At 44.7% G+C, this 56946-nt stretch carries 54 protein-coding genes, 1 tRNA gene, 1 other RNA gene and 1 pseudogene (1 of these 57 running past the window's edge); 47 read left to right on the top strand and 10 right to left on the bottom strand.

Features of this window, described 5'->3' with window-relative positions:
• Window positions 1-115: 115 nt before the first annotated feature.
• Window positions 116-1804: an arginine--tRNA ligase gene (argS, locus tag P7J49_RS03430; protein WP_408569393.1), complete on the bottom strand. Its 1689-nt coding sequence runs from the start codon at window positions 1802-1804 to the stop codon at window positions 116-118.
• 106 nt (window positions 1805-1910) lie between these two features.
• Here argS and argR point away from each other — a divergent pair, with 106 nt between their 5' ends.
• Both argR and mutS read left to right on the top strand, forming a co-directional pair.
• On the top strand, window positions 1911-2351 hold the full coding sequence (gene argR / locus P7J49_RS03425; RefSeq protein ID WP_408569395.1) for an arginine repressor: 441 nt from the start codon (window positions 1911-1913) through the stop codon (window positions 2349-2351).
• 14 nt (window positions 2352-2365) lie between these two features.
• Window positions 2366-4906, top strand: coding sequence for a DNA mismatch repair protein MutS (gene mutS, locus P7J49_RS03420; RefSeq protein WP_408569391.1), 2541 nt, complete (start codon window positions 2366-2368; stop codon window positions 4904-4906).
• Window positions 4907-4985: 79 nt separating this feature from the next.
• On the opposite strand, the gene P7J49_RS03415 is transcribed toward mutS, so the two are convergent.
• A complete protein-coding gene (locus P7J49_RS03415) occupies window positions 4986-5423 on the bottom strand; it encodes a MarR family transcriptional regulator (protein WP_172043225.1) in 438 nt (145 codons plus the stop codon).
• A gap of 132 nt (window positions 5424-5555) precedes the next feature.
• On the opposite strand from P7J49_RS03415, the gene P7J49_RS03410 reads away from it, so the two are divergent.
• The 12 genes and pseudogenes from P7J49_RS03410 to nrdG all read left to right on the top strand — a co-directional run bounded on the left by P7J49_RS03410 (window position 5556) and on the right by nrdG (window position 14130).
• The gene (locus P7J49_RS03410; protein WP_408569389.1) at window positions 5556-6236 is read left to right on the top strand and encodes a type 1 glutamine amidotransferase domain-containing protein; all 681 of its coding nucleotides are present in this window, start codon (window positions 5556-5558) and stop codon (window positions 6234-6236) included.
• Window positions 6237-6248: 12 nt separating this feature from the next.
• On the top strand, window positions 6249-7592 hold the full coding sequence (locus tag P7J49_RS03405) for a dihydrolipoyl dehydrogenase family protein (RefSeq protein WP_408569388.1): 1344 nt from the start codon (window positions 6249-6251) through the stop codon (window positions 7590-7592).
• Window positions 7593-7607: 15 nt separating this feature from the next.
• On the top strand, window positions 7608-8234 hold the full coding sequence (locus P7J49_RS03400) for a nitroreductase family protein (RefSeq protein ID WP_024418367.1): 627 nt from the start codon (window positions 7608-7610) through the stop codon (window positions 8232-8234).
• A gap of 45 nt (window positions 8235-8279) precedes the next feature.
• Window positions 8280-8933 (top strand): DUF998 domain-containing protein, encoded by a 654-nt coding sequence (locus P7J49_RS03395; RefSeq protein WP_408569387.1) that lies wholly within the window; start codon window positions 8280-8282, stop codon window positions 8931-8933.
• A gap of 122 nt (window positions 8934-9055) precedes the next feature.
• On the top strand, window positions 9056-9499 hold the full coding sequence (locus P7J49_RS03390) for a LytTR family DNA-binding domain-containing protein (protein WP_408569385.1): 444 nt from the start codon (window positions 9056-9058) through the stop codon (window positions 9497-9499).
• A complete protein-coding gene (locus tag P7J49_RS03385; protein ID WP_408569383.1) occupies window positions 9496-9936 on the top strand; it encodes a DUF3021 domain-containing protein in 441 nt (146 codons plus the stop codon). Before P7J49_RS03390 ends, P7J49_RS03385 begins: the two co-directional genes overlap by 4 nt.
• A 33-nt stretch (window positions 9937-9969) precedes the next feature.
• On the top strand, window positions 9970-10143 hold the full coding sequence (locus tag P7J49_RS03380; protein WP_009910995.1) for a hypothetical protein: 174 nt from the start codon (window positions 9970-9972) through the stop codon (window positions 10141-10143).
• 140 nt (window positions 10144-10283) lie between these two features.
• Window positions 10284-12455 carry an anaerobic ribonucleoside-triphosphate reductase gene (gene nrdD / locus P7J49_RS03375; RefSeq protein ID WP_408569382.1) on the top strand — a complete coding sequence of 724 codons (2172 nt, stop codon included), beginning with the start codon at window positions 10284-10286 and terminating at the stop codon, window positions 12453-12455.
• 102 nt (window positions 12456-12557) lie between these two features.
• On the top strand, window positions 12558-12692 hold the full coding sequence (locus tag P7J49_RS03370; RefSeq protein WP_002939130.1) for a hypothetical protein: 135 nt from the start codon (window positions 12558-12560) through the stop codon (window positions 12690-12692).
• 120 nt (window positions 12693-12812) lie between these two features.
• A pseudogene (locus P7J49_RS03365) lies at window positions 12813-13049 on the top strand (metallophosphatase); the annotation flags it as partial.
• Window position 13050: 1 nt separating this feature from the next.
• A complete protein-coding gene (locus P7J49_RS03360) occupies window positions 13051-13542 on the top strand; it encodes a GNAT family N-acetyltransferase (protein WP_408569381.1) in 492 nt (163 codons plus the stop codon).
• 15 nt (window positions 13543-13557) lie between these two features.
• The gene (nrdG, locus tag P7J49_RS03355) at window positions 13558-14130 is read left to right on the top strand and encodes an anaerobic ribonucleoside-triphosphate reductase activating protein (RefSeq protein ID WP_408569380.1); all 573 of its coding nucleotides are present in this window, start codon (window positions 13558-13560) and stop codon (window positions 14128-14130) included.
• A gap of 92 nt (window positions 14131-14222) precedes the next feature.
• Here the strand turns inward: nrdG and P7J49_RS03350 are convergent.
• From P7J49_RS03350 to P7J49_RS03340, 3 genes are all read right to left on the bottom strand, one after another.
• Window positions 14223-14295 (bottom strand) — tRNA-Lys (locus P7J49_RS03350).
• Between the two features lie 10 nt (window positions 14296-14305).
• Window positions 14306-14499, bottom strand: a non-coding RNA gene (ssrS, locus tag P7J49_RS03345) — 6S RNA.
• A 71-nt stretch (window positions 14500-14570) separates the two neighbouring features.
• Window positions 14571-15854, bottom strand: a complete 1284-nt coding sequence (locus P7J49_RS03340; RefSeq protein WP_408569378.1) for a replication-associated recombination protein A — start codon at window positions 15852-15854, stop codon at window positions 14571-14573.
• A gap of 69 nt (window positions 15855-15923) precedes the next feature.
• Between P7J49_RS03340 and P7J49_RS03335 the strand changes: the two genes are divergently transcribed.
• Genes P7J49_RS03335 through P7J49_RS03325 form a run of 3 tightly spaced genes read left to right on the top strand, consistent with a single transcriptional unit; the run spans window position 15924 to window position 17086 of the window.
• Window positions 15924-16259 carry a MazG nucleotide pyrophosphohydrolase domain-containing protein gene (locus P7J49_RS03335; RefSeq protein ID WP_408569376.1) on the top strand — a complete coding sequence of 112 codons (336 nt, stop codon included), beginning with the start codon at window positions 15924-15926 and terminating at the stop codon, window positions 16257-16259.
• 1 nt (window position 16260) lies between these two features.
• Entirely contained in the window at window positions 16261-16731 is a 471-nt protein-coding gene (locus tag P7J49_RS03330; protein ID WP_408569374.1) for a DUF3013 family protein, read from the top strand.
• A gap of 1 nt (window position 16732) precedes the next feature.
• The gene (locus P7J49_RS03325; protein ID WP_408569372.1) at window positions 16733-17086 is read left to right on the top strand and encodes an ASCH domain-containing protein; all 354 of its coding nucleotides are present in this window, start codon (window positions 16733-16735) and stop codon (window positions 17084-17086) included.
• 153 nt (window positions 17087-17239) lie between these two features.
• On the opposite strand, the gene P7J49_RS03320 is transcribed toward P7J49_RS03325, so the two are convergent.
• Complete coding sequence (locus P7J49_RS03320) at window positions 17240-17344, bottom strand: putative holin-like toxin (protein ID WP_221737275.1); 105 nt, start codon at window positions 17342-17344, stop codon at window positions 17240-17242.
• Window positions 17345-17555: 211 nt separating this feature from the next.
• Here P7J49_RS03320 and prmA point away from each other — a divergent pair, with 211 nt between their 5' ends.
• From prmA to P7J49_RS03305, 3 genes are read left to right on the top strand one after another with little or no spacing between them, the layout of a single operon-like run.
• Window positions 17556-18509, top strand: coding sequence for a 50S ribosomal protein L11 methyltransferase (gene prmA / locus P7J49_RS03315; protein ID WP_408569371.1), 954 nt, complete (start codon window positions 17556-17558; stop codon window positions 18507-18509).
• Window position 18510: 1 nt separating this feature from the next.
• The gene (locus P7J49_RS03310; RefSeq protein ID WP_408569369.1) at window positions 18511-19257 is read left to right on the top strand and encodes a 16S rRNA (uracil(1498)-N(3))-methyltransferase; all 747 of its coding nucleotides are present in this window, start codon (window positions 18511-18513) and stop codon (window positions 19255-19257) included.
• A gap of 4 nt (window positions 19258-19261) precedes the next feature.
• Window positions 19262-19975, top strand: coding sequence for a DUF554 domain-containing protein (locus tag P7J49_RS03305; protein ID WP_398588539.1), 714 nt, complete (start codon window positions 19262-19264; stop codon window positions 19973-19975).
• A gap of 48 nt (window positions 19976-20023) precedes the next feature.
• Here P7J49_RS03305 and P7J49_RS03300 read toward each other — a convergent pair whose 3' ends face one another.
• Window positions 20024-22507, bottom strand: coding sequence for a bifunctional 2',3'-cyclic-nucleotide 2'-phosphodiesterase/3'-nucleotidase (locus P7J49_RS03300; protein ID WP_408569367.1), 2484 nt, complete (start codon window positions 22505-22507; stop codon window positions 20024-20026).
• A 256-nt stretch (window positions 22508-22763) separates the two neighbouring features.
• Here P7J49_RS03300 and P7J49_RS03295 point away from each other — a divergent pair, with 256 nt between their 5' ends.
• The 5 genes from P7J49_RS03295 to P7J49_RS03275 all read left to right on the top strand — a co-directional run bounded on the left by P7J49_RS03295 (window position 22764) and on the right by P7J49_RS03275 (window position 27733).
• Complete coding sequence (locus tag P7J49_RS03295) at window positions 22764-24965, top strand: RelA/SpoT family protein (protein WP_408569365.1); 2202 nt, start codon at window positions 22764-22766, stop codon at window positions 24963-24965.
• 1 nt (window position 24966) lies between these two features.
• Window positions 24967-25410: a D-aminoacyl-tRNA deacylase gene (gene dtd / locus P7J49_RS03290; RefSeq protein WP_408569363.1), complete on the top strand. Its 444-nt coding sequence runs from the start codon at window positions 24967-24969 to the stop codon at window positions 25408-25410.
• A gap of 61 nt (window positions 25411-25471) precedes the next feature.
• Window positions 25472-25657, top strand: coding sequence for a hypothetical protein (locus tag P7J49_RS03285; RefSeq protein ID WP_105159389.1), 186 nt, complete (start codon window positions 25472-25474; stop codon window positions 25655-25657).
• A 1028-nt stretch (window positions 25658-26685) separates the two neighbouring features.
• Entirely contained in the window at window positions 26686-27360 is a 675-nt protein-coding gene (locus P7J49_RS03280) for a lysostaphin resistance A-like protein (protein WP_408569361.1), read from the top strand.
• A gap of 97 nt (window positions 27361-27457) precedes the next feature.
• Window positions 27458-27733, top strand: coding sequence for a hypothetical protein (locus P7J49_RS03275; RefSeq protein ID WP_029187108.1), 276 nt, complete (start codon window positions 27458-27460; stop codon window positions 27731-27733).
• 13 nt (window positions 27734-27746) lie between these two features.
• Here the strand turns inward: P7J49_RS03275 and P7J49_RS03270 are convergent, their stop codons facing one another.
• Window positions 27747-28406, bottom strand: a complete 660-nt coding sequence (locus P7J49_RS03270) for a metal-dependent transcriptional regulator (protein ID WP_029187109.1) — start codon at window positions 28404-28406, stop codon at window positions 27747-27749.
• Between the two features lie 125 nt (window positions 28407-28531).
• Between P7J49_RS03270 and P7J49_RS03265 the strand changes: the two genes are divergently transcribed.
• The 6 genes from P7J49_RS03265 to leuS all read left to right on the top strand — a co-directional run bounded on the left by P7J49_RS03265 (window position 28532) and on the right by leuS (window position 36471).
• Window positions 28532-29455, top strand: coding sequence for a metal ABC transporter solute-binding protein, Zn/Mn family (locus tag P7J49_RS03265; RefSeq protein ID WP_408569359.1), 924 nt, complete (start codon window positions 28532-28534; stop codon window positions 29453-29455).
• A 13-nt stretch (window positions 29456-29468) separates the two neighbouring features.
• Window positions 29469-30233: a metal ABC transporter ATP-binding protein gene (locus tag P7J49_RS03260; protein WP_408569357.1), complete on the top strand. Its 765-nt coding sequence runs from the start codon at window positions 29469-29471 to the stop codon at window positions 30231-30233.
• Entirely contained in the window at window positions 30226-31086 is an 861-nt protein-coding gene (locus tag P7J49_RS03255; protein WP_408550846.1) for a metal ABC transporter permease, read from the top strand. Before P7J49_RS03260 ends, P7J49_RS03255 begins: the two co-directional genes overlap by 8 nt.
• Window positions 31079-31906 carry a metal ABC transporter permease gene (locus tag P7J49_RS03250; protein WP_029187113.1) on the top strand — a complete coding sequence of 276 codons (828 nt, stop codon included), beginning with the start codon at window positions 31079-31081 and terminating at the stop codon, window positions 31904-31906. The genes P7J49_RS03255 and P7J49_RS03250 overlap by 8 nt, the downstream gene beginning before the upstream one ends.
• A 69-nt stretch (window positions 31907-31975) precedes the next feature.
• The gene (locus P7J49_RS03245; RefSeq protein ID WP_408569354.1) at window positions 31976-33868 is read left to right on the top strand and encodes a M13 family metallopeptidase; all 1893 of its coding nucleotides are present in this window, start codon (window positions 31976-31978) and stop codon (window positions 33866-33868) included.
• A 101-nt stretch (window positions 33869-33969) separates the two neighbouring features.
• The gene (leuS, locus tag P7J49_RS03240) at window positions 33970-36471 is read left to right on the top strand and encodes a leucine--tRNA ligase (protein WP_408569352.1); all 2502 of its coding nucleotides are present in this window, start codon (window positions 33970-33972) and stop codon (window positions 36469-36471) included.
• 50 nt (window positions 36472-36521) lie between these two features.
• On the opposite strand, the gene P7J49_RS03235 is transcribed toward leuS, so the two are convergent.
• Together P7J49_RS03235 and P7J49_RS03230 are read right to left on the bottom strand one after the other, a co-directional pair.
• The gene (locus tag P7J49_RS03235; RefSeq protein WP_408569350.1) at window positions 36522-36890 is read right to left on the bottom strand and encodes an alpha/beta fold hydrolase; all 369 of its coding nucleotides are present in this window, start codon (window positions 36888-36890) and stop codon (window positions 36522-36524) included.
• Window positions 36877-37287: an alpha/beta hydrolase gene (locus P7J49_RS03230; protein WP_408569348.1), complete on the bottom strand. Its 411-nt coding sequence runs from the start codon at window positions 37285-37287 to the stop codon at window positions 36877-36879. The genes P7J49_RS03235 and P7J49_RS03230 overlap by 14 nt, the downstream gene beginning before the upstream one ends.
• Window positions 37288-37441: 154 nt before the next feature.
• On the opposite strand from P7J49_RS03230, the gene P7J49_RS03225 reads away from it, so the two are divergent.
• From P7J49_RS03225 to tkt, 16 genes are all read left to right on the top strand, one after another.
• On the top strand, window positions 37442-38065 hold the full coding sequence (locus P7J49_RS03225) for a CHAP domain-containing protein (RefSeq protein ID WP_408569346.1): 624 nt from the start codon (window positions 37442-37444) through the stop codon (window positions 38063-38065).
• 145 nt (window positions 38066-38210) lie between these two features.
• Window positions 38211-39020 carry an amino acid ABC transporter substrate-binding protein gene (locus P7J49_RS03220; RefSeq protein WP_408569344.1) on the top strand — a complete coding sequence of 270 codons (810 nt, stop codon included), beginning with the start codon at window positions 38211-38213 and terminating at the stop codon, window positions 39018-39020.
• 19 nt (window positions 39021-39039) lie between these two features.
• Window positions 39040-39699: an amino acid ABC transporter permease gene (locus P7J49_RS03215; RefSeq protein ID WP_024376150.1), complete on the top strand. Its 660-nt coding sequence runs from the start codon at window positions 39040-39042 to the stop codon at window positions 39697-39699.
• A gap of 9 nt (window positions 39700-39708) precedes the next feature.
• Window positions 39709-40452 carry an amino acid ABC transporter ATP-binding protein gene (locus tag P7J49_RS03210; RefSeq protein ID WP_408569342.1) on the top strand — a complete coding sequence of 248 codons (744 nt, stop codon included), beginning with the start codon at window positions 39709-39711 and terminating at the stop codon, window positions 40450-40452.
• Between the two features lie 163 nt (window positions 40453-40615).
• The gene (locus tag P7J49_RS03205) at window positions 40616-41554 is read left to right on the top strand and encodes a LacI family DNA-binding transcriptional regulator (protein ID WP_408554081.1); all 939 of its coding nucleotides are present in this window, start codon (window positions 40616-40618) and stop codon (window positions 41552-41554) included.
• Window positions 41555-41668: 114 nt separating this feature from the next.
• Window positions 41669-48028 (top strand): pullulanase, encoded by a 6360-nt coding sequence (locus P7J49_RS03200; protein ID WP_408569340.1) that lies wholly within the window; start codon window positions 41669-41671, stop codon window positions 48026-48028.
• Between the two features lie 230 nt (window positions 48029-48258).
• A complete protein-coding gene (locus P7J49_RS03195) occupies window positions 48259-49707 on the top strand; it encodes a PTS sugar transporter subunit IIC (protein WP_408555437.1) in 1449 nt (482 codons plus the stop codon).
• Window positions 49708-49792: 85 nt separating this feature from the next.
• On the top strand, window positions 49793-50071 hold the full coding sequence (locus P7J49_RS03190) for a PTS sugar transporter subunit IIB (protein ID WP_009910950.1): 279 nt from the start codon (window positions 49793-49795) through the stop codon (window positions 50069-50071).
• Window positions 50072-50133: 62 nt separating this feature from the next.
• Window positions 50134-50619: a PTS sugar transporter subunit IIA gene (locus P7J49_RS03185; protein ID WP_024377629.1), complete on the top strand. Its 486-nt coding sequence runs from the start codon at window positions 50134-50136 to the stop codon at window positions 50617-50619.
• A 12-nt stretch (window positions 50620-50631) separates the two neighbouring features.
• A complete protein-coding gene (locus tag P7J49_RS03180) occupies window positions 50632-51297 on the top strand; it encodes a 3-keto-L-gulonate-6-phosphate decarboxylase UlaD (protein WP_099832255.1) in 666 nt (221 codons plus the stop codon).
• A 5-nt stretch (window positions 51298-51302) separates the two neighbouring features.
• Entirely contained in the window at window positions 51303-52166 is an 864-nt protein-coding gene (locus tag P7J49_RS03175; protein ID WP_099832254.1) for an L-ribulose-5-phosphate 3-epimerase, read from the top strand.
• Window positions 52166-52882, top strand: a complete 717-nt coding sequence (locus tag P7J49_RS03170) for an L-ribulose-5-phosphate 4-epimerase (RefSeq protein ID WP_002939883.1) — start codon at window positions 52166-52168, stop codon at window positions 52880-52882. The genes P7J49_RS03175 and P7J49_RS03170 overlap by 1 nt, the downstream gene beginning before the upstream one ends.
• A gap of 83 nt (window positions 52883-52965) precedes the next feature.
• Entirely contained in the window at window positions 52966-53583 is a 618-nt protein-coding gene (locus P7J49_RS03165; RefSeq protein ID WP_105147024.1) for a hypothetical protein, read from the top strand.
• A gap of 82 nt (window positions 53584-53665) precedes the next feature.
• Window positions 53666-55354, top strand: a complete 1689-nt coding sequence (locus P7J49_RS03160; protein WP_408569337.1) for a BglG family transcription antiterminator — start codon at window positions 53666-53668, stop codon at window positions 55352-55354.
• Between the two features lie 124 nt (window positions 55355-55478).
• Window positions 55479-56570 carry an L-ascorbate 6-phosphate lactonase gene (gene ulaG, locus P7J49_RS03155; protein ID WP_002939891.1) on the top strand — a complete coding sequence of 364 codons (1092 nt, stop codon included), beginning with the start codon at window positions 55479-55481 and terminating at the stop codon, window positions 56568-56570.
• 102 nt (window positions 56571-56672) lie between these two features.
• Window positions 56673-56946, top strand: partial view of a transketolase gene (tkt, locus tag P7J49_RS03150; RefSeq protein WP_408569335.1) — the beginning only. Its footprint extends 1697 nt past the window's final position; only the first 274 of its 1971 coding nucleotides appear in the window; it begins with the start codon at window positions 56673-56675; its stop codon lies off the right edge, out of view.

Here is a 56946-nt window from a genome sequence, read left to right as displayed (position 1 = left end):
AAGAAAGAGAGAACGAAGTTCGTCCTCTCTAGGTGTTAGCTTTTCATCTACCCACTACAGTTGACAAAGAGCCGATAAAAAATCCTCAACCAATAAGATTGAGGATAGAATGTTATTACATTTTTTCTGGTGCTTTTACGCCGAGAAGACGTAGAGCTTCTTTGAGGACGACACCAGTTGTGTAGGCAAGAGCCAAACGGCTGTCACGCTCTGGGCTTTCATCCAAGATTCGAGTATGTGCATAGTACTTGTTGAAGGCTTGAGCTAGGTTGATAGCATATTTAGCGATGAGAGATGGGTCAAATTTGTCACCAGCACGTTCTACAATGTTTGAGAAGTTTTGGATGTGTTTGATGATTTCCCAGCTTTCTGCATCAGCCAGTTTGTAGTCATTTTCTGCGCTTGGTACAAAGTTTGCCTTGCGTAGGATAGACTGGATGCGGGCGTATGCGTATTGTACATAAGGACCTGTTTCACCTTCGAAGGAAACCATAGCTTCCAAGTCGAAGTCGTAGCCATTGTCACGGTCGGTTTTGAGGTCGTAGAACTTAACAGCGCCGACACCAACTGCGTGTGCCACTTCTTCCTTGTTTTCAAGGTCAGGGTTTTTGGCTTCGATTTGAGTAAGGGCGCGTGAAATGGCTTCGTCAAGCGTTGGCTCGAGCAGGATGATATTTCCTTTACGAGTGGATAGCTTTTTCTTGTCCTTGGTAACCAGACCGAAGGTGATATGGGTCATATCGTCGCTCCAGTCGAAATCCATTTCTTTCAAGACAGCCTTGAGCTGTTTGAAGTGGTTGATTTGCTCCTGACCAACGACGTAGATGCTTTTCACAAAGTCGTAAGTGCGTTTGCGGTACATAGCTGTTGCCATGTCACGTGTGATGTAAAGTGTTGCACCGTCTGTTTTCATGATGAGGGCTGGTGGAAGATTGTAGTTTTCAAGGTCAACGATTTTGGCCCCTTTAGATTCTTGAAGAAGTCCTTTTTCTTCTAAGATTTGGATGCCTTCGTCCATCTTATCGTTGTAGAAAGCTTCGCCATTATAGCTGTCGAAGGTTACATCGAGTTTGTCGTAGATGCGGTTGAATTCGACCAAACTTTCATCACGGAACCATTGCCATAGCTCGTGAGCTTCTGGATCGCCGTCTTCCAATTTTTTGAACCATTGACGTGCTTCGTCGTCCAACTCAGGCTTTTCTTCTGCCTCAGCGTTGATACGCACATAGAGTTTGAGGAGTTCTGAAATTGGGTCTGCTTCGACCGCAGCCTTGTCACCCCAGAGTTTGTAGGCAACAATCAACATACCGAACTGTTTACCCCAGTCACCCAAGTGGTTGATGCGGATTGGCTTGTAGCCAAGCTTTTCGTGGATGTTAGCAAGGGCATCACCGATAACGGTTGAGCGCAAATGTCCAACTGAGAATGGTTTAGCAATGTTTGGGCTAGACATGTCGATGGTTACATTGCGTCCTTGACCGATGTTGAGTTTACCGTATTGGTCTTTTTCAGTAATAACATCTGTCAAGACTTGGTGGGAGATAGCAGCCTTGTCCAAGAAGAAGTTGACGTAAGGACCCGTTGCAACGACTTTTTCAAAACCAGTCGTATCCAATTTTTCAACGATGTCTGCTGCGATAGCCTGTGGAGCCTTGCGTTCTACTTTTGCCAAGGAGAAGGCTGGGAAGGCAATATCGCCCATTTCTGATGATTTTGGTTTTTCTAGCAGATTGTAGATAGCTTCCACTTCCAAACTCGGAAGGATGGCAGCCAAGTTTTCTGCAATCATTTGTTTTTGATTCATATAGGATTTCCTCCAACGTTATTGATTCTATTTTATCACATTTCTAGGCTAATAGCGGGGAAAAGTGTTATAATATTTCTATAAATATACATTCTGAGGTAAAATGATGAATAAAACAGGACGACATGATTTGATTCGGGCCATGATTCGTCAGGAAAAGATTGGACGTCAAACAGATATTCAGCAGGCATTGGAGGCTCAAGGAGTAGTGGTGACCCAGACCACATTGTCACGGGACTTGCGTGAATTAGGCGTGATAAAAATTCATGAAAATGGGCATTCCTTTTATTCTTTGGCAGTGGAGGAAGACGGAGTTAACTTTATCCAACTATTGGCACAATATGCATATAAAGTCGACAGGGCTAGTTTCATCCTAGTTCTCCATTCGGAACTCGGTGAGGCAGCCTTGATGGCCAATATTATCGATGCTGAAAAGCCAAAGTCGATTTTAGGAACCTTGGCAGGCGCAGATACCTTATTGGTTATATGTCGAGATGAAGAGGCCGCCAAACAGGTTGAAGCTGAGATAAATTATTATTTGGTATAGAATTGAGAGGAAGAATGGCAGTAGAGAAAATTTCTCCAGGCATGCAGCAGTATCTGGATATCAAGGCAAACTATCCAGATGCTTTTTTGCTGTTTCGTATGGGAGACTTTTACGAATTATTTTATGAAGATGCAGTAGAGGCTGCGCAGATTTTGGAATTGTCCCTGACCAGTCGGAATAAGAATGCGGAAAATCCCATTCCCATGGCAGGCGTTCCCTATCATGCGGCCCAGCAGTACATTGATACTTTGGTAGAGTTGGGGCACAAGGTGGCTATTGCCGAGCAGATGGAAGATCCTAAGCAGGCAGTCGGCGTGGTCAAGCGGGAAGTGGTGCAGGTCATCACACCGGGGACAGTCATGGATTCCACCAAAATGGGAGCCGATAGCAACTACCTGGTCACTATTGACCGTCAGGGTGTGCAATTTGCCCTTTCCTACATGGATGTGTCAACAGGGCAATTTTTTGTAACTAGTTTGGATGATTTTACCAGTCTTTGTAGTGAAATCAGGAACTTACGAGCGCGTGAATTGGTCATTGGTTACGCTCTTTCTGAGGAAGAAGAGCAGGTCTTTTCGAACCAGATGAACCTCCTACTCTCTTTTGAGGATGAGGTGACAGAAGATATCCAGCTGATTGACAACTCCTTGACAGACTTGGAAAAGGCCGCAGCAGGCAAACTCCTCAGCTACCTGCACCGGACACAGATGCGAGATCTGAGCCACTTGCAAAAGGTGGTCCACTATGAAATCAAGGACTATCTACAAATGGACTATGCAACCAAGTCCAGTCTGGATCTGCTTGAAAACGGTCGGACAGGCAAGAAGCATGGTAGTTTGTACTGGTTGTTAGACGAAACTAAGACAGCCATGGGTATGCGACTATTGCGGACATGGATTGATCGTCCCTTGATTGATCTTAAGCGGATTGAGAATCGTCAGGCTGTCGTTCAGGTTTTTCTGGATTACTTCTTTGAACGGAGTGACTTGGTCGAGGCTTTAAAAGGTGTCTATGACATCGAACGTTTGGCCAGCCGGGTGTCTTTTGGAAAAACCATGCCCAAGGATCTCTTGCAGCTCTCCCAGACTCTGGGAAATATCCCAGCAATCAAGAATATCTTGCTACAAATCAATGAGCCTGCTCTAGGCAATCTGGTAGCTGGATTGGACCCAATCCCAGAACTGCACGCTCTCATTAGCTCTGCTATTGACCCAGAAGCCCAAGGGACCATCACAGATGGAAACATCATCCGTACAGGCTTTGACGAAACGCTGGATCAGTATCGTCTGGTCATGCGTGAGGGAGCGGGTTGGATTGCGGAGATTGAGGCTAAGGAGCGTGAAGCGTCTGGTATCACCAATCTCAAGATTGATTACAACAAAAAAGACGGTTACTACTTCCATGTGACCAATTCCAATCTGGGCAATGTGCCGGACCATTTCTTCCGCAAGGCAACCTTGAAAAATTCGGAACGCTATGGAACGGAAGAGTTGGCTAAGATCGAAGGGCAGATGTTGGAGGCGCGTGATAAGTCTGCTAATTTGGAGTACGAGATTTTTATGCGGATTCGCCAGGAGGTTGAAAAATACATCAGTCGCTTGCAGAAGTTGGCTCGGACTATTGCAACCATCGATGTTTTGCAGGCTTTTGCAGTTGTGGCGGAGCAGCAACATTTGGTTTGTCCACGCTTCACAGATCAAAGAGAACTGACCATTGACCGTGGTCGTCATGCGGTGGTGGAGAAGGTCATGGGCAAGCAGACCTACATTCCCAACTCTATTCACTTGAGTACCGATACGCATATGCAACTAATTACAGGTCCAAACATGAGTGGTAAGTCTACCTATATGCGGCAGTTGGCGGTTATCGTCATCATGGCGCAGATGGGTTCCTATGTGCCTGCGGATCAGGCTGAATTACCGATTTTCGATGCTATTTTCACCCGAATTGGGGCGGCAGACGACTTGGTTAGTGGTCAATCGACCTTCATGGTCGAAATGATGGAGGCCAACAAGGCCGTGCGTTTGGCGACAGATCGCTCGCTCATCCTCTTTGACGAACTTGGACGTGGAACGGCCACCTATGACGGTATGGCCCTGGCCCAGTCTATCATCGAGTACATCCACGACAAGATTGGTGCCAAAACCCTCTTTGCCACCCACTACCATGAGTTGACAGACCTTAGCCAGACCTTGGAACACTTAGAGAATGTCCATGTATCGACCTTGGAGAAGGACGGCCAAGTCACCTTCCTCCACAAGATTGCTCAAGGCCCAGCCGACAAGTCCTACGGGATTCATGTGGCTAAGATTGCGGGAATGCCAGAGGAGTTATTGCAGCGGGCGGATAGGATTTTGCAGACGCTTGAAAACCAAGCCCCTACTGCACCAGCAAAACCAGCTCCATCAGTGGTGGCAGAACCGTCTGGTCAAATCGACCTCTTCGCAGACACGCCTTCTCACCCAGTCCTTGATGAACTGGAAAAACTAGACATCTACAATATGACCCCTATGGAAGTCATGATGGCAGTGGCGGAGTTGAAGAAAAAAATATAAGACAATGAAAGTCAGGACAACTGTTCTGGCTTTTTTTGCAACAAAAAATCCTGCTTCCATGGAGAAAAGCAGGGATATATTAGTCCAAATAGTTCTGTAAACTCTCGATGAGTTCCTGATTGTACTTGACGTACGATTGTTTTTTTTCTATAGTCAGGCCATCGAGTTGGCGAAAGCAGGAAAGTAGCTTATCTTCAAGACTGGTTTGGAGCATTTGACCGTCTTCGGTGAGCTGGACAAGGAGTTGCCGCTTATCTCCCAGAGGAATGCTTCGCTGGATGTAGCCCTTTTCCTCAAGTCGCTTGAGGAGAGGCGTCAAGGTGTTGCTGGCCAAATCCAGTTTTTCGCCTAGTTCCTTGAGTGTCAACGGAGCTGTTTCCCAGAGGACAACAAGCACGAGGTACTGGGTATAGGTCAAGTCAAATTCCTTGAGATTTTTCAGATAAAATTGATTAAAGAGTTTGTTGACTTGGTAGAAGGAATAGCAGAGCTGCTTTGAATAATGATAGTCGGACATGGTTTCTCGCTTTCTAATCGTGCACGATAAAAATATCTTATCAAAATTCTTTTACCTTGACAAATCAAATGAATAGGGATAGACTAGACACATAACAGAAACAATCGCGCGCGATTGAAATTAGGAGGAAGCATGAAAAAAGCACTGATTGTCCTAACCAATACAGAACAATATGGTGAGCATGAACGGTTGACAGGTTTGTGGCTCAGTGAGCTGACCCATTTTTATGATGAGTTAGTCAAAGCGGGCTATGACGCGGATTTTGTCAGCCCAAAAGGTGGTTACGTACCCCTAGACCCGCATAGTTTGACCATGATGGATGATGTAGACCGCACTTACTATAAGGACGCTGATTTTCGCAATCGTGCTCTCGGTCAGACCTTGCGACCTGAAGAGGTTAAGGCGGCGGATTATGAGTTGATTTATTACACGGGTGGTCATGGAGTTATGTGGGATTTTCCAGAGTCTATGGAAATAGCAGAGCTAGCCAGTCAGATTTACCAAAACGGAGGTCTCGTCACAGCAGTTTGTCATGGTGTGGCAGGGCTATTGCCAATCAAAGATGAGAATGGTCAACCCTTGATTGAAGGAAAAGTCGTTACTGGCTTTACCAATCAAGAAGAGGAATTAAACGGCACCGCAGCCTTGGTACCATTTTTAACGGAGACAGCTCTTCGTGAAAAAGGGGCTAAAGTTGAAATTGGAACAGCCTTTTCCCCTGTTGTTCGCCAGGATGATCGCATCTTGACAGGTCAAAATCCCCAATCTGCTCGCGCCCTAGGCCAAACAGTTGTTTCTATGTTGACAAATTAAGGAGGAAGAACGATGTATCAATACGATGTTACCTTTATCGGTTCAGGACATGCCAACTGGCATGCCGCGGTTGATTTAGCAAAAGCAGGCAAGAAAGTAGCCATTGTCGAAAAAGATATCACAGCAGGAACTTGCACAAACTACGGTTGTAATGCCAAGTTTTTACTAGAGAGCCCCTTTGAGTTTATGGATGGCCTAGCTCGGTATGAAAAAGCAGGGATTGCCAAAACAGGAGAGATTTCCTGGGAAAAATTGATGGCGTATAAAAAAGAGGAAATTCCAACTTATTCTCCTATGCTAGAAGGCATGTTTGCCAGCCTGTCAATTGATCTTTTAAAAGGACATGGGCAGTTAAAAGATCTTCACACAGTGATGGTTGATGATAAGGAAATTACCACAGAATTTGTCGTGATTGGCACAGGTCAACGCCCTGCTCGACTAAATGTCCCTGGGAATGAATGGTTTCAAGACAGCCGTGCCTTTCTTGATATGGACCATATGCCAGAAAGAATCGTCTTTATCGGTGCTGGGATTATTTCGCTAGAGTTTGCGACAATGGCTTCGCTACTGGGTTCAGAAGTTCATATTATCGAATTTGCAGACCGTGCTTTAGCAGCCTATCCTGAACAATTGGTAGATAGTGTCATTGATAAAATGACCACCGATGGTGTTAGCTTCCATTTCAATCAAGCGGTTGTTTCAGCTGAAAAAACCGCAAGTGGTCTTCTTGTCAAAACGGCTCAGGGCTTAGAAATCGAGACAGACACCATTATTGATGCCACAGGCCGTGTCTCAAATGTGGAAGGTCTAGGCTTAGAAGAGGTTGGAGTGGATTTTGATCGCACTGGCATCAAGGTGAATGAATTCATGCAGACGAGCCAGCCTACTATCTACGCGTCTGGTGATGTGGTTTCTAAAACGATTCCTCGCTTGACACCGACTGCTAGCTTTGAGTCTAGCTACATTGCGGAGCATATTTTGGGCAATCCAGCTCCGATTACCTATCCAGTTGTTCCAAATGTCGTTTTCACGCTGCCACGTCTGGCTCAAGTTGGTGTTACGGTTGCAGAGGCTAAGGCGAATCCTGAACAGTACAAGATTGTAGACATTCCCTTTGGTCAACAATTAAAATTCCAAACTAAGTTAGAAGCGGAGGCACATTTTACGCTGATTGTAGGAAGTGATAAGACCTTGAAGGGTGCTGCTTTGTTGGGACATGAAGCGGGAGAGTTGATTAATTTACTGACCTTGATTATCAATCAACAGTTGACAGCAACAGATCTAAATCGCATGATTTTTGCTTTCCCTGCAACAACCTATGCTCTACTTTCCCATGTAAAAACAGCGCTAATGTAAGGGAGATAATCGTGTATGATAACTAATGATTTTAATGAAATTATGTTTGGTCGCAAGTCTATCAAAGTATATGATGAGACTGTGACGATTGACCACGAAGAAATGCTTGAAATGCTGAACAAAGCCATTACAGCTCCATCTTCTGTGAACTTGCAGCCTTGGCGTTTTGTGGTTGTGGAAAGCGCAGCTGCTAAGGCCAAGTTGCGCCCCATGGTACGCTTTAATACTAAGCAAGTCGATACAGCTTCAGCGGTGATTTTAATCTTTGCAGATATCAAGCCCCAGGACCGCACAGAAGTTATCTATGACCGAGCTGTAGCCGAAGGTAAGATGCCCCAAGAAGTACGAGATTATCAAGTACCTGTGATTAAGAGTATGTATGATGCCTTATCACCAGCTACGATGAGAGAAGTCGTCAAAATGGATGCTAGCTTAGCCGCCATGCAGTTGATGTTAGTAGCACGTTCACATGGCTATGATACCAACCCGATGTCCGGTTTTGACCCTGAGGAGATGGTGGCAACTTTTGACCTAGATCCAGACCGTTATATTCCGGTCTTGATGGTCTCAATTGGCAAAGCCAAAGAACCAGGATTCGACTCTGTTCGTATTGAGGCAGAAAAAATTACAGATTTTAAATAAGTCTAGTGGCAAAATGCCAAGAGAAAGTAATAAGGAAAGAAAAAGATGAGAGTACATAATCTACAAAAATGGGGAGCCATTGGCTTTCTAATAAATGCCAGTATTTACCTAGGGACCGAATTAATCGCTGCCATTGGAACGGGCTATCCGCTTAGTTATGTCTATGGTCGGCAGTTTATTTCAGCTCTTGGGGTATACAATGGCCAGCAGGTAGCTGGTGTGCCAGAAAACTTTTCGAATTGGGCGATTGTTATGAATAGCGGCTTTATTCTAACTGCACTTGGCTTTGTCTTTTCTTATGCTCTGCTTATTTTCTCTAAGATAAGGCGAAGACATCCAATTTTGGCAATCCTTATCCTGCTTATAGTTACCCTCTTTGGTCTAGGGAGTCTCTTGGTTGGTTTCTTCCAAGGTGGTGTACCGGGTCAGGACGGCTTACATGGACTTGGAGCTCGTCTGTCCTTTATGATGGGCAATAGCACCTTGCTGTTGACAGGTCTTTTCCTATCTGAGAAAAAAATAACCTATCGCTTCATGAGCATCCTTCTTGGCTTATGTGGTTTTGTCGCTGCAGGATTGTTGCAGACGGCAATCGCAGAAAATCAAGTGGCGGTAATGGCCATTTATGAACGCTTAACCGTCTATCCTATCACAGCTTGGCAGATAGTGACGGGGCTAACTTTTCTAAAGAATGACTAAGTCAGGACAAACGTTCTGGCTTTTTTGCCGTTTAGTGCTGAAAAACAACCACATAGCCAAAAGCCCTTGAAACCACTCGAGAAATGGTGTTTAATAAGGGCAGAAAGAGAAAGGAGAGCATTATGAAAGTAAAACTAGCTATTTCATCAGATATTGTAGAAGACTTAGTAACCATTGAAGCTCAAGCTATGTCTGAGCAGATTACTAACTTGGTGGCCTATGTTCAAAACTTAGACAAGCAGACATCTAGGCTGACAGTCAAAAAAGGGGAGCAGGTATATCTTTTGGAGCATGAAGAGATTGTCAGGCTATATCTAGAAGATAGGCTCTTGCAAGTGGAAACAGTAGAAAATGTCTATACTTCCAACCTACGCTTGTATCAGGTCAAGGAAGATTTACCAGCAAACTTCTTACAAATCTCCCAGTCGGAAATCATTCACATCAAGCAACTGGACCACCTCAAACTGACTGCCAACGGTCTGGTCAAACTGGTCATGAAGAATGGGTCGGTCACCTACTCATCCCGTCGCTATCTAAAAGTTATCAAAGAAAGGTTAGGACTATGAAAAAATACATCTTATCAGCTAGTTTAGGCATTGCCATCGGAACTATTATCTCCATTATCACATCAGCCGTCTTCGGACAGGGAACCTACTTTCCTCTCAATCCCTTTTCAACCATGGGGGCTTACTACCTGAGCAACTTTAGTCAAGTAACCGTCATGATGATTTGTGTAGTCGTTTGGGCGGCAATCGGTCTCTTGTTCCAGCTGGCAGACAAGATTTTTGAACAGGACTGGAGCCTTCTACGAATGACGGCAACGCATTTTGGCATCACAGCTTTAGGCTTTATACCGCTGGGCATTTTGGCTGGCTGGTTTCCCGTGAAACTTGGGGCTCTTCTCTTTTTCTGGTTTATCTTTGTCTTGATATACGCTCTGTTATTTTTCCTAAACCATCGGAAAATGGAGCGACAAATCAAGGACATCAACGGTCGTTTGTAGTATAATAGCACTATCATTTTGTTGGAGTGTTTTATGAAAATTATACTGACGATTGTCTATAGCTTGGGAGTGGTGTGGAATATCCTCTTTCTTGCGGTGAATGTTGGCAGAATTCCTGTCATCAACTTGCTTTGGCCTGCTGTGATTTTAGTGGCCTGTGCTATTAACCTGTACTTTTTATGGACTAGAAAACAAGAGTCAGAATAGGCTCTTGTTTTCATTTGTTTTTCAGAAACGAGGTCTATATTTAGTGTGGATTTTCTATTTTTATATTTTTTGGCACAAGATATTGATTTTTATTTTGTGAAATGTTACACTAATAGCAGTGAAAAATGGAGGCCAGTCAGATGAATGTGCAAGAAAATGTCTTACCGAGTATAGAATTATTGGTTTTGAAACGTGATGGACGGACAGTATCCTTTGACCAGGATAAGATTTTTTCTGCTCTTCGGCGGGCAAACCAAGAATTAGAACATCCTGTTTCAGAGGCAGGTTTAAAAATTGTATTAGAAGCTGTTTTGGCTGAAATTGGTCGCCGATTTGAGAAAGATGTTCAAATTTACGAAATTCAAACGGTCGTTGAACAGGAATTGTTAAAGGCTCATTTGTATGATTTGGCGGAACTTTATATTCAATACCGAACACACCGTGATTTTCGCCGTCATCAGGCTACCGATATTAATTTTGAGATTCATAAGCTGTTGAGCAAAGATCAGTCTGTGGTCAATGAAAACGCTAATAAAGATGCGGATGTTTTCAACACTCAACGGGACCTGACAGCGGGGATTGTTGGCAAGTCAATCGGTCTTAAGTTATTGCCAGCTCATGTGGCCAATGCCCATCAAAAGGGGGACATCCATTATCATGACTTGGATTACAGCCCTTATACACCAATGACTAACTGTTGTTTGATTGATTTCAAAGGAATGTTGGCGCAAGGCTTCAAGATAGGAAATGCGGATGTAGAAAGTCCAAAATCAATTCAAACAGCTACGGCTCAGATTTCACAAATCATTGCCAATGTGGCTTCTAGTCAATATGGTGGTTGCTCAGCTGACCGTATCGATGAAGTTTTGGCGCCCTATGCGGAACTTAATTACCAAAAGCATTTGAAAGACGCCGAGGATTGGGTGTTAGCAGACAAGCAAGAAGAATATGCGCGTGCTAAAACGCAAAAAGACATCTATGACGCTATGCAGTCTTTGGAGTATGAAATCAACACCCTTTTTACTTCCAATGGACAAACACCCTTCACCTCACTCGGTTTTGGCCTAGGGACATCATGGTTTGAGCGAGAAATTCAAAAAGCGATTTTGAACATTCGTATCAAGGGTCTGGGGCGCGAAGGACGGACAGCTATCTTTCCAAAGCTGATTTTCACAGTTAAGCGTGGCTTGAACTTGGAGCCAGATTCTCCAAACTATGACATCAAGCAATTGGCGATTGAATGTGCAACCAAGCGTATGTATCCAGATATGCTTTCTTATGACAAGATTGTTGAGTTGACAGGTTCCTTCAAGGTGCCAATGGGCTGCCGCTCATTCCTTCAAGGTTGGAAGGATGAAAATGGGCAGGATGTGACATCTGGTCGTATGAACCTCGGTGTCGTAACCGTCAATTTGCCACGGATTGCCATGGAGTCTGCAGGAGATATGGATAAGTTCTGGGAAATATTTGCAGAACGCATGGCCATTGCCAAGGATGCCCTGATCTATCGTGTGGAACGAGTGAAAGAGGCAACCCCGGCCAATGCTCCAATTCTCTATCAATATGGGGCATTCGGCAAACGCTTGGCTAAGACAGACGCAGTAGATGAAGTCTTTAAAAATCGTCGAGCAACCGTATCTTTGGGGTACATTGGTTTGTATGAAGTCGCAACAGTATTTTACGGTGGCGAATGGGAGACCAACCCAGAGGCAAAAGATTTTACGGTGGATATTATCAAGAAAATGAAAAACTTGGTTGAAGATTGGTCGGATGAATATGGTTATCATTTCTCAGTTTATTCGACACCATCTGAAAGCCTGACAGACCGCTTCTGCCGTATGGATACAGAGAAATTTGGCATCGTTAAGGACATTACAGATAAAGAATATTACACTAACAGTTTCCACTATGATGTACGCAAAAATCCAACACCGTTTGAAAAACTGGACTTTGAGAAAATTTATCCTGCTGTAGGTGCTAGTGGTGGATTTATCCATTACTGTGAATACCCTGTGCTGCAACAAAATCCAAAGGCCTTGGAAGCTGTTTGGGACTATGCTTATGACCGTGTTGGTTACTTGGGGACCAATACCCCGATTGACCATTGCTACGCTTGTGATTTTGAGGGCGATTTTGAGCCGACGGAGCGTGGCTTCAAGTGTCCAAATTGCGGGAATAGCGATCCTAAGTCGGTGGATGTTGTTAAACGAACTTGTGGTTATCTAGGCAATCCACAGGCCCGTCCGATGGTAAAAGGCCGTCACAAGGAAATTTCGGCGCGTGTGAAACACATGAATGGGTCGAGCTTATAAAGAAGGGCATGAGGGCTTCCGTGGTTTTGAGGAACTACGGAAGTTTGTTATAATAGGGAGAAAAATGTAATAGCTCTGCTATGTTCAAAAAAGGAGAAAACAATGGGAAAATATCAATTAGACGATAAGGGGAAGGCCCTGGTGACACGCTATCATGAGAAGAATTCTAATGTGAAGCAGGATAAAAAAGCGCGTGTGCAGGAATTGCTCAAACAAGCAAAAAATAAGAAAAAATAGTATGGACTATACAGATATTAGTATTCTCCATACCAATGATATGCATTCCTACATGGAGAATTTTCCAAAGAAGGCGCAACTGATTGCGAACATTCGGGAGGGTAATGAGAAAAAGGGGATTCCGACCTACAGACAGGCCTCCACCCTCAGATGTGGGGCATTGTCCCGGGCGGCGAGGGTTTTGTGGTCAATAGCAGAGCAGTCGAGTCAGATAAGATCTATCAGATTGTGACCAATTCTTTTGTTTGGAGCGGTAAGGACAACTATGACGATTTCCACAAAGCAGAAATTGTGCAGGACTTGGGACTGGATATAGACATCATCAGTGAATTTTTCAAGAGACAATATGGAGGCTAGAATGGAATTAAGAAGACCGACTATAGCAGATAAGGAAACGATTTTGGATATGCTAGCGGAATTTGAAAAAGCAGGCTCTGCTATGGACGGAGGGTTTATCTCCAAAGATGTGGACTTTGAAGACTGGATTTTGGGAAACCAAGACCATGAGGCAGGCATCAACCTGCCAGAAGGATTTGTTCCCTCTATTCAGTATGTGTCATTTGACCAGACAGGTCGAGCCCTTGGCTTTCTCAGTCTACGCCTACGGCTCAACGATTTCCTGCTCAATAAAGGCGGTCACATCGGATATTCCATTCGCCCGACCGAGCGAGGAAAGGGCTATGCCAAGGAACAACTTCGACTTGGTTTGCAGGAGGCGGCTAGTAAAAATATTTCCAAAGTCCTCGTGACCTGCTCGACAGACAATGAGGCTAGTCGCAAAACGATTGTGGCATGTGGTGGTGTATTAGAAGATATCCGAGAAGGAGTAGAACGTTACTGGATTGACTAAGAGAAGGAGGCAGCTATGACGGAACAGACCTGGAACAATCCCAAGCCGGGCGAGTGGAAGAGTGAGGAACTCAGTCAGGGACGGATTATGGACTACAAGGCCTTTAATTTTGTGGACGGTGAAGGCGTGCGGTGTTCCCTCTATGTCAGCGGCTGCCCCTTTCACTGTCCGGGCTGTTACAATGTCGCCACCTGGTCCTTCAAGGCCGGCATTCCCTACACCAAGGAGCTGGAAGACCGCATCTTAGCAGACTTGGCCCAACCCTATGTGCAGGGCCTGACCCTCTTGGGTGGGGAGCCCTTTCTCAATACAGGGACCGTCCTTCCCCTCGTCAAGCGGGTGCGGGATGAATTGCCAGACAAGGACATTTGGTCCTGGACAGGCTACACATGGGAAGAAATGATGTTAGAAACTCCGGATAAGTTAGAGTTACTATCCTATTTAGATATTCTAGTTGACGGCCGCTATGACAAAAGCAAACGCAACCTCATGTTGCAATTTAGAGGATCGACCAACCAACGCATTATTGATGTGCAGAAATCATTGCAGGAAAAACGAGTTGTCCTGTGGGATAAGTTAAAAAAATAGCCCTTCACAATGTGAAAGGGTTCTTTTTGACAAATTCACTCAAAAAACGAGAAAAAGCCTTGATAAATCAAGACTTTCCTCATATCAACCAATCCTCCCTGTAGGGATCGAACCTACGACCCACGGATTAAGAGTCCGCTGCTCTGCCAGCTGAGCTAAGGAAGGATAAAAAAATAAAAATGCTGTATTGGTACCGGTTATTCAAAGATTGTATTGATCCCGCACGCTAGAAGCAGGTGGGTGACGTGTTTTTGACTTAGTTGCTTCTGGGTGTACCAGCCTGCATACTGCCAAAAGATCTTTGTCTCCCTAGTAATACAAAAATAGTCGGTCAACACATAGGTATGAATTCGTATACCACAGCAGTTCTTATTTATGATTTAATATTACCACATTTTTTAAAAAAATCAAGAGAAAATCGGCAAAAAATGAAAACGTTATCAACTTTTTTTCTTATTTTGTTTTAGATGTTTGATTTTTTCTTGGGTCATGCCCAAGGCACGCTCGTATTTTCCGGTGTCGTTGGCGGTGAAGTAGTCCGCATTCAGTAACTTATCGGGCAGGTATTGCTGGTCCACCCATTTTTCAGGATAGGCATGCGGATACTGGTAGCCAATAGCATTTCCCAGCTCCTTACTACCAGCATAATGGCCGTCCCGCAGGTGATTTGGGATGGGTAGATGACCATTTTTCCGCAAATCAGCCAGAGCTGCATCCATAGCCAGATAGGCAGAATTGGACTTGGGAGAAAGGGCCAAATCGACTACCACATTGGCAATCAAGATTCGTGCCTCTGGAAAGCCGATTTTCTGGGCGGCTTCAAGGGCAGTTACCGTATGAATCTGTGCCTCTGGATTGGCCAAGCCGATGTCTTCATAGGCAATGACCGTCAGGCGACGAGCCAGACTAGGCAGGTCTTCGGCCTCAATCAAACGGGCAGCGTAGTGGAGGCTGGCATTGACATCGCTACCCCGAATGGATTTTTGCAGGGCGGAGAGGATGTCGTAGTGGGCATCGCCGTTCTTGTCCATACTGATGTAGGATTTTTGCAGGCTATTTTCCACAGCGTCCAGGTCAATGTGGCGGCTACCGTCGTCACTTTCCTTGGTCGAAAGTACAGCCAGTTCTAGCGAGTTATAAGCGGCACGCAGGTCACCGTTGGTGGCATTGGCTAGGAAGTCCAGAGCCTCAGGCTCAATGGTAATGGGGAAGTCAAAACCACGTTCGCTGTCTGTCAGAGCCAGTTCCAAGGCCTGTCGGATGTGGCTGGTTTGCAAAGGTTGCAATTCAAAAATCTGCACCCGACTACGAATGGCAGGCAGAATTGAGAAGAAGGGATTTTCAGTCGTTGCCCCAATCATGATGATATTGCCATTTTCCAAAAGAGGAAGCAGAAAGTCCTGTTTGGTCTTGTTGAGGCGATGAATCTCATCGAGCATGAGGACCAGACCGCCAGAAAATTTAGCTTCTTCAGCGATTTCCTGTAGGCGTTTTTGGTTGTCGGTCGTGGCGTTAAAGGTCCGAAAGGCATACTTGGTCGTGCCAGCAATGGCAGACGCAATCGAGGTCTTGCCAATCCCTGGCGGACCGTAGAGAATCATGGACGACAGCATATTGGCATCAATCATGCGGCGGATAATCTTTCCAGGACCGACCAGGTGTTCCTGACCGATGACCTCATCAATGGATTTTGGCCGCATACGAAGGGCGAGATTGGCTGGCATAGGCTTCCTTTCAGTGCATTTATGGTATAATCATTATACTACAATTTTAGGATTTGGAGAGAAACGAAGATGGCGGAGTTGACGGTGAGTGTTTTGGAAGAATACTTGCGTGACCACTATGGGACGACAGTTCCAGAGCAAAGTCTCTTTATGAAATTAGTGGAGGAAATTGGTGAAGTGGCAGAGCTACTGAATCAACGTGCAGGCCGTAAGATGATGGATGGCGAAGACGATAGCTCTGCTCGTCTGGCAGAAGAATTAGCTGATGTTATTCACTATGCTGTAGCCTTGGCAGCGGTGAATCAACTAGATTTAACCAAGTCCATTTTGGAGAAAGACAAGCGGGCTTCCGTCAAATATGGTCGAGAAATAAATTTATTGGAATTTATAGAAAAGAGGAGATAGAATGGCGAAACATGGCTTTTTAGATGTGCTGGAAGTGGCACTAGATAAACATTTTACTTATGATTATGAGCTCAACTGGGACAAGAAAAATCATGCTGTTGAGTTGGCGTTTATCTTGGAAGCACAAAATGTGGCTGGAATTGAAACGGTGGACGACGAAGGCAATGCTTCTGCGGAGGATATTTTCCTGGAGGAGTATGTCCTTTTCTACAATCAGGACAAGTCTCGCTTTGACGCGGAAGACTACCTGGTCGCTCTGCCATTTGACGCCAAGAAGGGCTTTTCAGCAGAGTTTCTGACCTACTTCGCAGGTTTTCTCAAGGACACCGCCGACCAAGGTTTAGACGACCTCATGGACTTTTTGGCGGACCCAGAGGCCCAAGAATTTGCGATTGCTTGGGACGGAGAGGCTTTTGAAAAAGGCAGAGCAGACTTGGTGGAAGGGGAATTTTACCCATATCCGAGGTATTGAGATGGTTCATGAAATGTTACTGGCTCCAAAACCTTTTGAAATGATGAAGTCTGGTCAGAAGACCATTGAGCTACGACTTTATGATGAGAAGCGAAAGAATATACGCATTGGAGATTTTATCCGTTTTTATTGTACAGAAAATCAGACGCAAACGATCGATGTGGAAGTATTAGATCTTCACATATTTGATAATTTTGCTCAGTTATACAAAGAACTGGATTTATTGTCTTGTGGGTATACGCAAAGCAGTATCAGAGAGGCGAAACCAGAAGATATGGAAGTTTACTATTCACGAGAACAATTAGAACAGTACGGTGCAGTAGGTATAGAATTGAGGGTAATAGATTCTATTTGACATTCCGTTTTCTCTCTTGCTTGACTGCAGGCGAAACTTTTGCTATTATAAAAATAGAAAAGGCGTTGAGTTCCAGCTCAACGCCCTGACAGGACCATAACGATGGTTCAGCTTTTGGACAAAATAGACCGCCAGCTTGAAATCATGGGCGGTCTATTTTTTATCTAGCATGGTTACGATGATTGTAATGATCAAACCAAGCATATTTACAAGTAAGCTTGCAAAAGCTATGATGACCATTAGTTCATCTGCTGACAAATTAGGTTCTCCTTTCCGTTGGATTTTGCGTCTATTTGCATAGGCACCACCACCTTTCAGAAATCAGAACCACCGCTCAGATTTTCCTGTCATTTCATTTATTCGAAAATTATTTTGATTTTACTTACCTTATAGTATTAACTTGTAAAATGGGCTAGAAATCGGTACAATAATACAGTGATTGACGCATAGAAAAGAAAAGGAAACAAACATGAACTCATGGCAAGAATTAACCATTCACGTGCATCGTGATGCAGAAGAGGCAGTTTCAAATCTGATGATTGAAACGGGCAGTCAGGGGGTGGCTATTAGCGACTCGGCTGACTATGTGGGGCAGGAGGACCGTTTTGGTGAACTCTATCCCGAGGTGGAACAGTCGGATATGATTGCGATTACGGCCTATTATCCTGATACTGTAGATATTGAGGAAGTTAAGGCAGATTTGGCTACTCGTTTGGCGGATTTGACAGGCTTTGGCTTGGAAACAGGTCAGATTAGCTTAGAAAGTCAGGAATTGGCAGAGGAAGACTGGGCGGACAACTGGAAGAAATACTATGAGCCAGCTCGCATTACCCACGATTTGACTATTGTACCGTCTTGGACGGACTATGAGGCGACTGCAGGTGAGAAAATTATCCGCCTGGATCCAGGCATGGCTTTCGGTACAGGAACCCACCCGACCACTAAGATGAGCCTTTTTGCTCTTTCTCAGGTCCTGCGTGGTGGTGAAACGGTCATCGACGTCGGCACAGGTTCAGGCGTCCTTTCCATTGCGAGCTCTCTTCTTGGGGCTAAGGAAATCTTTGCTTACGATTTAGATGAAGTGGCGGTGCGTGTAGCTCAGGAAAACATTGACCTCAACGCCCACACTAGCAATATTCATGTCGCGGCAGGTGACTTGCTTCGTGGCGTTGATATTAAAGCAGAAGTTATCGTTGCCAACATCTTGGCGGACATTCTCATCCATCTGACCGAGGATGCCTACCGTCTGGTCAAGGACGAGGGCTACCTGATTATGAGCGGCATCATCGCGGACAAGTGGGACATGGTGCGAGCATCTGCGGAGGCGGCTGGCTTCTTCCTTGAGACTCACATGATGCAGGGTGAGTGGAATTGCTGCGTCTTTAAGAAGACGGCTGACCGCTCAGGTGTGATTGGAGGCTAGGATGCAGCAGTATTTTGTCAATGGCAGAGCACCGCAAGGCGTGTTCCAGATTAGCGATAAGGACACCGCCAAGCATATGTTTTCTGTCATGCGATTGCAGGCAGATGACCAGATTGTCCTCGTCTTTGACGATGGGATCAAACGCTTGGCGCGCGTGGTAGATAGCCAGAACCAATCTGTTGAAATCATCGAAGAACTGGCAGACAATGTTGAATTGCCCGTTTCCGTTACCATTGCCATGGGCTTTCCCAAGGGAGATAAGTTAGAATTTGTCGCCCAAAAGGCAACGGAATTAGGCATGACAGCCCTCTGGGCCTTTCCAGCGGACTGGTCAGTGGTCAAATGGGACGGCAAAAAATTAGCTAAAAAGGCAGATAAGCTAGAAAAAATCGCCCAAGGAGCAGCCGAGCAAAGCAAACGCAATCGGATTCCAGCAGTTCGTTTATTTGAGAAAAAAGCGGATTTCCTAGCTCAGTTGACAGGATTTGACCAGATTATCCTAGCCTACGAAGAAGCCGCCAAGGAGGGCGAACAGACCAATTTGGTGAAGACCTTATCTGGCTTAGAAACTGGTCAATCAGTTCTGGTCATCGTCGGTCCTGAAGGTGGCGTTTCGCCTGAGGAAGTAGCTGCTTTCGAAGGAGCAGGAGCGGTCAAGACAGGTCTAGGACCTCGCATCCTCCGAGCAGAAACAGCTCCACTCTATGCTCTTTCTGCTATTAGCTACGCGACGGAATTGTTGAGGTAGATTCATGTTTGCTTTAGGTACGATTATCAACACAGTGGCCATCGCCCTAGCAGGTGTGCTAGGGTCTTGGTTTGGTCACTTGCTTAAAGAACGGCATCAGTCAGGACTAACGGTGGCGAGCGGGCTAGCTGTTTTATTTTTAGGAATTTCAGGTAGTTTAGAAGGACTGTTGACAGTAGTTGACGGTCAACTCAAAAGTCAAAATAGCATGCTTTTGGTTCTTAGTCTAGCCTTGGGAACCTTGATTGGGGAAGTACTGCATATCGAAGGTTGGTTTGAGCGCTTGGGTATCTGGCTCCGAGAAAAGTCAGGAAACAGCCAAGATGGGCAATTCTTAGATGCTTTCCTGACAGCGTCATTGACCGTTTGTATCGGTGCTATGGCCATACTAGGGGCCATCCAAGATGGATTGACGGGTGATTATCGCTTGTTGGCCGTAAAGAGTATTTTGGACTTTGTTATCATTTTGATTATGACCTCGAGTTTGGGCAAGGGAGCAGGTTTTTCAGCAGTGCCAGTCTTTCTCTTTCAAGGCTCTGTGACTCTTTTGGCACGCCTGATTGAACCTCTGATGACGGATCAGGCCCTTGCTAATCTCTCCTTTATCGGCTCCGCCCTCATCTTTTGTGTCGGAGTCAATATCATCTGGGACAAAAAGATTCGCGTTGCCAACATGCTGCCAGCCATCGTGATTGCTGTCATTTGGTCATTTTTTTAATAGACTAAAAGAGCTCGGTTGCTTATCCGAGCTCTTTACTATTTTACATTAGTTTTCATTTTTCTTGCGGAAAGCACCGACAAGGCCAATTAGGCTGAAGCCGATCAGGCTAAGCATAGAACTTGCCTCACCAGTTGCAGGGAGTGTTTTTTGTCCTGCTTGAGTTGTTGCGGAGGAAGTGCTTGTCTTAGCTGTAGTAGCAAGTTTGTGTTTTGGTGCAGGTGCTGTTGTTTTTTCGGCTGGAAGGGTAATGACCTGACCAGACGGAAGTGTAATTTGAACACCAGATTGACCAGATGAAGTTTGATTATCAGTAGCTGTTTGTCCAGTTGGAGGAGTCACGACTTTTGGCTCAGTGTAGACAAACTTGAACTCGCCAAATCCTTCGTTTTCAGCTGAGGCTTGGAGGTAAACCAGCCCTTCTTGATTAGCTACCAATTCTTTCGCACGATCTGCTGTCAAGAAGCGGAGGTCGAGTCCCTTGATGCTATCTGTAAAGGTCCAGTTATTGTCTGCTGTAGGGTTGATAACTTTCTCAGCGATAATATAATTGATGATGGCTTGGCGGTTTTCCAGGTTGAGCAAGTAATTGACAGAAGCTTCGCGGACCCCAGGGAAAGTACCGTTTGCACGGTAGTTGTTGGTCACCACGATGAATTCTTGATCAGCTGTCACATCTTGCCCATTGTATTGCAGATTCCGAACTCTGCTGGCAGTTTCGTTGACTACCTTACCATCACGATCGTATTTATTTGGTTGCGTAATATCGTACTGATAAGTTACTCCGTCAATAACGTCAAAATTGTAAGTGCGGAAATCTGTGTTGACTAGGTTTTGTGGCTCTGTTGAGCTTGGGTCAACTTGGTTGAATTGCCCTGCGGACATTTCCAACCATTCTTTGAGTTGGGCACCGTTGATTTTTAAGATGGCTACAACGTTGTCGTAGAGGTAAAGATCTGCTACGTTCTTGATGGCGATTGGGCCAGCAGGAATGTCTGTATAGGCTGAAGCATCGCCTCGAGTACCAGCCTTAAATGGTGCAGCCGCAGATAGGATTGGTAGATTAGCTTCTGAAGTACCCACCAACTGTTGTTTTGCATACCAAATCTGTGCATTGTTAACAATCTGTACAGAAGGATCGTCTTGAACAAGGGCAAAGAAGCTGTTGATTGGAGCAGTTGTTTCACCGACTTGTTGGCGCACATAGTTGATGGTTTCGTTATGGGCTTCTTTAGCAAGGTCGATGATGCGACTATCTGCTACAGATGATTTTGTATCGATTTTACGAATAGTCGCTTTGCTAGAAGTAGTTGTCCATTTGCCATCTTTAAAGACCAGATTGAGGTCGATGACGCCGAGGTGGTCACCGTATTTACCCGCCATGGTGACAGGAGTGCCGTTGATTTTACCATTTGTATCATCCACGCCAGAGTATTTAGCATAGAAGCTTGGTTTTTCGGCTGTTCCTGGGAATTCTGCGTGGGAGTGACCTGTGATAACCGCATCAACTCCTGACAGGCTGGCGATTTGGTAACCGACATTTTCCTCACCGACTTCATATTGGTCATCGCCGATACCTGAGTGGGAAAGGACCAGAACGATGTCTGCGCCATTTTCTCGCATGGTTGGGATAATATCGCGAACGGCTTCAACTGCATCACGAACAATCACTTTTCCTTCTAGATAAGCTTTGTCCCAGTTGAGAATTTGAGGGGGAACAATCCCTGTAACACCGACATTTAGTGTAACCTTTTTACCCTCGGTGTCTGTGAATGTCTTTTTCACAATGGTATAAGGGGTGTAGAGAAAGTTTTTCGTAGTCGGATCGAGGACATTGGCATTGACTAGAGGCATGTTGGCTGTACGAATTACTTTTTCGAGGTAGGCAAGGCCGTAGTTAAATTCGTGGTTGCCAAGTGTGCCGACGTCAAATCCCAGAGTCTCTAAGGCGGCGTACATAGGATGTTGTTCACCTTCTTCGATAGGATCAACGATAGACTTGTAATTTCCAAGAGGAGTACCTTGAATGGTGTCTCCATTATCTACCAATACGACATTTGGATTTTCTTTTTTTGCCTCTTCGATAAGAACAGCTGTTTTTGCCAGACCAAGCGTTTCCACTGGTTTATCTTGGTAATAGTCATAGTTGACCAAGTTCGTATGGAGGTCAGTTGTTGCGAGAATGCGAACATCAACAGTTTGTCCTTCAACAGGCTGACTAGTTTCAGTTGCAGCAGGAGCGACCGTGCGTGCTTCTGAAGCAGTTGAGTCAGTTGTCTCGCTTGTAGGATCACTAGTTTCAGCTGTCTCGGAAGAGCTTGGATTTTCAGCTTCGGTAGTGGCTGGAACAGGAGATTCTGTATTATCAGCTTCCTCTGTGGTGTCAGATTCAACTGGTACAGCCTGACTTGCTTCTGTTGAAGAAGCTGGAGTTGTGTTGAGAATCTCTTCGGCTTGAGCTAATTTTGGATTGCTTGCAGCTAAGAGAGCTAGTGTGAGTGCTACAGCACACTTACTGAAACGAAAATTCATAAGAATCCTCCATTTTCTTTTTGTAATAATCTTCTACAATCATTATACAGTTAAGGAATGCAAAAATCAAGACTAATTCTGAACGTTTGATTGAAAAACAAGTGAAAATAGTAAGAAAAACAATAAAAAAAGGAACGTTCGCCGAATCTGAACTTGGTTTGGATTGTTTGTAATTAGTAGTCTTATGTTGTTAGATTCCTTTTTCTTTTCCAGTGAAAATGGTAAAATAATAGGAAATAGTTAGGGAGAGAAGTAAATGAAAGAAATCAATTACACTGGCGAGGAAGTTGTTGCACTGACAGCAAGCTATCTTCCAGCTGATGATGTGGCCTTTGTTGAGAAAGCTTTGAACTATGCTACTGAAGCTCATAAACTTCAATTTCGGAAGTCAGGCGAACCCTACATTGTCCACCCTATCCAAGTGGCAGGGATTTTGGCAGGGCTCAAGCTAGATGCGGTAACCGTAGCTTGCGGATTCTTGCATGACGTAGTAGAAGACACTGAGGTAACTCTGGATGATATGGAGGCTGAATTTGGACCAGAGGTTCGCCATATTGTCGGCGGTGTGACCAAACTGGGTAAGGTTGAGTATAAGTCACATGAGGAGCAGTTGGCTGAAAACCACCGCAACATGCTGATTGCCATGTCCCAAGATATGCGGGTCATTCTGGTTAAACTGGCAGACCGCCTTCACAACATGCGGACCCTTAAACACTTGCGCAAGGACAAGCAGGAACGGATTTCACGTGAAACAATGGAAATCTATGCTCCCCTTGCCCACCGTCTAGGTATTTCTTCTATCAAGTGGGAATTGGAAGACATATCCTTCCGTTACCTCAATGAAGTTGAGTTCTACAAGATTACCCACATGATGAGGGAGAAACGACGCGAACGGGAAGAGTTGGTCAATGAAGTCGTCGACAAGTTGAGGGAATACACAGAGGAGCGCCATCTTCACGGTCAAATCTATGGTCGTCCCAAGCATATCTACTCTATTTATCGGAAGATGCACGATAAGAAAAAACGCTTTGACGAACTGTATGATCTGACAGCTATTCGCTGCTTGATGGATACTCCAAGCGATGTCTATGCCATGCTTGGCTACATCCATGAATTATGGAAGCCGATGCCGGGTCGTTTCAAGGACTACATTGCCAGTCCAAAAGCCAATGGCTACCAGTCCATCCATACGACAGTCTATGGACCAAAGGGACCGATTGAGTTCCAAATTCGGACGGTAGAAATGCACCAGGTTGCAGAGTACGGGGTTGCGGCTCACTGGGCCTACAAGCGTGGTGGCAAGGCAACTGCCAGCGAAAAAGAGTTGCGCTGGATCAACAACCTGATTGAACTCCAAGAAGGGGCTGGGGATGCGCAAACCTTTGTAAATTCTGTCAAGGACGATATTTTTACAGAACGTATTTACGTCTTTACGCCAGATGGTGCTGTGCGTGAATTGCCAAAGGATTCTGTACCGATTGACTTCGCTTATGAAATTCATACCAAGGTCGGTGAGCGAGCGACAGGTGCCAAGGTCAACGGCCGTATGGTGCCTCTGACGACCAAGCTCAAGACGGGCGACCAGGTGGAAATCATCACTTCTGCCAACTCTTTCGGCCCAAGTCGTGACTGGGTCAACTTGGTTAAAACTCACAAGGCCCGTAATAAAATCAAGCAGTTCTTCAAAAACCAGGACAAGGAACTTTCCGTCTCCAAGGGGCGTGAAATGCTCCAGAACCTGCTCCAAGAAAACGGCTACGTTCCCAACCAATATCTGGATCGCCGCCACATGGATGAGGTCCTGCAAAAGACCAGCTATAAGACCGACGAATCCCTTTTTGCGGCAGTTGGTTTTGGAGAAATCTCTGCCGTGTCCGTCTTTAACCGTCTGACAGAGAAAGAACGCCGAGAAGCTGAGCGGGCTAAGGCAAAGGCTGCCGCGGACGAATTGGTCAACGGTGGCGAAGTCAAACACGACAACAAAGATAGTTTGAAAATCCGTCACGAAGGTGGCGTGGTCATTGAAGGGGCGTCAGGCTTGCTGATTCGGATTGCCAAATGTTGTAATCCAGTACCTGGCGATGAGATTGTCGGCTACATCACCAAGGGACGTGGGGTGGCTGTTCACCGTGTAGACTGTATGAACCTCAAGAGTCAGGAAAACTATGATGTTCGCTTGATTGATGTCGGTTGGGAGGATGAAAATTCGACCAAGGAATACATGGCAAACATTGATATCTACGGGCTCAACCGTTCAGGTCTCCTCAACGATGTCCTCAAGGTCTTGACCAATGCCAGCAAGAACATTTCTTCGGTCAATGCCCAGCCAACCAAGGATATGAAGTTTGCGACCATCCACGTCTCCTTTGGTATTTCCAACCTGGCAACCTTGACCAGTCTGGTGGACAAGATCAAGTCGGTGCCAGAAGTTTACTCAGTGAAAAGGACCAACGGATAAGATGAAAATTGTATTACAACGTGTGTCGCAGGCCAGTGTGACCATCGAAGGAAGCATTCATGGGCAAATTGAACAAGGACTTTTGCTCCTAGTCGGTGTGGGGCCAGATGACAGCCAGGAAGACCTGGACTATGCTATTCGAAAAATCGTCAATATGCGGATTTTTTCAGATGAGGCAGGCAAGATGAACAAGTCCGTTCAAGATGTGGCGGGCAAGATTTTATCCATTTCCCAGTTTACCCTGTTTGCGGACACCAAAAAAGGTAATCGCCCTGCCTTTACAGGAGCAGCAGCTCCTGCCCTAGCTAGCCAACTCTATGATGCCTTTAACCAAGCCCTGTCAGCCTTTGTGCCTGTTGAAGTGGGTGTTTTTGGGGCGGATATGGCGGTCAGTCTGGTCAATGATGGACCGGTGACCATTGTTTTGGATACGAAAAATCGCTAGACCTCTATACATCTATATGTAAATTTGGTATACTAATATCAAGAAAATGTGGAGGTGCCCAATGAAAAAGTTATTGACCAATCATTTCTTTTATTTAATTCTCGCCTTTGTTTTGATAGTAGCCATCTATCTTAGCGATTTAGATAAACGCTGGATTATTTTAGCAAGCTTTCTTTACTTCATTCCCTCACAGATTTTGTACCGTCGTCGCCTTAAAGAGCGACTCCAAGAAGACCAGCCCAAGTAGGCTGGTTTTTTGATGTGTAAATTGGACTACAATTCTTTATTAAATATGCTATAATAGTTTTTGCAGAAAAGTAAAGACGGTGGCTCTAATTTCTGAAAGGTAGGTGGGAGCGGTACAGAACTCAACTAGTAGAAGATGAGTTCGTCTTACCGCCCCCGCACAGTTGATTAGGTCAGATTTGGAGTGCGAAGCACGAACAAATCTGCCAATCAACCACTGCGCTGAGATGTTGACGAGAATTAAGAGAAGTGGAATGGAACTTTTTGTTCTACTCTGAAAATCATCAAAATCTAACAGAAAGGCTAGCCCAAGCCAGCTGGTAAGTGAACTTACTCATCTGGCAACGACAAATCCTATAAGATTTGTCTAGGGCTCGCACTAGCTCGAGTTTTGAAAAATATCGTTTCAAAACTCTCACGTCGGAGGTTATTGCTTGTCAACCTTTGAGTGGCTAACACTCATTTTTGTAGCTGGTACAGTCATCCAGTTTTTCTTTTATTACTTCGACGAGCGAGGAAACGTACTTTCCTTATTTCCAACTTCAAAGACTCCATTGGAGTCTTTGAACTCGCTTTGCCGTACTCCAGTACTGTCTGCAGCTCGTTGCCTAGTACTAAAAGTAAACTGAATGACTATTTTCTTTTATCGCTCTCGTGATGTTAGTTCTTGAATTGGTAAAAACGACAAAAAAATAACCGTCTATAACTTTGGCAGGTTAACGGTTATTTTTTAAATAATTTGTAAACAGCCACCGTCTTAAACGGTTCTGCAAGGGGTAGTTGTTTCTGGCAACTCCCTTTTTCTATGTTTATTATACATCGGTGGGTCTATCAAGTCAAGTTGGACATTTAACTATTATTCCCTTGTTTATACTATTAATGATGGGAATACTAAACTTGTTTCGAGTGACAGACTACTTGCAGTATATTCTAAATATACTGGGGTTAGTAGGAATATTAACTCTGAGTTATCATACATATAAAAATGAAACTCGGAATTAGTTGTAATAGATAAAAAATAAGTAGAATATGAAAATAATAAAATCCATCGGTTTAGCAGTGGGTACCTTGCTTCTCACTTTGCTCATTCAATTTCCGGCTTATATGGGGATAACAGCCTTTCAAGAGAGTGTGCTTTTAAAACTTGCAGTCATGATAGGGCTAGGTCTTGCAATATTGGCACTACTTTCTGTCATCAGACGAGGAATGGTGAAGAATCAAGTCTTTTCAAGAGAGAAGCTGAATATTTTTAAAATAGTCGGTATGACAGCGTTGGTATTTACTGGACAAACTTGCCTGAACCTCCTTTGGCAATATTTAGGGCTTAGCACTAGTGATTCTAATGCCTTGGATATAGTCAATCAGTTAAATTCGGACAATTTTTGGGTGATGGCTCTCTCAGTTGTCTTGTTTGCTCCAGTTTTAGAAGAATTTCTTTACAGAGGGATTTTGTTAGAAAAGACAGCCCAGTATTTTCCTAAGCATCCTCAAATGGTCATTGTATTTTCTGCCCTTCTATTTGCCTATTGTCATACTTGGAGCTTTTCAGTAGCATTTTTAGGGCACTTTATAACAGGGTCTTATCTGGGCTATCTGTATATGTGCAATAGACGAATGACGGACAGTATCCTTGCACATAGCTTCTATAATGCCTCCATTTTACTCCTCCAAATTTTATTTGGTTTGGTGCAGATTGGTGGATGAAAATTGACAGTAGACATTTTGGGGAAATGCCTGTATACTAAGAGGAAGTTAGCAACTTTATAATTGCTAACTATCAAGTGCAGAGGTGGGCAGAAATATGAGAAAATTTTTTCAAGACCTTAATCAAGACTATCTGGAAACCAGAAGTTCAGTTGGAGAAGATAGGCTGGAGTGGATTATCCAGAGAAAGATGACCTGGGGGATGCGGTGGGGATTGGTGCTCGTGTTCATGTTTGTCATCCAACCCTTAACCTATCATCCTTTCTTTCTCTTGGCTTGTTTTTATATCGGTTCTTTTTTGGGTTTGGTATATATCCTAGGGCAAGTGTTTTTTGTTGCCAGATCCATTTTTCGTAATGTGAAGAAAAAATAATCGCTCAGCTTGTTTAGGCTGGGCGATTGGTTTTTTCTACGAATAATTCATGGGCGATGGTTGTAGGGATAGCCAGTTCTTTGTTCTTGTACTGGATGGTAATGGTCTGGGCAAAGTGGTCAAAATCCGTCACAAGCAGTTGGTCACCGAGGGCTAACTCATGTTGCTCCAGGTATTGGAGGAGCTGGTAGAAATCATGGATACGAACCAGTTGGTAGGTGCCTGTTTCTGTCAGTTGGGAAAGTCGGGTTTGGTAACGTTCTACTAGACCCTGTCCTTCTTTTGGAATAGTGCCACCGTGTGGACAGGTTTGGGGATAACCTAGGAGTTTATCCAGTCGGTTGATAAAATGGTCTGAAACAGTATGTTCCAAAATTTCAGCTTCTTCATGGACTTGTTCAGGGGAATAGCCCAGCTGTTCGACCAAAAAGACTTCGATCAGTCGGTGCTTGCGGTAGAGGTTGGCGACCATTTCCAAGGCGGCTTGGCTAAGGAGATAGCCGGCTGTCTTGTCTTTTTCAATTAGTTCCTCATTCACCATCTTTTTTAGCATTTCAGAAACGGCTGGGGCGGAGAAGGCCATCTTCTCTGCGATGAGTTTATTGGTAATTTTTTGGTCTAATTGACCTAGTTCATAAATACATTTTAGGTAATCTTCTTTGTTTGGTGTCATGAGAACTCGCTTTCTACTGAAACTATTATATCAAAAAATTTAAAAATCAGTTGACAAAATGAATTTTTTAGCTTAATCTAATTATATAGTTAGGTGTGCTTAATAAAAATAAAAGGAGAACCTATATGAAGAAAATATTGTTCAGTTTTGCTCTGCTATTGTCCCTAATAGGACTAGGAGCTTGTCGTCCATCGCAAACCACAGAAGGCTCTAGTAAGCCAAGGGTGGCTGTGACTACTTCCTTCCTCAATGACATGGTCTATCAGTTGGCAGGCGATGAGGTGGAACGTGATTTGCTGATTCCAGCAGGAGAAGACCCTCATTTGTACGTAGCCAAATCTAGTGATTTATCAAAATTACAAAAGGCTGACCTTGTTCTCTACCACGGTTTGCACTTTGAAGGTAAAATGGTTGAAGCTTTGGAGAAGACCGGAGTAGCTGTTTCTAAAAACTTTAATGTAAAAGACTTGAATACGATGGATGAGGATGGGGAAGAAATTGTCGATCCGCACTTCTGGTTTTCAATTCCCTTGTACAAGTCAGCTGTAGCTGTAGCTTCAGAGGAACTACAAAAACTCTTGCCTGCTAAAGCTGAGATGATTCAGAAAAATACAGAAAAATACCAAGCGCAGCTAGATGATTTGCATGCCTGGGTAGAAAAAGAATTAAGTGTGATTCCAAAAGAAAGTCGCTATTTGGTAACGCCACATGATGCCTTTAATTACTTTGCTGCTAGTTATGACTTCACTCTCTATGCTCCTCAAGGAGTGAGCACCGACTCAGAAGTGGCTAATAGTGACATGATTGAGACAGTTAACCTAATCATTGACCATAATATCAAGGCTATCTTTACAGAGTCTACAACCAATCCAGAACGTATGGAGAAATTGCAAGAGGCAGTAAAAGCAAAAGGTGGTCAGGTGGCTGTTGTAACAGGTGAGGGCAAGGAGTTGTTTTCGGATTCTCTAGCACCAGAAGGGGAAGACGGGGCGACATTTATTGAGATGTACAAGCACAATGTCAAGTTGATTGTGGAGCATTTGCAGTAGAAAGGTTGGGAAAATGGAAGAAATTCTGAGAGTGGAGAACCTGTCCTTGCACTATGGTGCTGGACAAGTCAAGGCTCTAGATCAGGTCAGTTTTCAGCTACCCAAGGGTTGTCGTGCAGCCTTGGTCGGACCAAATGGTGCAGGGAAATCTAGCTTGTTCAAGGCCATCTTGGGCTTAGAAAAAGGGGTGACTGGCAAGGTCTCGCTACTGGGTCAGTCAGAGCAGTTGGACCAGGTCATTCAGAAAAAGGTTGCCTATATTCCCCAAGCCAGTCAGGTCAACTGGCAGTTTCCAGCAAGGGTCCTTGATATTGTCCTGATGGGACGCTTTGCCCACACCAGTGGTTTCTTCCGTCGACCAAGTTCTTTGGATAAGGAAAAGGCAGAGCAGGCTCTGGAAGAGATGAAGATCAGCGAGTTACGCAATCGGCAGATTGACCAGTTGTCAGGAGGTCAACGGCAACGAGTCTTTCTAGCCAGAGCCTTGGCTCAAGAAGCCGAACTCTATATGATGGATGAGCCCTTGGCGGGAATTGATCAAGCGACGGAGCAAATTATCATGGACTGTTTGAAGAAGTTTCAGCAGGAAGGCAAGACCTCTCTGGTCATCCACCATGACCTCCTGACCTTGGAAAAGTACTTTGACCATGTCATCTGGCTCAATGGTCGCTTGGTAGCGGAGGGACCAATGGATCAGGTGGATCAGCTGCAAGCCTATCAAGCTGCTTATGGCCAGGAACCAGCCTTCTTTCTAAAGGAGGGGCTTGGTCATGCTTGAACTCTTACGGGATTATTCTTTTTGGACGGTGGCACTGGGAACTCTAGTCTTGGCTCTGGCGGCTAGTCAGATCGGGACCATCAGTGTCTTGACCAGACAAAGTTTAATCGGAGATAGCTTGGGGCATGCGGCCTATCCTGGCATTATCCTGTCCTATATGGTCTTTCAATCACGCAAGCCCTTGCTTCTGTTGCTTGGAGCGGTGGGTTCAGGCTATCTGTCCTACGGTTTGGTTGGCTGGCTCTGCCGAAGGGGGCGGACCAGTCGGGTCAATGCCTTGGCTCTGGTTTCAGCGGCCTTCTTTGGACTGGGCTTGGTTCTCAAGCAGTATGTTCAGGGCAATGCTGCCTTTCAAGGAGCAGCCCAAGCAGGTTTGGAAAACTATGTCTTTGGTCAGGCAGCCTTTATGCAGTTGGACGATGTCCTGCTCATCTGTTTGGTTGCTTTGCTTGGCCTGTTCTTATTTGGCTGGTATTACCAGTCGCTCAAACTCTATCTATTTGACAGACAATTTGCCAAGCTAGTGGGAATTCCTGTGGAAAAGATTGACCGCCTAACCCTGTTTTTGCTGCTGAGTTTGATTGCGGTTGGCTTGAAGGTGGTCGGTGCTATCCTGATGAGTAGTTTCTTGATAGCACCAGCCGTCTTTGGCTTGCTCCTGGGAAAATCCTATGCCCAAACCTTAGCATTGGCAGCTGGAATTGCCAGCTTTTCAGCCCTTGTCGGAACCTATTTGAGTTCTGTTGTGACGGGCTTATCGACTGGGCCAACCATCATCGTTTGTTTGAGTGTGTCGTCCCTAGTAGCCTTTGCCTATGTGACCTATATCAGAAAGGAGAATGTCCATGCTTGAGGTCTTCTTGATTTTACTGGCTGTTGGTTCTTCTTGTGGCTTGATTGGGTCTGTCTTGGTGGTGCGTAATCAGGCCATGTTGGCAGATGCCTTGTCCCACTCAGTTCTCTTGGGCATTGTGTTGGGCTTTTTTGTCAGTCAAAACCTAGACTCTCCCTTGCTCTTGCTTGGGGCGGCGGTCTTTGGCTTACTGACAGTCCTAGCGATTGAAGGGCTGCACAGTCGCAAGCTGGCTCAGGATGCGGCGACGGGCTTGCTCTTCACCTTTTTCTTCGCCCTAGCGGTTATCCTTATCTCCCTTTTTGCCCGTAATGTCCATCTGGACTTAGACATGGTCCTGATGGGCGAGGTGCTTTTTGCGCCGCTTAATCGGCTGGACCTCTATGGTCTATCTATGCCGCTAGCCTTGGTCAAGTCTGTCGGTCTCCTGCTGGTCTTACTGGTCTTCTTTCTTCTCAACTTTCAAGCACTCAAGCTGTATCTGTTGGACAAGGAGCAGGCCAAACTACAGGGGATTACCACCCAAAGACTGGAATGGAGCCTTCTTTTTCTGGTTTCTTTGACAACGGTTTTCTCCTTTGAAGCGGTTGGTTCTATGGCGGTCATTGTTTTCCTAGTGGCACCTAGCATGGCAGCTTTGCCTTGGTCTCGGCATTTCTTCCAGTTTTTAGTTTTGGGGCAATGCTGCGCCATTCTGATGATTTGTCTAGGCTTTGGGCTTGCCAGCTGGCTTGATCTGACCATGTCTGGCACTTGTTCGGTCATGGGCCTTTTGACAGTCTGCGTCAGCTTTTTCCTAAAAAATGCCCTAAAACTTTAGTTTGGCAAATGAAATTTTCAGACTTTTTTGTTATTATAGTAAGTAATCATATAGACAAAGGAGAATAGAATGACACGTTTACAAGATGATTTTTACGAATACGTCAATGGTGAATGGGCAAAAACAGCCGTGATTCCAGACGATAAGCCAAGAACTGGTGGTTTTTCAGACCTAGCGGATGAGATTGAAAAGCTCATGATTGACACGACTAACGAATGGTTGGCGGGAGAAAATGTCCCAGAAGATAGCGTTTTGCAAAACTTCGTGGCCTTCCACAAACAAGTAGCCGACTATGAAACCCGTGACCGTTTGGGGGCAGAACCAGCACAAGCCTTGATTGCAGAGTACAAGGCTCTCAACTCTTTCGAAGAATTTACCAGCAAGCTGGCAGAATATGAGTTGGCAGGCAAGCCAAACCTCATGCCTTTTGGTGTGGCACCTGACTTTATGGATGCGACAACCAATGTCCTCTGGGCAGATTCTCTAGGCATTATCTTGCCAGATACGACCTACTATGAAGAAGGCCATGAAAAAGGAGCAGAATTGCTCAAAATGTGGAGAGAGAGTCAAGAAGCTCTCTTGCCTAAGTTTGGTTTCAGCGATGAGGAAATCAAGGACCTCCTAGACAAACGATTGGAACTGGATGCTAAGATTGCCAAGTATGTCTTGTCAAATGAAGAGGGGTCTGAATATGCCAAACTCTACCATCCGTATGAGTGGGCAGATTTTACTGCCTTGGCACCAGAGTTGCCGTTGGATGATTTCTTCACAGCGATTTTAGGGCAAACGCCAGACAAGATTATCGTGCCTGAGGAACGCTTCTGGCAGGCTGCCAAAGACATATACAGCGCGGATAATTGGGAGCTTTTGAAGGCGACCTTGATTTTGAAAGCGGCAGGAGCTTATACAGCCTTCCTATCGGATGAAATCCGTATTCTAGCAGGAGCCTACAGCCGTGCCCTTTCTGGTACACCGCAGGCTCAAAACCAAGAAAAAGCAGCCTACAACTTGGCACAAGGCTACTTTAACCAAGCTCTCGGCCTTTGGTATGCTGGCGAAAAATTCTCACCAGAAGCCAAGGCCGATGTGGAAGCAAAAGTCGCTAAGATGATTGAGGTCTACAAATCTCGTTTGGAAACGGCAGATTGGTTGGCTCAGGAAACGCGTGACAAAGCCATTGTCAAACTCAATGTTATCAAGCCTTACATTGGCTACCCAGAAGCCTTGCCAGAGCGTTATTATAAGAAGATTATTGACCCAAGCAAGTCCTTGGTGGAAAATGCTATCGAACTAAACAAGATTGACATTGCTCATGGTTGGAGCAAGTGGAACAAGCCTGTGGATATGAAGGAATGGGGCATGCCAGCCCACATGGTCAATGCCTACTACAACCCACAGAAAAACTTGATTGTCTTCCCAGCAGCCATTTTGCAAGCACCATTCTACTCGCTAGAGCAATCTTCATCAGCTAACTATGGTGGTATTGGTGCCGTCATTGCCCACGAGATTTCCCATGCCTTTGACTCAAACGGTGCTTCCTTTGATGAGAACGGTAGTCTAAACAACTGGTGGACAGAGGAAGATTATGCTGCCTTTGAAGCTCGTACTCAGCAGGTCATTGACCAGTTTGAGGGTCAGGATTCTTACGGTGCCAAAATCAATGGTAAATTGACCGTGTCAGAAAACATTGCCGACCTTGGTGGGATTGCAGCAGCCTTAGAAGCAGCCAAGTCAGAGGATGACTTCTCCGCAGAGGAGTTCTTCACTAACTTTGCTCGCATCTGGCGAATGAAGGCCCGTCCTGAGTTCATGCAGATGTTGGCGAGTGTCGATGTCCACGCACCAGGTCACCTACGCACCAACATCCAGTTGCCAAACTTCGATGAATTCCATGAAACATTTGGTGTTCAAGAAGGCGACGGTATGTGGCGTGCCAAAGAAGACCGTGTGATTATTTGGTAAAAATGGGAAAACAGCTAGTGAAAACTGGCTGTTTTTGTCTTTCCCAATTCCCCAAAAACGTGATATAATAAGAAAATAATCAATTTTATTGGAGAAATGACATGAGCTTCTACAATCACAAGGAAATCGAGCCCAAATGGCAGGAATTTTGGGCAAAAAATCATACTTTTAAAACGGGAACAGATGCAGAAAAGCCAAACTTTTATGCCCTAGATATGTTCCCTTATCCGTCTGGTGCGGGCTTGCACGTAGGTCACCCTGAGGGCTATACGGCGACGGACATTCTCAGCCGTTACAAGCGTGCCCAAGGTTACAACGTTCTTCACCCAATGGGGTGGGATGCCTTTGGTCTACCAGCGGAGCAATACGCTATGGACACTGGAAATGACCCAGCTGACTTTACAGCAGAAAACATTGCCAACTTCAAGCGTCAGATTAACGCCCTTGGCTTTTCTTACGACTGGGACCGTGAGGTCAATACAACCGACCCTAACTACTACAAGTGGACCCAGTGGATTTTCACTAAGTTGTATGAAAAAGGCCTAGCCTACGAGGCAGAAGTGCCTGTAAACTGGGTAGAAGAATTGGGAACAGCTATCGCCAACGAAGAGGTCCTTCCTGACGGAACATCTGAACGTGGTGGCTATCCAGTTGTCCGCAAGCCAATGCGTCAATGGATGCTGAAAATCACAGCCTATGCAGAACGCTTGCTCAATGACCTAGAAGAGGTTGATTGGCCAGAGTCGATTAAGGATATGCAACGCAACTGGATCGGCAAGTCAACTGGTGCCAATGTGACCTTCAAAATCAAGGACACAGACAAGGACTTCACTGTTTTCACAACTCGTCCAGATACCCTTTTTGGTGCGACTTACGCTGTCCTTGCCCCTGAGCATGACTTGGTCGATAGCATTACATCGCCTGAGCAGGCAGAAGCTGTGGCAGAGTACAAACGCCAAGCTTCTCTTAAATCAGACCTTGCCCGTACAGACCTAGCAAAAGATAAGACAGGTGTCTGGACAGGTGCCTACGCTATCAACCCTGTGAACAACAAGGAAATTCCAATCTGGATTGCTGATTATGTCCTTGCAAGCTACGGAACAGGTGCTATCATGGCTGTTCCTGCCCACGATGAGCGTGACTGGGAATTTGCCAAGCAGTTTGGCTTAGACATCATTCCAGTTTTGGAAGGTGGCAATGTAGAAGAAGCACCTTACACAGAAGATGGTGCCCACATCAACTCTGATTTCCTAGACGGTCTTAACAAGGAAGAAGCCATTGCTAAAATGGTTGCTTGGTTGGAAGAAAATGGTCTTGGTCAGGAGAAAATTTCTTACCGTCTCCGTGACTGGCTCTTCAGCCGTCAACGTTATTGGGGTGAGCCAATTCCAATCATCCACTGGGAAGATGGCACTTCCACAGCCGTACCTGAAAATGAGTTACCTCTGGTATTGCCAAAAACCTCTGACATCAAGCCTTCAGGTACAGGGGAGTCCCCTCTTGCTAACTTGACAGACTGGTTGGAAGTGGTGCGTGAAGATGGTGTCAAAGGTCGCCGTGAGACCAACACTATGCCACAATGGGCGGGTTCGAGCTGGTACTATCTCCGCTACATCGACCCACACAACGATGAGAAATTGGCAGACGAGGAGCTTCTCAAGGCTTGGTTGCCAGTGGACATCTACATCGGTGGTGCTGAACACGCGGTCCTTCACCTGCTCTATGCTCGCTTCTGGCACAAGTTCCTCTATGACCTTGGCGTTGTGCCGACCAAAGAGCCATTCCAAAAACTCTTTAACCAAGGAATGATTTTGGGAACTAGCTACCGCGACAGCCGTGGGGCACTTGTAGCGACAGATAAAGTTGAAAAACGTGATGGTTCTTTCTTCAACATCGAAACTGGTGAGGAGTTGGAACAGGCACCTGCTAAGATGTCTAAGTCTCTTAAAAACGTGGTTAACCCAGATGATGTGGTCGAGCAATTCGGTGCGGACACCCTCCGTGTCTACGAGATGTTCATGGGCCCACTTGATGCGTCAATCGCTTGGTCGGAAGAAGGTCTCGAGGGCAGCCGTAAGTTCCTTGACCGTGTTTATCGCCTCTTGACTACTAAAGAGATTGTGGCGGAAAATAGCGGAGCGCTTGATAAAGTCTACAATGAAACTGTGAAGACGGTGACAGAGCATATCGAAGATCTGAAATTCAACACAGCTATCGCTCAGCTCATGATTTTTGTCAACGCAGCCAACAAAGAAGACAAGCTCTATGTCGACTACGCCAAAGGCTTTGTCCAATTGATTGCCCCATTTGCACCACACTTGGCAGAAGAGTTATGGCAAGGTTTGACTAAGTCAGCTGAGTCTATCTCATATGTCGCATGGCCAACATATGACGAAAGCAAGCTGGTAGAAAGCGAAGTGGAAATCGTTGTCCAAATCAAAGGCAAGGTGAAAGCCCGCTTGACCGTAGCCAAAGACTTAGCACCAGCTGAACTTGAAAAAGTTGCCCTTGCAGACGAAAAAGTCCAAGCCGAAATCGCTGGGCAAACAGTGGTGAAGGTGATTAGTGTTCCGAATAAACTCGTCAATATCGTAGTGAAATAACCAGCCATAACAAGAAAACGACTTCCGTTTAGGAGGTCGTTTTTGGCTGTTTATAGATAACTTTTCTCGCTCAACCAAGCATGGATAACGGATAGGGTCTTGTCTTGGAATTTGCCTATCGGGTACATATGGTCTGCTCCTGTTAGGGAAATCAGGATTGAATCCTTGTAATTCTTGGCTGTTTTCCGAGCGATGGCAGAAACGGTCATCTTATCCTCGCTTCCAGTGATAATGAGGACAGGTCCTGACATCTTGCTGAAATCAACATAGGCAGCTCTGCTTTTATCCAAAAAAGGAAATGCCATTTGGGTATAGACCTTGCCAGATTCTGGGACTAGGCCTTGGTAGAGTCCCTCCTTTATCTCTGGGTCTTGAGCATTTAGACAGTAGTTAAAGAAGGCTTTTTTATAGGGTGGCATGTGCTTTTTCCAGAATCCCCAGCGAAGGAAATGCGGTAAAAAGCTGGCTAACATGGTCGGATAGAGGGCCAGGATGTTCAGCTGTTGGGGCGGGTCCCATGAGAATCATGCCAGCCACCGGAGTGCGTTCTGCGACCATTTGGGCTAGTAGACAGCCCAGAGAATGCCCCAAAAGAAGTGGTGGCTCATCTAGGCTCTCAACCAAGGCGACCAAATCATCAGCATAGTCTGTCAGGCTGACGGCACCGACCTTGTTTGCGACTTCGTTATACGGTAAGTCATGGTGGCGTAGGTTGGGCGTGTGGACTCGTAGACCCATTTGTTCCAATTTCGTAGCAAAGTCTACCCAAACAGAACCATCGCACCAGGTTCCGTGAATCAAAACGATATCTTTCATATTCTCCTCCTGACTTTTTTCTATTATAGCATGCTGAAAGCTAATTGTTAACTGTCTGTAAAAAAGTTAACCTACTAGTCACATTTCTTTAAGTCTTGTGCAAGATTAGTTGGTTAGGATAGATGCAGAAGAAAATTGAAAGGATTTGACGAGTATGAATAAACAAACACTTCACAAAACAATGAAAACTGCTCTTGCTATGGCTATGTTGGGAGGAATGCTGACTTTGGGACAGGACTTAGCAAAGGCAGATAGCATAACAGAAGATACCCCGACAATTGAGGCATTAACGATTCAAGTAGAGGAGGAAAAGCAAAAGGAAGAGTCTGCAGCCAAAGCTGCCGCTGAGAAAGCAGCTGCAGAAAAGGCTGCTACAGAGGCAGCCGCTCAAGCTGCCCTTGCAACCAATATGGTTTCAGAAGTAGCAGTAACCTACACAGCTAACACTTATCCAGTAGGTCAATGTACCTGGGGTGCAAAGGAAGCAGCACCGTGGGTAGGAAACTATTGGGGAAATGGTGGAGACTGGGCTGCCAGTGCAGCAGCACAAGGATATGAAGTCGGTACAACACCTAAAGTTGGCGCAGTCATCGTATGGACAGATGGTGGCTATGGCCACGTTGGAGTTGTGACCGAAGTTGGAGAAAATGGTCTGATTCAGATTGTGGAATCAAATTATAATGGCAACATGACCGTAGCAAATTACCGTGGATTTTTCAATCCACTTGAAACAGGAGCAGGAACGGTTAGCTACATTTACCCACCAGCTGGTGTATAATCAGTTAAAAAGGTCTTCTAGGCCTTTTTCTTATTTCTAAGACTTGATTAAAAAATTTAATAGCCTTGATAGAAAATTTATATTGGTTATACGCTTCATTTCGTGATATGATTGAGAAATCTGAAAAAGAAAGAGTGTATTTATAATGAAAAAATTAGCTTTATTTGCAACAACAGCCCTAGCAGCTTTTACCTTAGCAGCTTGCAGTTCGTCAACATCAACGAGCTCATCAAGTAGTTCAGACCAAACCCTCTTGGCACAAATTAAGGAAGAAGGCGTTATTCAAATCGGTACTGAAGGTGCCTACGCTCCTTATTCCTACCATGATGAGAGCGGAAAATTGGTCGGTTATGATGTAGAAGTAGCCGAAGCCGTTGCTGAGAAATTGGGTGTTAAGGTGGAATTTGTTGAAACAGAATGGGATTCCATGATTGCAGGTTTGGATGCAGCCCGTTTTGATACTGTTGCCAACCAGGTTGGTATTACGGATGAACGCAAGGAAAAGTACGACTTTTCAACACCATATACATACATCTATGGAGCTTTGGTAACACAGAAGGATAATACTGACATTACAAGTTTTGCAGATTTGTCAGGTAAGAAGTCAGCCAACAGCTTGACAAGTAACTGGGCTGATTTGGCGCGTGAAAATGGAGCAGAAGTTGTCGGTGTGGATGGATTCTCTCAGGCAGTTGAATTGTTGAATACAAACCGTGTGGATGTAACCATCAATGACAACTTGGTATATTTGGATTACCTCAAGCAACACGCAGATGCACCGATTAAGCTTGTGACCTTGACGGATGACGTATCGACAACAGCCTTCCCAGTTGCAAAAGGAAACGATGACCTTGTCAAAGAAATTGATGCAGCTTTGTCGGAGTTGGCTAGCGAAGGAAAATTAGCTGGAATCTCAAACAAATACTTTGGTGAGGATGTATCTAAAGCCAAATAAAGAATAAATAGGAGAAACGATGACAGATAGAGTTTGGCAATTATTAATTGATTCATTTACGCAAATCCTTGTCCCAGGATTATTGGTGACGATTCCACTGACCATCTTGTCTTTTGTCTTTGGTCTAATCATTGCTATTGGGACAGCCTTGGTGCAAATTGCTCAGATTCCCATTCTCAAACAAGTGGCTCGTTTCTATATTTGGGTTGTTCGAGGGACGCCACTCTTGGTTCAACTCTATGTGATATTCTTTGGGCTACCAAGTCTAGGAATTGTCTTGGATGCCTTTCCATCGGCGGTTTTGGTTTTTTCTGTCAATACAGGTGCCTACGCCGCGGAAACCATACGGGCTTCTATCGAGTCCGTTCCTAAGGGGCAGTTGGAGGCTGGCTATTCTGTCGGGATGAGTTTTGCCCAGACCATGCGTCGGATTATTCTCCCACAGGCCTTTCGAGTGGCCTTTCCACCCTTGTCAAATACCTTGATTGGATTGGTCAAGGACACATCTTTAGCGGCTAATATCACGGTCTTGGAGATGTTTATGGCGACTCAGCAGATTGCGGCAAGGACCTATGAGCCATTTGCCCTCTATTGTGAAGTTGCTCTCATCTATCTATTCTTTTCAACTATTTTGACCAAGCTTCAAGCCTATGGCGAGAAGAAGTTGGCGGTCTATTAGGAGGTTCAGATGATTCAAGCAAATGGAGTAAAACTGGCCTTCGATGGTCAAGAGGTATTAAAAGGCATTGATGTAGAGGTCAATCCAGGAGAGGTGGTTGTTATTTTGGGACCATCTGGCTCCGGAAAAACAACCCTTCTTCGTTCATTGAACTTTTTGGAAAAAGCTGACGCGGGTCACCTAGTCTTCGGTGAGGACAGCTATGACTTGGCTCAGATGACAAAGAAGGAAATTGCAGCCATCCGCAAGCGAACAGCCTTCGTTTTTCAAAACTACAATCTCTTTGCCAATAAGACTGCCCTGCAAAATGTGACGGAAGGCTTAATTGTAGCTCGGAAAGTACCCAAGCAAGAGGCTGAAAGAATCGGTAAGGCAGCCTTGGACAAGGTTGGCCTGTCGGACAAATATGATTCTTATCCGAGCCAGCTATCAGGAGGTCAGCAGCAACGGGTTGGCATTGCCAGAGCCATTGCGACTAGTCCAGAGGTCATTTATTTTGATGAGCCAACCTCGGCCTTGGATCCTGAGTTAATCGGTGAGGTCTTGGCTGTCATGATGCAGTTGGCCAAAGAAGGCATGACCATGGTGGTTGTGACACACGAGATGGGCTTTGCGCGTGCAGTAGCCGACCGTGTGATTTTCATGGATGGGGGCCAGATTATTGAAGAAGGCCGACCAGAAGCTATTTTTGACCAACCAAAAGAAGAACGAACCAAGCAATTCTTGGCTCGGATTCAGAAAGAAGAACTATAGAAGGAAAACACTGGCAATGCTGGTGTTTTTCTCTTACCTAAAGAAATAGATGTTATAACCTTCAAAACACTTTTGCATTTTTTACTAGAATTGGATATAATAGATTAAAGAAAACGTTTGCACAAAAAATCGAGAATATGAATAAGAAAAGTAGGAGGGGCTGATGACAACTTTAGCAGATGTAGCTAGGTTAGCTAATGTTTCAAAGATGACAGTGTCACGTGTTATCAATCATCCAGAGCAGGTGACACGCGAATTGCGACTGTTGGTGACGAAAGCCATGGAAGAATTAAATTATAAGCCAAATGTTGTCGCCAAGGCCTTGGCCCAGCAACGGACCCTGATTGTGCAGGTGGTCATCCTTGAAAAAATGGATGTCGTTGAGCCGTATTATATCGATTTATTGCGAGGGATTGCAGCAGAATTGAATCAACGAAATTATACCTTGCAATTGGTAACCGATGCGAAGTTAGTGACGGATCAGTGTGATGGCTATATTATCACAGGTGCCAGAAAGTCAGATTTTTCATGGTTGAAAGGCTTGGGTAAACCTCTCATATTATTTGGAGAGAATAGTGAGGGGCTACCGTTTGTGGATTCAGATAACAAGGAAGCCACTCGATTAGCGACAGAATTTGCCCTATCAAAAGGATATGAACAGGTTTTCTTTGTGGGCATTGATCTACCAGAGTCATTTGAAGAAAGGCGAGAAGAAGGCTATAAAAAGGCTATGAAAGACCGAGAGAGTCGCCTGTATCGCTTGGCCAATCATTCTCGCGTCGCAGAAGACTTTATCAGAAATCTAGACGATTTACCAGATAAGACTTGCTTTGTCTGTGCTTCGGACCGCCTAGCACTTGGAATTACAAGGGGGCTACAAGCGATTGGAAAATCGATTCCACAGGATGTTGGCGTGATTGGATTTGACGGATTTTTTATCGATAGGATTTCAAATCCGAGGTTGACGACCATGAAGCAACCCATTCAAAAAATGGGAGCAATTAGTGTAAAGCGATTGATGGATATGCTGGACGGAAAACCATTGACCAGCTTGGCTCATTTCGACCGTGCTGAATTGATTGAACGAGAGACTACGCCATAGTAGTTTCTTTTTTTGATTATTTTTGTTACCGATAACATTTAAGAAAACGTTTGCAAAGACTAGGTACTATTGTATATACTTATACTATAAAAATCAATTTTTGTGGAGGAGCCTATGAAAAAGAAATCTATTCGTGAGATGAAATCAAGAGGAATGTTTGAGAAAAAACAATTTTTTAGCATTCGTAAATTTAATGTCGGCGTTGCATCCGTCGGTATTGCGACAGCTTTTCTGATGTCTGGAGTCGGTCAAGTAGTTCATGCCGAGGAAGTGGCTACTCCTGCGGAAACTACCATAACCAATGTTTCGGAACAGTCTGGAGGAGCATCGACAAGTGAAACCAATACAAATCCTACAGGAGTATCAGAAACAGTTAAGACACCAGCAGTAACTGATGTTGTTGAAACAGTAGATAATGCTTCAGCTGCTCCGCTGGAAACTACTGAAACACCTGAGGCAGAAAGAGCTGCAGCAGAAAACCCTATCGAAGAAGGCAGCATTCGTCTGCACTTTGAAAATGTAGACGAAACAGCACCTGAAAGTCAAGGTTTGTGGACTTGGGGAGGGGTGGCAGAGCCGTCCGATGGTAATCAATGGCCAAGGGATACAGCGAATTTTTCAAGCAGTCAGGTAGATGACTACGGCCATTACGTTGATATTAAAAAATCTGAGACGCCAGGAACGATTGGCTATCTGGTCCTCAAGAATGGGGAAAAAATAACAGAAACGGACCAAAAAGTGGAGCTTCTTGTTCCGGAACAGAATGAAGCCTGGATCGCTAGTGACTACAGCGTGTCTAGCTATGAGCCGCTCAAAGATGAAAATGTTCTCCGCATCAATTACACACGTGAAGACAACAATTATGAAGGTTGGGGCGTATGGACTTGGGGCGATACGACTGAAGCGAGTGATGGCTGGCCAACAGGTGCCGTTGATTTTAAACTTGGCAAATATGGCGCCTATGTTGACATTCCTCTATCGAATGGTTTAGATTCTAAGCTTGGATTTCTACTAATCAATCAGAATAATCCAGATTTGGCTGGCAATAAAACCATTGATTTAGCCTTCGCAGATCGTAAGCGGCATAGCCAAATTTTCCTTCGCAATGACGACGACAAAGTCTATACCAATCCATATTTTATCGAAGAGAAAGTAGAACTTGATACCAGCAAAGCGACTCCGGGTACAAAAAATGTGACTGTTGAGGCTAGTAGCAAAGCACCATTCAACTACAATGAAAGTGGCTTGGTATCTGTAACTGTCACCAACCCTGAAAATGCTGAGATTGTCAAAATGGAAGTCGATACAAGTGCCATCGGCGGAGGTCTTGTGCCAATCTCTACTGAGCTCAATCGTGTGACCATTAAAGCGACGTCTAACACAGCGCCAGGGACCTATAGTCTTCCTGTAAAGGCCTATGACAAGGACAACGGTTACTACGAAACAAAATTGGATGTGACCATTACAGAGCGTATCAAGGCAGATGGTGAAAAAGACTGGGACGAGCAAGTCATCTACTTTATGATGACCGACCGTTTCTACAATGGAGACACCAGCAATGACAAGCTGGTGGAAGGAACAGCCGCCAACCCACGCGGTCTTTACCAAGGCGGTGACTTCAAAGGAGTGACAGCCAAGCTGGATTACTTGAAAGAGTTGGGTGTGGACTCTATCTGGTTGACACCAATTGTGGAAAATATTCCACAGAATGTCGGTAGCGCTACAGATGGAGAGTACTATGCTTACCATGGTTATTGGGCATCCAATTTTGAGAAACTTAATCCGCATTTGGGAAGTTTAGCTGATTTCCATGAATTGATTGATGCCGCAGCCGAAAAAGGTATAAACATTGTTGTTGACGTGGTGCTTAACCATGCTGGCTATGGTACAGAAGAAACCTTTGCAGGTATGGTACGGACTAAGGAAGAAGATAAGCAGGGAGATGATCAATTAGGCTCATTATCTGGTTTACCAGACTTCAAGACAGAAGAAGCAGCTGTTCGCAATCAGTTGGTTGCTTGGCAGGCATCTTGGTTGGAACGCTCAACAACTGCCAAGGGTAATTCAATCTATGCTTTCCGTGTCGATACAGTCAAACACGTTGATGATACCACATGGCAACATTTCAAAAATGAATTGGTGGATAGAGACCCTGACTTCCACTTGATTGGGGAAACTTGGGGAGCGAATTATAAGGATGCCAAGGGTGACTTGGGAGTCGGTACTATGGACAGCTTGTTGGACTTTGGCTTCAAGGATATTGCCAAATATCTGGTCAATGGTCAACTGAAAGCAGCTGGAAAAGAGCTGGAAGAACGTAGCAAGGTTTTGACTAGTGCAGCATCTCTGGGTCAATTCTTGGGTAGCCATGACGAAGATGGTTTCCTCTACAGTCTCGGTGGCGCAGAAAAAGAAGGAAATCTGGATAAACTGAAATTGGCTGCCAGTCTCTTGATTACTGCAAAAGGTCAGCCAGTCATCTACTACGGTGAAGAATTAGGTCAATCTGGACAAAACAATTGGCCAGTTTATGACAACCGGTACGATTTCGATTGGAGCAAGGTAGAGACTAGCGACATCACAGACCACTATCAGAAATTATTGGCTTTCCGCAATGCCAATTCAACATTGCTCTCACGTGGTGATACAAGCACACTTGCTGGAAATGATAGCCAAGGTTGGCTTATCAGCAAACGCAGTTACCAAGATCAAGCTGCCTATCTTGTCTTCTCAACCAATACCGAGAGCAAGGAAATGGCGCTTGAAGTATCTGGTAAGGATGTGGTTGTCACAGATGCCTACACAGGAAAAACGTATCAAGCTATCGAGAAAGACGGTAAATGGGTTGTTCAAGTCGAACTTCCAACAATCGGTCAAGGTGGAACCATGCTCCTTCAGACTCAAGCAGGAGACATCGTCAATGCAAGTGTGCAAGGTGCGACTGAAGAGCCAATTGAAGCAGGCTACTTCCGTGTTCACTTTAAAACTCTACCATCTGATAATTTATCTAGCCTAGGTCTATGGACATGGGATGATGTCGAAAAACCATCGTCAGATGTTGGTGCTTGGCCAACAGGTGCAACCAATTTCAGCACGGCTAAACAGGATGACTATGGCTATTATCTGGACATCAAGATGAAAGACGAAACAGCTAGCAAGATTAGTTTGTTGATTAATAACACTTCTGGTGAGAACATCACAGGTGATAAGATCATTGAACGGATTAGCACCAAGATGAATGAAGCTTGGTTTGATGAAAACTACCAACTCAGCCTCTATCAACCACTCAAAGAAGGCTACATCCGTATCAATTACTTCCGTACCGATGGCAATTATGACCAAAAAGGTCTCTGGATCTGGGGAGATGTGACTGATGTTGCCTTGGGTGACTGGCCAAATGGTATTGATTTTGAAAACCAAGGTAAGTACGGTGCCTATATCGATGTTAAATTGACAGATTTACCAAGTTCCATTGGCTTCCTGCTATTGGATGAAAGCAAGTCAGGAGATGATGTGAAGATTCAGCAGAAAGATTATAGCTTTACAGATTTGAAAAATCAGACACAAATCTTCCTTAAGGATGATGATGCGACTATTTACACCAACCCTTATTTTGTCAATAATGTCCGTGTGACAGGTGTTTCTCATGTTAGCCTAACAGCTTTAGAAGCAGCCTTTACAACGCTTGAAGGTGCGGATAAGGATAGCATCTTGGAGAAATTGTCTGTAACAGATAAGAATGGTCAGACAGTTGCTGTGACGGACCTTGTCTTGGATGCTACGAGCAACAAGGTGCGAGTCCTCGGGGATTTCAACCAAGAAAATGCGGGCTATACCCTCAAATATGGCAATGATAGTTTCACAACAACTATGAGCTGGCAATTGAAGGATGAGCTCTATGCTTATGATGGAGAACTTGGTGCGCGTGTGCGTCAGGCTGGTAGTGTCGTTGATATGACTCTCTGGTCTCCAAGTGCAGACAGTGTAGCAGTTGTTCTTTATGATAAGGATGACCAATCTAAGGTGGTCGGTAAATTAGCCATGACCAAGGGCGATAAGGGACAATGGGATCTTGAATTGAATGGTCAATCAGGTCTTGGTATTTCGGACTATCGTGGTTACTACTACCATTATGAAATCACTCGGGGGGATCAAGCAGTTCTTGTTTTAGATCCATATGCTAAGTCTTTAGCGGAGTGGAATAGTGATTTGGCAGATACAGATCCATCTTATCGGATTGCAAAAGCTGCGATTGTGGATCCATCAGAAGTTGGTCCAAGTGGTTTGGGCTATGCCACAATTCCTAACTTCAATCAGCGTGAAGATGCGATTATCTATGAAGCACATGTTCGTGACTTCACATCAGATCCTGCTATTTCTGATGAATTGACAGCTCAGTTCGGTACCTTTGCGGCCTTTGCAGAGCGTCTCAGCTACCTTAAAGACCTGGGTGTGACCCATATTCAGCTGCTCCCAGTTATGAGCTACTATTATGTCAATGAATTGAAAAATGCAGAGCGGATGAGCGAGTACGCTTCTAGCAACAGCAACTACAACTGGGGCTATGATCCACAGAGCTACTTTGCCTTTACAGGTATGTATTCTACAGATCCGACCGATCCAATGAAACGCATCGAGGAATTCAAAAACCTGGTCAATGAAATCCACAAACAAGGCATGGGTGTGATTTTGGATGTGGTCTATAACCACACTTCTAAGACTTTCTTATTTGAAGATTTGGAGCCAAACTATTACCACTTCATGGAGGCAGATGGTACGGCTAAATCAAGCTTTGGTGGTGGTCGTCTGGGAACCACTCACTATATGAGCCGTCGTGTCTTAGTTGATTCCATCACCTATCTTGTGGATGAGTTTAAGGTAGATGGTTTCCGCTTCGATATGATGGGGGATCATGATGCCGAAGCAATTGAGCTGGCCTTTACAGAGGCACAAAAACTCAATCCAAACATTATTATGCTTGGTGAAGGATGGAGAACCTTTACAGGCGATGCTAATCAGCCTGTTCAGCCAGCGGACCAAGACTGGATGAGTTCAACAGATACGGTTGCGGTATTCTCAGATGACATTCGTAACACACTTAAATCTGGTTATCCAAACGAAGGTCAGCCAGCCTTTATCACAGGCGGTGCTAAGAGTGTTGAGTCTGTCTTCAATAACATCAAGGCACAACCAGGCAACTTCTTGGCAGACGATCCAGGTGATGTGATCCAGTATATTGCTGCGCATGATAACTTGACGCTCTTTGATATTATCGCTCAGTCCATCAAGAAGGATCCATCAATCGCTGAAAATTACACTGAAATTCACCAACGTCAACGTTTGGGTAACTTGCTAGTCTTGACTGCTCAAGGGACACCGTTTATCCATTCTGGTCAGGAGTATGGACGGACCAAACAGTTCCGCCATCCTGATTACAAGGAGCCAGTTACAGAGGACAAGGTACCAAACAAGGCGCATTTGTTGACCAATGCAGATGGAACGCCATTTGACTATCCATACTATATTCATGATTCTTACGATTCATCGGATGCGGTCAACAAGTTTGACTGGACCAAAGCGACAGATGAGGCGCTCTATCCAGAGAATACCCGTACTCAGGCCTTTACAAAAGGATTGATTGCCTTGCGCAAATCTACAGATGCCTTCCGTTTGGGAACAAAAGAAGAAGTTGAACAGAAGGTTAGCTTGATTTCAGTTCCAGGTCAAAATGGTATTGCTACAAACGATGTGGTTATTGCCTATCAAACCATTGCAAGCAACGGTGATCGCTATGCAGTATTTGTCAATGCTGACAGTAAGGAACGTAGTTTTGTTCTTTCTGATAGTTACAAAGACTTACTGCAGGGTCAAGTGCTGGTCGATGGTAAGCGTGCAGGTGTAGAAGCATTGTCTGATTTAGTGGGTGTCGAATTGACTGATAGCGCAGTTGTTCTTGCACCTTTGACTGCAACGGTGATTCGTTTATCTGACATTATTACAGAAGTTCCAGATACAGCGCCTACTGCTGAAGAAAAACCAAGTCTAGACTTTACTACCAAGGAACGTACAGAAGAATCTGTCCTTCTGATTGCAGAGGAAGTTCGCTATGATGAAACTCTTGCAAAAGGTCAATCTTATGTGCTTCAAGAAGGTAAGGCAGGCAAGAAAGTCTTGGTTTATCAAGATGTCTTGGTTGATGGTAAGGTAGTAGCAACAAATCTGTTATCAGAAACAGTTGTTGATAGCGAAACACGTATTGTTGTGAAAGGCAGTATGGAGGCTAAGAAAGAGGCTGAAAAACCGAGTCTTTCTACTACTGCTCAAGCATCTGGACAAGCGACAAGTGGTACAAGCAAGGCGAGTCTACCAGCTACAGGTGACCATCAAAGTGATTTGGCACTTCTAAGTCTCGGACTTGCTGGACTTGGTCTGACAGTCGCTGCCCAAAGCAGAAATAAAAAATCAGAAGAATAATATGCTTTCCTCCCAAGAGGTTAGGAACCCTATGGTTCTTGACCTCTTTTTTATTTTGTGGGCAGAAACCAAATCGTCTTTTAAAATTTACGATTTAGAAGTAGTCAATAGAAACTTTGGTAAATAGTCCAAGAGTGAACACAAGCCTGTGCTTTATTTGGTCTTTTTGTTTCCGCTTACATAACTTATAATAAAACCATAAAAATCATTTCAAAAAAGGAGAATGAAAAATGGATTTCCTTCAAACCCCATTAAACTGGTTCTCACAGAATATCCTGCAGAATCCAGCCTTCTTTGTAGGTCTTTTGGTATTGGTGGGCTATGCCCTCTTAAAGAAAAAGCCTCATGATGTTTTTGCAGGGTTTATCAAAGCGACAGTCGGCTATATGATTTTGAACGTAGCAGCTGGTGGTTTGGTAACGACTTTCCGTCCGATTTTGGCGGCCTTGAACCACAAGTTCCAGATTGACGCGGCAGTTATTGACCCTTACTTCGGTCTTGCAGCGGCAAACGGTAAAATCGCTGAAGAGTTTCCTGATTTTGTATCAGCAGCTACAACAGCCCTCTTGATTGGTTTCGGTGTCAATATCCTCTTGGTGGCACTTCGTAAGGTTACCAAAGTACGTACTCTGTTCATCACTGGACACATTATGGTACAACAAGCGGCAACAGTCTCATTGATGGTGCTCTTCCTTATCCCGGCTCTTCGCAATCAATTTGGTACAGCAGCGATTGGTATCATCTGTGGTATTTACTGGGCAGTCAGCTCAAATATGACAGTTGAAGCAACGCAACGATTGACAGGTGGCGGTGGATTTGCCATCGGTCACCAACAACAATTCGCTATCTGGTTTGTCGATAAGATTGCACCAAAACTTGGTAAAAAAGAAGAAAACTTGGATAACTTGAAGCTACCTAGCTTCCTCAACATCTTCCACGATACAGTTGTTGCTTCAGCGACATTGATGCTTGTGTTCTTCGGTGTGATTTTGTTCATCTTGGGTCCAGAAATCATGGCAAACCCAGAAGTGATCACTTCTGGCACTCCATACAACCCAGCTAAACAAGCATTCTTTATGTATGTGATTCAAACAGCCTTCACCTTCTCAGTATATCTTTTCATTTTGATGCAAGGTGTCCGCATGTTCGTGGCAGAATTGACAAATGCCTTCCAAGGTATCTCAAGCAAATTGCTTCCAGGTTCATTCCCAGCGGTGGACGTTGCAGCTTCTTACGGCTTTGGTTCATCTAACGCAGTTCTTTCAGGTTTTGCCTTTGGTTTAATCGGTCAGTTGATTACAATCGTTCTCTTGATTGTTTTCAAGAGTCCAATCCTTATCATCACTGGTTTCGTACCTGTATTCTTCGATAACGCAGCTATCGCAGTGTACGCTGACAAACGTGGTGGTTGGAAAGCAGCAGCCATCCTTTCCTTCATCTCAGGTGTCCTTCAAGTTGCTCTTGGTGCAGTCTGCGTTGGTTTGCTTGAATTGAGCGGTGGTTACCACGGAAACATCGACTTCGAAATCCCATGGTTGCCATTCGGTTATGCCTTTAAATACCTCGGTGTTGCTGGTTATGTTCTTGTTTGCTTATTCTTATTGGCTATTCCGCAACTTCAATTTGCAAAAGCAAAAGATAAGGAAGCTTACTATCGCGGTGAGGCACAAGCGGACTAGCATCGTCATCCAGTTTATCTTTTATTACTTGGTTCATTAAGAAAAACAACAAAATATATTTTATAAAAAACAAGGAGAAAATAAGATGGTTAAAGTTTTAACAGCCTGTGGAAACGGCATGGGTTCATCTATGGTCATCAAGATGAAGGTAGAAAACGCCCTTCGTCAACTTGGTGTAACAGATTTCCAATCTGCTTCTTGCTCAGTAGGTGAAGCAAAAGGTTTAGCGGCGGGATATGATATCGTAGTTGCTTCAAATCACTTGATTTCTGAGTTGGAAGGTCGCACGAAAGGTCATTTGGTTGGTCTTGATAACCTCATGGACGACAACGAAATCAAAACAAAATTACAAGCAGTGCTATAAATAGCCGTTAGGGGTAGGGAGTCTCCCTCCCCCTTTCATATAGCATGTAGAAGGGAAAAACTATGAATTTACAAAAATCATTTACAGAAAATAATTCTATCCGCTTGGGTTTGACAGCGGAAACTTGGCAGGAAGCTGTTCACAAGGCTGTTGAGCCGCTGATTGAAAGTGGTGCTGCGACAGAAGAATACTATGATGCCATCATTGCCTCGACAGAAGAATATGGTCCCTATTATGTGCTCATGCCTGGTATGGCTATGCCACATGCCCAGGCTGGTGTCGGTGTTTTGAAAGATTCCTTTGCCTTGATTACCTTGACAAAACCAGTAGCCTTTTCAGACGGTAAGGAAGTTTCTGTCCTATTGACCTTGGCTGCGACAGATCCAAAAATCCATACTTCAGTAGCCATTCCGCAAATCATCGCCCTCTTCGAATTGGAAAATTCAATCGAACGTTTGATTGCCTGCAAAACTCCAGAAGAAGTATTGGCAATGGTGGAAGAATCAAAAAATAGCCCATATTTAGAAGGTTTAGACTTGGATAGCTAGGAGGAAGAAAAGATGACAAAACATATCCCAAATTTACAGGTTGCATTGGATCATTCAGATTTGCAAGGAGCGATTAAAGCAGCTGTCTCTGTTGGTCATGAAGTTGACGTGATTGAAGCAGGTACGGTTTGCTTGCTCCAAGTTGGTAGCGAATTGGTGGAAGTTCTTCGCAGCCTTTTCCCAGACAAGATTATCGTTGCAGATACCAAGTGTGCGGATGCTGGTGGTACGGTGGCTAAAAACAATGCCGTTCGTGGTGCGGACTGGATGACTTGTATTTGTTCTGCGACCATTCCAACCATGGAAGCTGCTTTGAAGGCTATCAAGGAAGTGCGTGGTGACAAGGGTGAAATCCAAATCGAACTCTATGGTGACTGGACTTATGAACAGGCTCAACTTTGGTTGGACGCAGGTATTTCCCAAGCGATTTACCACCAATCTCGTGACGCCCTTCTTGCTGGCGAAACGTGGGGCGAAAAAGACTTGAACAAGGTGAAAAAATTGGTTGAAATGGGATTCCGTGTTTCTGTAACAGGTGGTCTTGATGTGGATACCCTTAAACTCTTCGAGGGTGTAGATGTCTTCACCTTTATCGCAGGTCGTGGTATCACAGAAGCTGCAAATCCAGCAGCTGCAGCGCGTGAATTTAAAGACGAAATCCGTCGTATCTGGGGGTAAGGCCTATGGCACGACCAATCGGAATATATGAAAAGGCAACGCCCAAACACTTCACATGGAAAGAGCGTTTGGAGTTTGCCAAAGAATTAGGTTTCGACTTTGTGGAAATGTCGGTGGATGAGAGCGATGCTCGCTTGGCTCGTTTGGAATGGACCAAGGAAGAACGTTTAGAGGTGGTTAAGGCCATCTATGAAACAGGTGTCCGCATTCCGACAATCTGCTTCTCAGGCCATCGTCGCTATCCATTGGGTTCCAATGATCCTGCTCTTGAAGCTAAGTCGCTAGAAACCATGAAACAGTGTATCGAACTGGCTCAGGATTTGGGCGTTCGTGTCATCCAGTTGGCTGGCTACGACGTTTACTACGAGGAAAAATCACCTGAAACCAGAGAGCGTTTCATCAAGAATCTCCGTAAGGCTTGCGACTGGGCAGAACAGGCTCAGGTCATGTTGGCCATCGAGATTATGGATGATCCATTTATCAACTCTATTGAAAAATACCTAGCCGTTGAAAAAGAAATCGACTCGCCTTATCTCTTTGTCTACCCAGATACGGGAAACGTGTCTGCTTGGCACAATGATATTTACAGCGAATTTTACCTAGGACATCGCTCTATTGCAGCCCTTCACCTCAAAGATACCTATGCGGTAACTGAAAACTCCAAAGGTCAATTCCGCGATGTACCATTCGGTCAGGGCTGTGTGGACTGGGATAATATGTTTGCAGTATTGAAAAAGACCAACTACCAAGGTCCATTCTTGATTGAAATGTGGTCAGAGAATTGTGAAACAGTTGAGGAAACACGTGCAGCTATCAAAGAAGCACAGGCTTTCCTCTATCCATTGATTGAGAAAGCGGGGTTGAACTAATGCCAAAAGATTTACAGGAAATGCGTCAACGGGTCTATGAAGCCAATATCGCCCTACCTGCTCACGGACTTGTGAAGTTTACCTGGGGTAACGTATCAGAAGTCTGCCGTGAACTCGGTCGCATCGTCATCAAGCCTTCTGGTGTGGACTATGAAAAATTGTCACCAGAAAACATGGTGGTAACGGACTTGGATGGAAATGTGGTAGAAGGTGACCTCAACCCATCTTCTGACTTGGCGACCCACGTTGCCCTCTATAAGGCTTGGCCAAACGTACATGCTGTCGTGCATACCCATTCGACAGAAGCAGTGGGTTGGGCTCAGGCTGGTCGTGACATTCCATTTTATGGAACAACGCACGCAGACTATTTCTACGGTCCGGTACCATGTGCCCGTTCTTTGACGGCTGAGGAAGTGAATTCTGCCTATGAAAAAGAAACAGGCTCAGTCATCATTGAGGAATTTGAGCGCCGTGGCATTGACCCAGTTGCTGTTCCGGGTATTGTTGTCCGAAACCATGGGCCATTCACCTGGGGCAAGGATCCTGCTCAGGCAGTTTACCACAGTGTTGTCCTAGAAGAAGTGGCTCGGATGAACCGCTACACAGAGCAAATCAATCCACGGGTGGAACCAGCACCAAGCTACATCATGGACAAGCACTATCTCCGTAAGCACGGTCCAAATGCCTATTACGGACAAAAAGGTGATGAACATTAAGTTCTTGTGTGAAAAAAAAGTAGGGAAAAGTAGCAGACTCCCCAAAAAGGAGAACTGCTTTTTCTCTTTTGATGAGGAGAAAGATGAGAAAATTTTTACAAGATAGTCTGACAGAGGTTGCCTACTATCTGGAGTTGATTTTATCAGCCATTTTAGGATTAGCCCTCCTAGCACTGTCAGGATTGTTGTTGGCGGATTTAGTTGGTTCACTGACGGGTGGTATTCAAGCGGATACGTTTATTCAAAATTTTCTGAGTCGTGCAATGACCTTGGCAGTCGGGGTCGAATTCATCAAAATGCTTTGCAAACAATCGCCTAGTACTGTCATCGAGGTGCTCTTGGTTGCCATTGCCCGTCAACTGATTGTGGAACATGGGTCTAGTATGGATTACCTGATTGGTATTGCGTCGGTTGCCATCTTATTTGCAGTGCGAAAATATCTCTTTACCCAGTTTGATGATTCCAACAACATCATCATGCGGGCTAGCCAGAAGGTTAAGGTTGCCAACATCATTGCACGGGTAAAAATTCCTAGTGAAGGCAGTGAAACCCTGCGTGAATTTGTGACCCGCAAACTCAATGAAGAAGAAAAAACCATTGCCATCGGTGCCTGCGTCTATCTGAAAAATGTAGCACTGCGGATTGACAATATGCATGGAGATTTGATTACACGGGTGGAGATTATCAAGAGTATCTATTGACTGAAAAAACAATACCTATTTATATTATTATTAGAATTTGTGTTATAAATATGTTAAAATAGTAAGAGAGGAGGGAGAAACGGTGTTACTAGATAAAAGTAGTTGTGCCTTATTGCGTCATTTGATTGGTATCCAAGAGCCAGAAACCATTATGGCTATTTCCAAGGAATTGCAACAATCGCGTAGAAAAATCTATTATCATTTAGAAAAAATCAATGCTGCCTTTCCAGACCATGTTGAGCCAATCGAAAGTCTACCTCGGATCGGAATCCGTTTGTCCGAAGAGCAAAAGCAAGCCTGTCGTCAACTCTTAGATTCCATTGATTCCTATAGCTATATTATGAATATGGATGAGCGCATGCAATTGATGCTCCTTTATATTTGTATTGCGCGCGAACGGATTACCTTGGAAAAATTAATGGATCTGACAGAGGTTTCGCGAAATACCGTTCTCAATGACCTTAATGAAATCCGTAGTCGATTGAGTAAGGAACAGTATCAGATGACCCTCTATGTTTCTAAGTCACAAGGTTACGATCTGGCCTGTCATCCCTTGACAAAAATCCAGTATATCCACTCTCTACTCTATAGTTTGTTCACAGAAGCGAGCAAGAGTTTTGTCAGCATTTTGGAAGACAAGGTTAGTCTTTTTCACGGGTGTCAATCCTTGTTTTCGAAGGAGTTGGCAAAATTTTTGTCTCAGCAGGTTTATGGAATTGAAAAAGACTTAGGCAAGAAAATCAACCGTTCTGAAATTGAACTGATGCTCAAGATTCTACCCTATATGTTGCTAACTTATCGTAATATGAGTTTGGAGCAAGAGGAGAAGGATGCGATTGTCCGTGAATTCGCCTTGGTCTATGAACGGATTGAGTACGGGGTTGCCCAAAAAATCAGTCAATCCCTAGATGAGCAGTTTGGCCTTGATTTAGACGAGATAGAGGTGTCGCTAATCGCTGTCTTGCTCTTGTCTTATCGCAAGGACCGGGATGCCCATGTTACTAGCCAGGATTTTGCGGATTTGAAGAAGATTGTCGATGTCTTCATCCGTCATTTTGAGTTGCATTCAGATTTTGAATTGGAGAAAAAAGAGGAGCTAGCCCATGATTTGCTGGCTCACTGCAAGGCCATGCTATTTCGTAAAACTTACGGGATCTTATCGCGCAATCCTTTGGTCGATCAAATTCGCTACAAGTATGACACCCTCTTTCGATTGACAAAATCTTCTAGCCATATCTTGGAAGAGGCCTGGCAGATCCAGTTGACAGATGAGGACATTGCCTATCTGACGGTGCATTTGGGTGGAGCCCTTCGTCGAAGCAGTAGTCGAAAGCTGACCAGTCCGACTGTCTTTCTTATCTGTGATGAGGGAGTTTCTGTACAGAAATTGTTGATGAAACAATGCCAGCACCACCTACCTGAAAAAACCATCTCTGCCGTCTTTACAACAGAGCAATTTAAGAGTGTGGAAGACCTGTTGGAGGTGGACTTCTTGATTTCGACCAATGAAGTGACGGATACGGATTTGCCTGTGATACAAGTCCATCCGATTCTGGATTTTGATGATGTCTTGCGTTTGATTCATTTTGCCAAATACCGCAATCTGACAGACAGTCAAAAAGGTTTTGCCATAGAATTGGACAAACTCCTAGCGTCATATGTTGAAAATGGCCAGGAAGCCCTGGAATTGAAACAGCGTTTGCAAAATCTGATTGCCAATGAATTATTGGCAAGCTTAGCTAGTTCCGATTTGGAAACAGATTTGTATTAGCCATCTGCGTGCAAAAGTCCAAATGTGAACACAAGCCTGTGTTTTATTTGGTCTTTTTTTTGTGACCTTTTGCGCATATACTAGAAGCATAGAAACACAATCAGCCTTATAGGAGGAATGAAAAATGGCTAAAGTTCAAGATATTACAAGAGAATCCTGGATTCTTTCAACCTTCCCAGAATGGGGAACTTGGCTCAATGAAGAAATTGAAGAAGAAGTAGTGCCAGAAGGCAACTTTGCTATGTGGTGGTTAGGCAACTGTGGTGTCTGGATTAAGACGCCTGGCGGAGCTAACGTGGTTATGGACCTGTGGTCATCTCGTGGTAAGTCTACTAAAAAAGTGAAAGACATGGTTTGGGGACACCAAATGGCTAACATGGCCGGTGTGCGCAAATTGCAACCAAACTTGCGTGTGCAGCCAATGGTCATCGACCCATTTGCCATCAATGAATTGGACTACTACCTAGTATCGCACGTCCACAGTGACCACATGGACATCAGCACAGCCGCTGCCATCATCAACAATCCAAAGTTGGACCACGTCAAATTTGTAGGACCAGTTGAAAGTGGCGACATCTGGGAAAAATGGGGCGTTCCAGCTGACCGTATCATCCGTATCGCACCGGGCGACAGCTTTGAATTCAAAGACATCAAGGTACACGCAGTAGAATCCTTCGACCGTACTTGTTTGGTAACTCTTCCAATCGAAGGCTACGAAGAAAACGGTGGCAAACTAGCAGGACTTCCTGTGACAGATGAACTCATGGCTCGCAAGGCAGTCAACTATGTCTTTGAAACACCTGGCGGAACTATCTACCACGGTGCAGACTCCCACTTCTCAAACTACTTTGCAAAACACGGTCGCGACTTCAACATCGACGTTGCTATCAACAACTATGGTGACAACCCAATCGGTATCCAAGACAAGATGACATCAATCGACCTTCTTCGTATGGCAGAAAACTTGCGTGCTAAGGTGATTATCCCTGTTCACTATGACATCTGGTCTAACTTCATGGCGTCAACTGATGAAATCTTGCAACTATGGAAAATGCGTAAAGAACGCTTGCAATACGACTTCCATCCATTCATCTGGGAAGTTGGTGGCAAGTATACTTATCCGATGGACAAGGACCGTATCGAATATCACCACCCACGTGGCTTTGACGATTGCTTCTTGGAAGATTCAAACATTCAATTCAAGGCTTTGCTATAATAGATCACTCCGAGGGCGGGACGCAAGTCCTGCCTTTTGAAACTGACAAGCGAAAACGCTTTATGGTATAATAGAACTATGACTTTATTAAAGGAGAATAAGATGTCACAACTTTCAGTAAACGCAATTCGTTTCCTTGGTATCGATGCCATTGAAAAATCAAAATCAGGTCACCCAGGTGTTGTTATGGGTGCAGCTCCAATGGCTTACAGCCTCTTTACCAAAGAGCTCCGCATCAACCCAGCTCAACCAAACTGGATCAACCGCGACCGCTTTATCTTGTCAGCAGGACATGGCTCTATGTTGCTTTACGGACTTCTTCACCTTTCAGGTTTTGAAGAAGTAAGCATGGACGAGATCAAGAACTTCCGTCAAT

The organism is Streptococcus suis (assembly GCF_046032515.1).
Classification (GTDB): domain Bacteria; phylum Bacillota; class Bacilli; order Lactobacillales; family Streptococcaceae; genus Streptococcus; species Streptococcus suis_AL.
The sequence above is the reverse complement of the archived record's forward strand: the minus strand, read 5'-3'. Positions and strand labels throughout refer to the sequence as shown.

What these genes read in the sequence shown, in the direction of transcription:
- argS (WP_408569393.1), bottom strand. Translation starts at nt 1,804, where the DNA reads ATGAATCAAAAACAAATGATTGCAGAAAACTTGGCTGCCATCCTTCCG.
- argR (WP_408569395.1), top strand. Translation starts at nt 1,911, where the DNA reads ATGAATAAAACAGGACGACATGATTTGATTCGGGCCATGATTCGTCAG.
- mutS (WP_408569391.1), top strand. Translation starts at nt 2,366, where the DNA reads ATGGCAGTAGAGAAAATTTCTCCAGGCATGCAGCAGTATCTGGATATC.
- P7J49_RS03415 (WP_172043225.1), bottom strand. Translation starts at nt 5,423, where the DNA reads ATGTCCGACTATCATTATTCAAAGCAGCTCTGCTATTCCTTCTACCAA.
- P7J49_RS03410 (WP_408569389.1), top strand. Translation starts at nt 5,556, where the DNA reads ATGAAAAAAGCACTGATTGTCCTAACCAATACAGAACAATATGGTGAG.
- P7J49_RS03405 (WP_408569388.1), top strand. Translation starts at nt 6,249, where the DNA reads ATGTATCAATACGATGTTACCTTTATCGGTTCAGGACATGCCAACTGG.
- P7J49_RS03400 (WP_024418367.1), top strand. Translation starts at nt 7,608, where the DNA reads ATGATAACTAATGATTTTAATGAAATTATGTTTGGTCGCAAGTCTATC.
- P7J49_RS03395 (WP_408569387.1), top strand. Translation starts at nt 8,280, where the DNA reads ATGAGAGTACATAATCTACAAAAATGGGGAGCCATTGGCTTTCTAATA.
- P7J49_RS03390 (WP_408569385.1), top strand. Translation starts at nt 9,056, where the DNA reads ATGAAAGTAAAACTAGCTATTTCATCAGATATTGTAGAAGACTTAGTA.
- P7J49_RS03385 (WP_408569383.1), top strand. Translation starts at nt 9,496, where the DNA reads ATGAAAAAATACATCTTATCAGCTAGTTTAGGCATTGCCATCGGAACT.
- P7J49_RS03380 (WP_009910995.1), top strand. Translation starts at nt 9,970, where the DNA reads ATGAAAATTATACTGACGATTGTCTATAGCTTGGGAGTGGTGTGGAAT.
- nrdD (WP_408569382.1), top strand. Translation starts at nt 10,284, where the DNA reads ATGAATGTGCAAGAAAATGTCTTACCGAGTATAGAATTATTGGTTTTG.
- P7J49_RS03370 (WP_002939130.1), top strand. Translation starts at nt 12,558, where the DNA reads ATGGGAAAATATCAATTAGACGATAAGGGGAAGGCCCTGGTGACACGC.
- P7J49_RS03360 (WP_408569381.1), top strand. Translation starts at nt 13,051, where the DNA reads ATGGAATTAAGAAGACCGACTATAGCAGATAAGGAAACGATTTTGGAT.
- nrdG (WP_408569380.1), top strand. Translation starts at nt 13,558, where the DNA reads ATGACGGAACAGACCTGGAACAATCCCAAGCCGGGCGAGTGGAAGAGT.
- P7J49_RS03340 (WP_408569378.1), bottom strand. Translation starts at nt 15,854, where the DNA reads ATGCCAGCCAATCTCGCCCTTCGTATGCGGCCAAAATCCATTGATGAG.
- P7J49_RS03335 (WP_408569376.1), top strand. Translation starts at nt 15,924, where the DNA reads ATGGCGGAGTTGACGGTGAGTGTTTTGGAAGAATACTTGCGTGACCAC.
- P7J49_RS03330 (WP_408569374.1), top strand. Translation starts at nt 16,261, where the DNA reads ATGGCGAAACATGGCTTTTTAGATGTGCTGGAAGTGGCACTAGATAAA.
- P7J49_RS03325 (WP_408569372.1), top strand. Translation starts at nt 16,733, where the DNA reads ATGGTTCATGAAATGTTACTGGCTCCAAAACCTTTTGAAATGATGAAG.
- prmA (WP_408569371.1), top strand. Translation starts at nt 17,556, where the DNA reads ATGAACTCATGGCAAGAATTAACCATTCACGTGCATCGTGATGCAGAA.
- P7J49_RS03310 (WP_408569369.1), top strand. Translation starts at nt 18,511, where the DNA reads ATGCAGCAGTATTTTGTCAATGGCAGAGCACCGCAAGGCGTGTTCCAG.
- P7J49_RS03305 (WP_398588539.1), top strand. Translation starts at nt 19,262, where the DNA reads ATGTTTGCTTTAGGTACGATTATCAACACAGTGGCCATCGCCCTAGCA.
- P7J49_RS03300 (WP_408569367.1), bottom strand. Translation starts at nt 22,507, where the DNA reads ATGAATTTTCGTTTCAGTAAGTGTGCTGTAGCACTCACACTAGCTCTC.
- P7J49_RS03295 (WP_408569365.1), top strand. Translation starts at nt 22,764, where the DNA reads ATGAAAGAAATCAATTACACTGGCGAGGAAGTTGTTGCACTGACAGCA.
- dtd (WP_408569363.1), top strand. Translation starts at nt 24,967, where the DNA reads ATGAAAATTGTATTACAACGTGTGTCGCAGGCCAGTGTGACCATCGAA.
- P7J49_RS03285 (WP_105159389.1), top strand. Translation starts at nt 25,472, where the DNA reads ATGAAAAAGTTATTGACCAATCATTTCTTTTATTTAATTCTCGCCTTT.
- P7J49_RS03280 (WP_408569361.1), top strand. Translation starts at nt 26,686, where the DNA reads ATGAAAATAATAAAATCCATCGGTTTAGCAGTGGGTACCTTGCTTCTC.
- P7J49_RS03275 (WP_029187108.1), top strand. Translation starts at nt 27,458, where the DNA reads ATGAGAAAATTTTTTCAAGACCTTAATCAAGACTATCTGGAAACCAGA.
- P7J49_RS03270 (WP_029187109.1), bottom strand. Translation starts at nt 28,406, where the DNA reads ATGACACCAAACAAAGAAGATTACCTAAAATGTATTTATGAACTAGGT.
- P7J49_RS03265 (WP_408569359.1), top strand. Translation starts at nt 28,532, where the DNA reads ATGAAGAAAATATTGTTCAGTTTTGCTCTGCTATTGTCCCTAATAGGA.
- P7J49_RS03260 (WP_408569357.1), top strand. Translation starts at nt 29,469, where the DNA reads ATGGAAGAAATTCTGAGAGTGGAGAACCTGTCCTTGCACTATGGTGCT.
- P7J49_RS03255 (WP_408550846.1), top strand. Translation starts at nt 30,226, where the DNA reads ATGCTTGAACTCTTACGGGATTATTCTTTTTGGACGGTGGCACTGGGA.
- P7J49_RS03250 (WP_029187113.1), top strand. Translation starts at nt 31,079, where the DNA reads ATGCTTGAGGTCTTCTTGATTTTACTGGCTGTTGGTTCTTCTTGTGGC.
- P7J49_RS03245 (WP_408569354.1), top strand. Translation starts at nt 31,976, where the DNA reads ATGACACGTTTACAAGATGATTTTTACGAATACGTCAATGGTGAATGG.
- leuS (WP_408569352.1), top strand. Translation starts at nt 33,970, where the DNA reads ATGAGCTTCTACAATCACAAGGAAATCGAGCCCAAATGGCAGGAATTT.
- P7J49_RS03235 (WP_408569350.1), bottom strand. Translation starts at nt 36,890, where the DNA reads ATGCCACCCTATAAAAAAGCCTTCTTTAACTACTGTCTAAATGCTCAA.
- P7J49_RS03230 (WP_408569348.1), bottom strand. Translation starts at nt 37,287, where the DNA reads ATGAAAGATATCGTTTTGATTCACGGAACCTGGTGCGATGGTTCTGTT.
- P7J49_RS03225 (WP_408569346.1), top strand. Translation starts at nt 37,442, where the DNA reads ATGAATAAACAAACACTTCACAAAACAATGAAAACTGCTCTTGCTATG.
- P7J49_RS03220 (WP_408569344.1), top strand. Translation starts at nt 38,211, where the DNA reads ATGAAAAAATTAGCTTTATTTGCAACAACAGCCCTAGCAGCTTTTACC.
- P7J49_RS03215 (WP_024376150.1), top strand. Translation starts at nt 39,040, where the DNA reads ATGACAGATAGAGTTTGGCAATTATTAATTGATTCATTTACGCAAATC.
- P7J49_RS03210 (WP_408569342.1), top strand. Translation starts at nt 39,709, where the DNA reads ATGATTCAAGCAAATGGAGTAAAACTGGCCTTCGATGGTCAAGAGGTA.
- P7J49_RS03205 (WP_408554081.1), top strand. Translation starts at nt 40,616, where the DNA reads ATGACAACTTTAGCAGATGTAGCTAGGTTAGCTAATGTTTCAAAGATG.
- P7J49_RS03200 (WP_408569340.1), top strand. Translation starts at nt 41,669, where the DNA reads ATGAAAAAGAAATCTATTCGTGAGATGAAATCAAGAGGAATGTTTGAG.
- P7J49_RS03195 (WP_408555437.1), top strand. Translation starts at nt 48,259, where the DNA reads ATGGATTTCCTTCAAACCCCATTAAACTGGTTCTCACAGAATATCCTG.
- P7J49_RS03190 (WP_009910950.1), top strand. Translation starts at nt 49,793, where the DNA reads ATGGTTAAAGTTTTAACAGCCTGTGGAAACGGCATGGGTTCATCTATG.
- P7J49_RS03185 (WP_024377629.1), top strand. Translation starts at nt 50,134, where the DNA reads ATGAATTTACAAAAATCATTTACAGAAAATAATTCTATCCGCTTGGGT.
- P7J49_RS03180 (WP_099832255.1), top strand. Translation starts at nt 50,632, where the DNA reads ATGACAAAACATATCCCAAATTTACAGGTTGCATTGGATCATTCAGAT.
- P7J49_RS03175 (WP_099832254.1), top strand. Translation starts at nt 51,303, where the DNA reads ATGGCACGACCAATCGGAATATATGAAAAGGCAACGCCCAAACACTTC.
- P7J49_RS03170 (WP_002939883.1), top strand. Translation starts at nt 52,166, where the DNA reads ATGCCAAAAGATTTACAGGAAATGCGTCAACGGGTCTATGAAGCCAAT.
- P7J49_RS03165 (WP_105147024.1), top strand. Translation starts at nt 52,966, where the DNA reads ATGAGAAAATTTTTACAAGATAGTCTGACAGAGGTTGCCTACTATCTG.
- ulaG (WP_002939891.1), top strand. Translation starts at nt 55,479, where the DNA reads ATGGCTAAAGTTCAAGATATTACAAGAGAATCCTGGATTCTTTCAACC.